The 57671-nt window shown below is 45.9% G+C and carries 46 protein-coding genes and 3 tRNA genes (1 of these 49 only partly in view); 16 read left to right on the forward strand and 33 right to left on the reverse strand.

Annotated features, from left to right (window positions below; genetic code table 11):
- Window positions 1–237: 237 nt before the first annotated feature.
- From JT717_RS19990 to JT717_RS20030, 9 genes are all read right to left on the reverse strand, one after another.
- The gene (locus JT717_RS19990) at window positions 238–1596 is read right to left on the reverse strand and encodes a rhamnogalacturonidase (RefSeq protein ID WP_205512812.1); all 1359 of its coding nucleotides are present in this window, start codon (window positions 1594–1596) and stop codon (window positions 238–240) included.
- 171 nt (window positions 1597–1767) lie between these two features.
- Entirely contained in the window at window positions 1768–4116 is a 2349-nt protein-coding gene (locus tag JT717_RS19995; RefSeq protein WP_205512813.1) for a glycoside hydrolase family 127 protein, read from the reverse strand.
- Window positions 4117–4286: 170 nt separating this feature from the next.
- Window positions 4287–4964 (reverse strand): carbonic anhydrase family protein, encoded by a 678-nt coding sequence (locus tag JT717_RS20000; protein ID WP_205512814.1) that lies wholly within the window; start codon window positions 4962–4964, stop codon window positions 4287–4289.
- The gene (locus JT717_RS20005; protein WP_205512815.1) at window positions 4961–6547 is read right to left on the reverse strand and encodes a SulP family inorganic anion transporter; all 1587 of its coding nucleotides are present in this window, start codon (window positions 6545–6547) and stop codon (window positions 4961–4963) included. The genes JT717_RS20000 and JT717_RS20005 overlap by 4 nt, the downstream gene beginning before the upstream one ends.
- A gap of 58 nt (window positions 6548–6605) precedes the next feature.
- Window positions 6606–6911, reverse strand: coding sequence for a hypothetical protein (locus JT717_RS20010; RefSeq protein WP_205512816.1), 306 nt, complete (start codon window positions 6909–6911; stop codon window positions 6606–6608).
- 662 nt (window positions 6912–7573) lie between these two features.
- Window positions 7574–8023: a carboxymuconolactone decarboxylase family protein gene (locus tag JT717_RS20015; protein WP_205512817.1), complete on the reverse strand. Its 450-nt coding sequence runs from the start codon at window positions 8021–8023 to the stop codon at window positions 7574–7576.
- Between the two features lie 64 nt (window positions 8024–8087).
- Window positions 8088–8738 carry a Crp/Fnr family transcriptional regulator gene (locus JT717_RS20020; RefSeq protein WP_205512818.1) on the reverse strand — a complete coding sequence of 217 codons (651 nt, stop codon included), beginning with the start codon at window positions 8736–8738 and terminating at the stop codon, window positions 8088–8090.
- 43 nt (window positions 8739–8781) lie between these two features.
- Window positions 8782–9081, reverse strand: a complete 300-nt coding sequence (locus JT717_RS20025; RefSeq protein WP_205512819.1) for a hypothetical protein — start codon at window positions 9079–9081, stop codon at window positions 8782–8784.
- A 182-nt stretch (window positions 9082–9263) separates the two neighbouring features.
- Window positions 9264–9512 (reverse strand): RNA recognition motif domain-containing protein, encoded by a 249-nt coding sequence (locus JT717_RS20030; RefSeq protein ID WP_205512820.1) that lies wholly within the window; start codon window positions 9510–9512, stop codon window positions 9264–9266.
- A gap of 305 nt (window positions 9513–9817) precedes the next feature.
- On the opposite strand from JT717_RS20030, the gene JT717_RS20035 reads away from it, so the two are divergent.
- On the forward strand, window positions 9818–10267 hold the full coding sequence (locus tag JT717_RS20035) for a cold-shock protein (protein WP_205512821.1): 450 nt from the start codon (window positions 9818–9820) through the stop codon (window positions 10265–10267).
- A 608-nt stretch (window positions 10268–10875) separates the two neighbouring features.
- Entirely contained in the window at window positions 10876–11607 is a 732-nt protein-coding gene (locus JT717_RS20040; RefSeq protein ID WP_240348292.1) for a M57 family metalloprotease, read from the forward strand.
- A gap of 112 nt (window positions 11608–11719) precedes the next feature.
- Here the strand turns inward: JT717_RS20040 and JT717_RS20045 are convergent, their stop codons facing one another.
- The 10 genes from JT717_RS20045 to JT717_RS20090 all read right to left on the reverse strand — a co-directional run bounded on the left by JT717_RS20045 (window position 11720) and on the right by JT717_RS20090 (window position 22719).
- Window positions 11720–12073, reverse strand: a complete 354-nt coding sequence (locus JT717_RS20045) for a hypothetical protein (RefSeq protein WP_205512823.1) — start codon at window positions 12071–12073, stop codon at window positions 11720–11722.
- Window positions 12074–12244: 171 nt separating this feature from the next.
- Window positions 12245–12329, reverse strand: a tRNA-Arg gene (locus JT717_RS20050).
- A gap of 272 nt (window positions 12330–12601) precedes the next feature.
- Window positions 12602–14305: a sensor histidine kinase gene (locus JT717_RS20055; RefSeq protein ID WP_205512824.1), complete on the reverse strand. Its 1704-nt coding sequence runs from the start codon at window positions 14303–14305 to the stop codon at window positions 12602–12604.
- The gene (locus JT717_RS20060; RefSeq protein ID WP_205512825.1) at window positions 14305–15432 is read right to left on the reverse strand and encodes a sensor protein KdpD; all 1128 of its coding nucleotides are present in this window, start codon (window positions 15430–15432) and stop codon (window positions 14305–14307) included. The genes JT717_RS20055 and JT717_RS20060 overlap by 1 nt, the downstream gene beginning before the upstream one ends.
- 78 nt (window positions 15433–15510) lie before the next feature.
- Window positions 15511–16599, reverse strand: a complete 1089-nt coding sequence (locus JT717_RS20065; RefSeq protein ID WP_205512826.1) for a porin — start codon at window positions 16597–16599, stop codon at window positions 15511–15513.
- A 30-nt stretch (window positions 16600–16629) separates the two neighbouring features.
- Window positions 16630–17190 carry a K(+)-transporting ATPase subunit C gene (locus JT717_RS20070; protein ID WP_205512827.1) on the reverse strand — a complete coding sequence of 187 codons (561 nt, stop codon included), beginning with the start codon at window positions 17188–17190 and terminating at the stop codon, window positions 16630–16632.
- A gap of 21 nt (window positions 17191–17211) precedes the next feature.
- Window positions 17212–19275, reverse strand: a complete 2064-nt coding sequence (kdpB, locus tag JT717_RS20075) for a potassium-transporting ATPase subunit KdpB (protein WP_205512828.1) — start codon at window positions 19273–19275, stop codon at window positions 17212–17214.
- Window positions 19276–19287: 12 nt separating this feature from the next.
- Window positions 19288–21003, reverse strand: a complete 1716-nt coding sequence (gene kdpA / locus JT717_RS20080; RefSeq protein WP_205512829.1) for a potassium-transporting ATPase subunit KdpA — start codon at window positions 21001–21003, stop codon at window positions 19288–19290.
- Window positions 21004–21016: 13 nt separating this feature from the next.
- On the reverse strand, window positions 21017–21097 hold the full coding sequence (gene kdpF, locus JT717_RS20085) for a K(+)-transporting ATPase subunit F (protein WP_205512918.1): 81 nt from the start codon (window positions 21095–21097) through the stop codon (window positions 21017–21019).
- Between the two features lie 293 nt (window positions 21098–21390).
- On the reverse strand, window positions 21391–22719 hold the full coding sequence (locus JT717_RS20090; RefSeq protein WP_205512830.1) for a sigma-54-dependent transcriptional regulator: 1329 nt from the start codon (window positions 22717–22719) through the stop codon (window positions 21391–21393).
- A 168-nt stretch (window positions 22720–22887) separates the two neighbouring features.
- Here JT717_RS20090 and JT717_RS20095 point away from each other — a divergent pair, with 168 nt between their 5' ends.
- Window positions 22888–23067, forward strand: coding sequence for a hypothetical protein (locus JT717_RS20095; RefSeq protein WP_205512831.1), 180 nt, complete (start codon window positions 22888–22890; stop codon window positions 23065–23067).
- A 377-nt stretch (window positions 23068–23444) separates the two neighbouring features.
- On the opposite strand, the gene JT717_RS20100 is transcribed toward JT717_RS20095, so the two are convergent.
- From JT717_RS20100 to JT717_RS20145, 10 genes are all read right to left on the reverse strand, one after another.
- A complete protein-coding gene (locus tag JT717_RS20100) occupies window positions 23445–25847 on the reverse strand; it encodes a TonB-dependent receptor (protein ID WP_205512832.1) in 2403 nt (800 codons plus the stop codon).
- 39 nt (window positions 25848–25886) lie between these two features.
- Window positions 25887–26933, reverse strand: a complete 1047-nt coding sequence (locus tag JT717_RS20105) for a sensor histidine kinase (protein ID WP_205512833.1) — start codon at window positions 26931–26933, stop codon at window positions 25887–25889.
- On the reverse strand, window positions 26930–27604 hold the full coding sequence (locus tag JT717_RS20110) for a response regulator transcription factor (protein WP_205512834.1): 675 nt from the start codon (window positions 27602–27604) through the stop codon (window positions 26930–26932). The genes JT717_RS20105 and JT717_RS20110 overlap by 4 nt, the downstream gene beginning before the upstream one ends.
- A 220-nt stretch (window positions 27605–27824) precedes the next feature.
- Window positions 27825–30143, reverse strand: coding sequence for a Gldg family protein (locus JT717_RS20115; RefSeq protein WP_205512835.1), 2319 nt, complete (start codon window positions 30141–30143; stop codon window positions 27825–27827).
- Between the two features lie 17 nt (window positions 30144–30160).
- Window positions 30161–31093, reverse strand: coding sequence for an ABC transporter ATP-binding protein (locus JT717_RS20120; RefSeq protein WP_205512836.1), 933 nt, complete (start codon window positions 31091–31093; stop codon window positions 30161–30163).
- Between the two features lie 7 nt (window positions 31094–31100).
- Window positions 31101–32627, reverse strand: a complete 1527-nt coding sequence (locus JT717_RS20125) for a PKD-like family lipoprotein (RefSeq protein WP_205512837.1) — start codon at window positions 32625–32627, stop codon at window positions 31101–31103.
- Between the two features lie 3 nt (window positions 32628–32630).
- Entirely contained in the window at window positions 32631–33335 is a 705-nt protein-coding gene (locus JT717_RS20130; protein WP_205512838.1) for a DUF4843 domain-containing protein, read from the reverse strand.
- A gap of 5 nt (window positions 33336–33340) precedes the next feature.
- Window positions 33341–34756 (reverse strand): RagB/SusD family nutrient uptake outer membrane protein, encoded by a 1416-nt coding sequence (locus JT717_RS20135; protein ID WP_205512839.1) that lies wholly within the window; start codon window positions 34754–34756, stop codon window positions 33341–33343.
- A gap of 1 nt (window position 34757) precedes the next feature.
- A complete protein-coding gene (locus JT717_RS20140; protein WP_205512840.1) occupies window positions 34758–38162 on the reverse strand; it encodes a SusC/RagA family TonB-linked outer membrane protein in 3405 nt (1134 codons plus the stop codon).
- A 52-nt stretch (window positions 38163–38214) separates the two neighbouring features.
- Window positions 38215–39438 (reverse strand): FecR family protein, encoded by a 1224-nt coding sequence (locus JT717_RS20145; RefSeq protein WP_205512841.1) that lies wholly within the window; start codon window positions 39436–39438, stop codon window positions 38215–38217.
- Between the two features lie 268 nt (window positions 39439–39706).
- Between JT717_RS20145 and JT717_RS20150 the strand changes: the two genes are divergently transcribed.
- From JT717_RS20150 to JT717_RS20165, 4 genes are all read left to right on the forward strand, one after another.
- On the forward strand, window positions 39707–41059 hold the full coding sequence (locus JT717_RS20150) for a MutS-related protein (RefSeq protein WP_205512842.1): 1353 nt from the start codon (window positions 39707–39709) through the stop codon (window positions 41057–41059).
- The gene (locus JT717_RS20155; RefSeq protein WP_205512843.1) at window positions 41049–42362 is read left to right on the forward strand and encodes a MutS-related protein; all 1314 of its coding nucleotides are present in this window, start codon (window positions 41049–41051) and stop codon (window positions 42360–42362) included. The genes JT717_RS20150 and JT717_RS20155 overlap by 11 nt, the downstream gene beginning before the upstream one ends.
- Before the next feature lie 70 nt (window positions 42363–42432).
- Entirely contained in the window at window positions 42433–43026 is a 594-nt protein-coding gene (locus JT717_RS20160) for an RNA polymerase sigma factor (protein WP_205512844.1), read from the forward strand.
- 128 nt (window positions 43027–43154) lie between these two features.
- Window positions 43155–44345, forward strand: coding sequence for a glycoside hydrolase family 172 protein (locus tag JT717_RS20165; RefSeq protein ID WP_205512845.1), 1191 nt, complete (start codon window positions 43155–43157; stop codon window positions 44343–44345).
- Window positions 44346–44419: 74 nt separating this feature from the next.
- Here the strand turns inward: JT717_RS20165 and JT717_RS20170 are convergent.
- Together JT717_RS20170 and JT717_RS20175 are read right to left on the reverse strand one after the other, a co-directional pair.
- Window positions 44420–44496 (reverse strand) — tRNA-Cys (locus JT717_RS20170).
- Between the two features lie 109 nt (window positions 44497–44605).
- Window positions 44606–44676: transfer RNA gene (locus JT717_RS20175), tRNA-Cys, on the reverse strand.
- An 80-nt stretch (window positions 44677–44756) separates the two neighbouring features.
- Between JT717_RS20175 and JT717_RS20180 the strand changes: the two genes are divergently transcribed.
- From JT717_RS20180 to JT717_RS20195, 4 genes are all read left to right on the forward strand, one after another.
- On the forward strand, window positions 44757–45632 hold the full coding sequence (locus JT717_RS20180; protein ID WP_205512846.1) for a nucleoside phosphorylase: 876 nt from the start codon (window positions 44757–44759) through the stop codon (window positions 45630–45632).
- 93 nt (window positions 45633–45725) lie between these two features.
- Window positions 45726–46520, forward strand: a complete 795-nt coding sequence (gene dapF, locus JT717_RS20185; protein ID WP_205512847.1) for a diaminopimelate epimerase — start codon at window positions 45726–45728, stop codon at window positions 46518–46520.
- A 196-nt stretch (window positions 46521–46716) separates the two neighbouring features.
- Complete coding sequence (locus JT717_RS20190) at window positions 46717–47712, forward strand: magnesium transporter CorA family protein (protein ID WP_240348295.1); 996 nt, start codon at window positions 46717–46719, stop codon at window positions 47710–47712.
- A 59-nt stretch (window positions 47713–47771) separates the two neighbouring features.
- Entirely contained in the window at window positions 47772–48227 is a 456-nt protein-coding gene (locus JT717_RS20195) for an NUDIX domain-containing protein (protein ID WP_205512848.1), read from the forward strand.
- Window positions 48228–48286: 59 nt separating this feature from the next.
- Here JT717_RS20195 and JT717_RS20200 read toward each other — a convergent pair whose 3' ends face one another.
- Window positions 48287–49183: a hypothetical protein gene (locus JT717_RS20200; RefSeq protein WP_205512849.1), complete on the reverse strand. Its 897-nt coding sequence runs from the start codon at window positions 49181–49183 to the stop codon at window positions 48287–48289.
- A 373-nt stretch (window positions 49184–49556) separates the two neighbouring features.
- Here JT717_RS20200 and JT717_RS28875 point away from each other — a divergent pair, with 373 nt between their 5' ends.
- Window positions 49557–51236, forward strand: a complete 1680-nt coding sequence (locus JT717_RS28875; RefSeq protein ID WP_205512850.1) for an ATP-binding cassette domain-containing protein — start codon at window positions 49557–49559, stop codon at window positions 51234–51236.
- 167 nt (window positions 51237–51403) lie between these two features.
- On the forward strand, window positions 51404–52495 hold the full coding sequence (locus JT717_RS20210; protein ID WP_205512851.1) for a glycosyltransferase family 9 protein: 1092 nt from the start codon (window positions 51404–51406) through the stop codon (window positions 52493–52495).
- Here JT717_RS20210 and JT717_RS20215 read toward each other — a convergent pair.
- Complete coding sequence (locus JT717_RS20215) at window positions 52462–54024, reverse strand: glycosyltransferase family 87 protein (RefSeq protein ID WP_205512852.1); 1563 nt, start codon at window positions 54022–54024, stop codon at window positions 52462–52464. The genes JT717_RS20210 and JT717_RS20215 overlap by 34 nt on opposite strands.
- 235 nt (window positions 54025–54259) lie before the next feature.
- Between JT717_RS20215 and JT717_RS20220 the strand changes: the two genes are divergently transcribed.
- The 3 genes from JT717_RS20220 to JT717_RS20230 all read left to right on the forward strand — a co-directional run.
- Complete coding sequence (locus tag JT717_RS20220) at window positions 54260–55132, forward strand: glycosyltransferase family 2 protein (RefSeq protein ID WP_205512853.1); 873 nt, start codon at window positions 54260–54262, stop codon at window positions 55130–55132.
- Between the two features lie 590 nt (window positions 55133–55722).
- Window positions 55723–57222 carry a B12-binding domain-containing radical SAM protein gene (locus JT717_RS20225; RefSeq protein WP_205512854.1) on the forward strand — a complete coding sequence of 500 codons (1500 nt, stop codon included), beginning with the start codon at window positions 55723–55725 and terminating at the stop codon, window positions 57220–57222.
- A gap of 10 nt (window positions 57223–57232) precedes the next feature.
- Window positions 57233–57671, forward strand: partial view of a methyltransferase gene (locus JT717_RS20230; RefSeq protein WP_205512855.1) — the 5' portion only. The gene runs 230 nt beyond the window's last position; 439 of the gene's 669 nt are visible here — the first part of the coding sequence; it begins with the start codon at window positions 57233–57235; its stop codon lies off the right edge, out of view.

Raw genomic sequence — 57671 nt, forward strand, 5'->3', positions numbered from 1 at the left:
ATAGGCAATAGACAACAGACAATAGGCAATAAGCAATAGACAATAGGCAATGGACAATAGGCAACAGGCAATAAGCAATGGACATAGGCAATAGGCAATGGACAGTAGGCAATGACAGAAGTGGAAAGTAGGAAGTAAGAAGATAATTAACGCTAAGGCTACTTAAATTGAATCTCAGCCTTCGTACCTTTTACTTCTTACTTCTTACCGCGTTTTTTTAAAAATCCTTCTTGTAACCTAATAGCGCTTTTCTCCGTTAACAGTCACATTTTTAAGCGTTAAGTTGTCGATTACCGATGTGTCGATATTCAAGCTTCGCTTAGCCGTTATATCAAGATTCCCGAAACTAAAGTTTGACAACTTGTAAGTAAAAGCATTTTCGTTCGCCCGATTTTCGGAAGCGCCTACGTTAAAAAAATGATCACATTCCAGTTTGATATTGCGCATAGTGATATGGCGGCTATTCGAATTCCTGGACGCTTTCTGTCCTTTGAGATCGAAGAACTGGGTCCATGGGCGGATGAACAGAAAATTACCCACATCACTGCCTTCGACGTCTTCTACCAATACATATTCATAGTCCTGCGGTGTATCAGGCCGCATTTTAAGCCAAAGCAGCCGCTCGGCGTTTTGTATTTTAATGCGGCGCAGGACGATATTCCGGTTGTGGATAGACTCACTGCCCAGGGTCAATACCCCATGGCAGAAACCGTAGGTACAGTCCTCGATGATAATATTTTGATTGCTTCCATTATTTTCGTCTTTGTCGGCAAGCGGGCCTTTACCCCCTTTCAGCGCAACGGCATCATCGTTTACAGACATATAGCAATTCTTGATCAGGAAGTTCTTGCAGGCATCTATGTCAACGGCATCTGTACTCGGTGCTTTTACAGGGGCTTTTGGTGAATAGATGTGCAGGTTAAGCAGCTTTACGTTCTCACACTTATAAAAGTGGGTCGTCCAGAAAGGTGAATTCATGCAGGTTATTCCGGAGATCTGCACGTTTTTACTCTTTGAGACATATACCAGGCGGGGCCTCATTTCATCCATATTGGTACATTTCGGATTGAACTCCCGCCTCAACCAAAAGGATTTCCAGTAACGAAGCCCATTGCCATCCAGGGTGCCTTTGCCGGAGATCGTAAATCCGTCGAGGCTGTCGGCATTGACCAGGGCGGCAAAATATTTGAGGGTTTGCCCTTCCATGCGGGTCATAACGATGGGGAAATGACTGATATCATCGCTGCCCTTCAGTCTGCCGCCCTCTTCGAGGTGAAGATGGGTTCCCTGTTTGAAAAAAAGCGAACCGCTCAGGAATGTTCCTTTGGGAACGATGATCACGCCGCCGCCGTTTTCATGGGCTTTGTTAATGACCGCCTGTATCTTTTCTGTTTGAATGACGGTACTGTCGTTTTTCACATTGTAGTCTGTGATCCGGTAGCGTTTACCCAGTTTATTGATGTCTGTAGGATTGTTTTGCCTGAACCAGTCCGGTATGGGCGTTCCATCAGGAAATTTTTCCTGGGCAATGGTTATCATACCTGGTAAAATAGCAACAGCGAGCAATAGGGCTAACCTGAACCTTTGTATTATCATAAAACCTTTTAAATGTTCTCGTTAGATGTAGTTCGAACCAGTATCAGCCCAAATTAAACAATTGTTTGCCGAAACGGCATCCTGTAACTTACTGCTCAATGAAGATTTTAATTCTTTTTTTAAGTGTATCCACGGGGATCACCGTGATGCTTCTAAAGGAAAAACGGAATATCATTTCATCAACCGCACATAAAAGATCCTGGGCATCTTTCCATCTGCCGCCGAAAACTTTACATCAATGAATCCCGGTCCGCCATTAAAAAAATGCTCAGGTATGGCATAATCGATGTCGAAGAAAGAGTCGCCTTTTGCGCCATCCAGATCTTCCTTTTTCAACAAAGTTCCGTTTATAAAGATCTCGAAGCTGCTTTTATCCGTTCCATAATAGGTGACGCGCAATTTCTTTCCCCCCTGATCATTCTTTAGCTGATAACTGAACCAGCCACTTCCCCTGCGCCAATGTTTATCTTTAAATACGCCCGTTTCCGTTCTGTCGCCCTTGAACTGGTGATCTACTTCAGATTGCTGTTCGCCCGGTGCTACCTGGTCAACCGTGTTATTTTCAAGCTCCAGTTTTTGCTTTTCTTCCTGGTTTAATTTTTGCTGTATCTGGTTTAACCCCTTTTCATCGGTCACCCGCCAGTAGATCATATAACGGGCATCATGAATCGAGTTAAAAGGATGAAGCGTTAGATGCTTAAACGAGGCCGGATAGACCAGATCAGCCATGGTGAAATGGAGCGGCTTATTTTTCACCGGCTTTAACTGCAATGCGGGATCCTTTTGAGAAGAAACGATCATCGGCGCCTTGTCAATAGGATATAGCGGCCCGTTGGCTACATGGCCCATTCTGCTTCCATCCGCCTTCAGGCCAACAAGATTGGCAGTATCCGTTTTTGCAGCCAACACGATCGGTCCATAAGTAAAAGAAGCCCAGGGTGAGCCATCGGGCAAGTACTCTATGCCAGCCTGCATCGGCAACCGGATAGCTACCTGATCACCAGTTCTCCATGTTCTTTTTATACTCACAAAGCCATTTTCATCTGTAACTGCTTTAATTGGCTGGCCATTTACGGTTATTTGTAATTGTGCTTCCTTTAACCAGGACGGATGCCGGAGATGTACGGCAAATGATCTTGGCTCACGCACCGTAAGCCTGATCGATGATGTTTGCTCGTATGGAAAATTTGTTTGTTGAATCAGGGAAAGGCCTTTCTCCTTCCAAACAAGTTTTGAGGCAATAAACAGGTTTACAAAAAGATCATTTTCATCATGCGCATAGATCAGTTGGCCATACCTGCCATGATTTTCCATGCCTGATCCCACACAGCACCAAAAACTTTGCTGTGGCTGCGAGTACACCCGGTAATGTTGTGGCCGCATTGGCGTGAAATAAACAAAACCTCCTTTTGGGTTTTGGGAGGATAGAATATGATTGAAGACAGCTCTCTCGTAATAATCAATATAAGCGCTTTTGGGATTCGACAAATATAATTTCTCCGTAAGACGTAGCATGTTATATGTGTTGCAGGTCTCAGGGCCCTGCACATCATCGATCATGGGAGAAAAGTTAGTAGCCGGATGAAAATGCTCGCGCACACTATTGCCGCCGATAGAAACAGTTCTGTGCTGAACAACGGTGGTCCAAAAGAATTCGGCAGCACGTAACCAGGAGCTATCCCCGCCAATTTCAGCAATGCGTTTGTAACCGATCACTTTAGGGATCTGTGTATTCGCATGAAGACCAGTCAGGGAATCCTTTTCCTGCAAAAGCGGAGTTAAGATGGCTTTATGAGAAAGTTTTCTGGCCATTTCCAAATACCTGGTATCGCCTGTGATGGCTGCTACATCAGCAAACACTTCATTCATACCTCCGTGTTCACTCCTTAACATCTGTTGCATTTGATCGTCGGAAAGATCTTTGGTGACAGCTATAAACCAGCCGGAAAGTTTAATAAGCATTCCTTTTGCTTTCTCATTACCGGCAATCATATAAGCATCGCGCAGCCCTGCAAACAGTTTATGCATGTTGTACAGCGGCACCCATTTATCATTCAATGAAAAACTGCCGGCTTTTATATTCCCTGCTGCAATTTCTTTCCAAAGTGATTTCCCACCTGGCACGGCCCCCACGTATCCGTTTCCATCTTTTCGCTGACAGGAATCAAGCCAATCGATCATATAATTCAGGCGACGCAAAACTTCTTTATCACCAGTAGCTGCATACATGTTTGAAAGGGCCGACAAATAATGGCCACCGATATGACCATCCAATCCGGTGTTCTCCCAATTTCCATAATTTTCATTTTTAGGTGGCAGGCCGGCCTCTTTTAAAAAAGGGGCCAGCAACCGATCCGGGTCCAGCTGAAGCATGTACAACAGATCAGTTTGCTGCGCCTCTTTAAATGGGCTGTTTAACAATTCAACGGATGAGAGCGGGAAAGCAGACAGTTTGACCTGAGCGAAACCTGTAATGGAAAGAAGCAACAGAACGGTGAACAGGCCTGCATTTTTTATCATATGGTATTTGGGCTTTTGCTGATTATTAGTCAAAAGAACGGGGGATTACCCTAAACGAAACGCGTTTTTTTTCAGAAATGTGAATATAGGCCTGCCTGTCCCGCTTGCGGAAAAATAAGTAAAAAGCCATAAAGAGCTGACGGTTAGCGTCTGACTCCTTATGGCTTGCCTTACCAAACCTCCTGGGTTGCATGGGATTCGGCACCTTCGTTGATGATGATGGTGTGGTCGTAGAATTGCACCTCCCCTGACGCCACATCATACATGGCTCCTGCAATGCCTATTTTACCCTGGTTAACCAGCTCCTGGATGATAGGGCTGCGTTTCAAAATCTCTTCGACGTTCCTTTCAACATTCATCCTTGCCACTTTTTCGACAAAGACCGCATTGGCGGATGTTCTGTTTTCCCGAACGCTTTGCTCGGCATCAATTACAGGTTCTATTTTCTGAAGCAGCCCGGAAAGATGCCCCAGCTTAACATGATCACATGCTCCCTTTACAGCCCCGCATTTCGTATGGCCGAGTACTACAATGAATTTCGAACCGGCTACTTTACAGGCAAACTCCATGCTTCCAAGAATATCATCGTTAACAATATTTCCGGCAATACGTATACTGAAGATATCCCCTAAACCCTGGTCAAAGATCAACTCCGCAGAGGTCCTGCTGTCGATACAACTGAGTATTACGGCGAAGGGCCATTGCCCGTCGCGGGTTTCATTAACCTGCTCGAGCAGGTTTCTGTTCACCTTTAAATTCTGCACAAAACGGCGATTGCCTTCCTGCAATATTTCCAAAGCCTGCCTGGGCGTGATGCGCTCTTGTAATTCCTTATTTAAGGTTCTCATACGTTTGCGTATTTATTTGATTGAAGAATATTGTTTGTGAAGCCTGATGTAGGTCCAGAAGTCACCGCATATGTGTTGTTAATACCATAAGATTCTTTAAAGCCCGTCAATTGACAATCAATTTGTTTTTCGGGAGCCTGTATGTCTTTGAATTCCCTGATCAATTCCAGCACATCAAAATCGATGTATTTTGCTTTGCTGGCATCGATGATCACTTTGGAATGTTTTGGCAGGTGTTGCAGCGTCATCTTGATACTTGCTTTATTCAGGAACGAAACTTCTTCTGAAAGCAGGATCCTGATGATCTCTCCGTCGTGATATGTTTCTTTATGAAAATAATAGGCGTTCTTCATATTTAAATAAAGAATGCTCGCCGCACTGGTAGCGAGGCCTAATCCCACTCCCTTAAGCAGATCGGTGGCGATCACGCCGACAACGGTCACAATAAAAGGAAGGAACTGATAGATGCCGCTGTGGTACATCTTTTTGAATATCTCAATGCGTGCGAGTTTATATCCTGTAATGATAAGGATAGCGGCTAATGCACCCAGCGGTATCATATTCAGCAGTTGGGGAACCAGCGCACAGGATGCCAGCAGCAGCACACCATGCATAATAGTAGATGCTTTGGTCTTAGCGCCTGCCTGTACGTTCGCTGAAGAACGCACGATCACACTTGTAAGAGGTAAGCCGCCGAGCAATCCAGAAACCATGTTACCGATACCTTGCGCCTTTAATTCGCGGTTTTGGCTGGTCACCCTGCGCAATGGGTCCATCTTATCTACCGCATCGATACAAAGTAATGTTTCAACAGAAGCCACTACAGCTATGGTGGCGGCTGTTATCCAAACATCTTTGTTCCATATAGATGAAAATTCGGGAAGCGCAAAGAAATTGAGGAAGTCAGTCAACGTATCGGCCACGGGCACATTTACAAGATAGCGTCCTTTAAGGGCCATTTCGGGGTAAAGAAGAATGAATGCCTGGTTCACAATAATGCCCAATATAACGGCTGCCAGGGCGCCCGGTATCAGCCTGATCTTTTTTGCCAGCTTTTTCTCCCATATAATGAGCACAAGGAAGGCCAGTAGTGTGATAATGGTTACCCCAGGATGAAAGTTTGACAACAGACCACTAAAACTATTTATCGTATTCGTGCCTTCCTGGTTGTAACCCAAGGCATGCGGAACCTGTTTCATCATTATAATAATACCGATCCCGGTAAGCATTCCTTTGATAACGCTTCCCGGAAAATAATTTGCTATACTCCCCGCTTTTAGCAGACCAAGAATAAACTGCATAGCGCCTGCAAGAAATACCGCGCAAAGAAAGACCTGGAACGATCCAAGCGTGGCAATGCCTGCCAGAACCACAGCTGTTAAACCCGCTGCGGGACCACTCACACTCAGTGATGAATTGCTTATAGACCCAATAATGATACCCCCAACTATTCCAGCTATCATGCCACTAAAAAAGGGAGCTCCTGAGGCAAGCGCGATACCCAAACACAATGGCACCGCCACAAGAAATACGACTATACTTGAAGAAATGTCGTTTCTTATTGAATTAAATACACCTTTCATGTTTTACCGTATTTATGGTCAACAAAATATAGGAAAACAGCAGGTTGATCGAGGAACCTTATGAAGATCCTTTTTCATCAGGAGGCGGGCAGGACGGCTCCTTTTCATATGAAGAAAATGAACAATAAGAATGGAAATTATAGCTGGTACTTTTGGCGGAATTATTGTATGCTATAGTGCCTCCCGGCACAATGGCAGATTGCTCCTCGAACTTTTCCTTTGCATCAAATTGCTGGCATTTGGTATCACTTTCCTCAAACGGCATGGCAAAGACGCTGTACCGGTACTCACTGTATTGAGCCCAGCATCCTGTCACCTTAATTCCTATTGACAGGAAAAACAGGACAGCGATCAACTTCTTCATGGTGGTCCGTTATAATAAGCGGCCCAACAAAAATCGTGCAAACCCGTTCGCACTTGGGTTGGTCCTTACAAAATGGCATTTCAGTGGTGGTTTTGCCATAAAAGAAGTTTGGTCCCCATCAAAGAGCCTGCTTCTAATCCGGGTTTCAGCAATCCGGGATCAAAAGCAGGATCTGGTATACTTACAAAGTGAAATGAATTGATTATCAAAATCTTCTTTGCAGCGGTTAGAATGACGGCTATATCAGCACTTTCTCTCATGGCGAGCTTAGCAGTCAATTGGACAAAGACTGCTGCCCCGCCCTGGCAAACAGCACACATACCCTAAAAACTGAAAATTTTTCACGGTGTAAAGCGAAAAGATTTCACTGTTTTGTCAAAATTACAATTGGGATTGGCATAGGAATACTGTTTGATCCGGCCCTGAAAAAGCTTATGAAAAATCAAGTTATTGAAAGCTGCCTTATGTTACTGGCAGTCTACCTTTTTGCCTGCATTTTTTCAGCCCTGATATTTATTGGCATGCTGCTGATGCCAATGGCATTTATAACCGTTTTAATACTTGCGCTGCGAGAGATCCTGATCTGGCCAATAAAGATCAGGACTGCCCGATCGGTTACCCGACGCGGACACATAGGAAAAGACATTATTTACAATTAGTTGTTAAGAGGCCACCGTTTTTGTTGAGATCCCTATGCGGTTCAGAAAGTTGATGTGGCAGATGCAGACAATGATATCCGCTATCTCCTTACTATTAAAATGCGTTTTGATCTTTTCGTAGGTGGCGTCAGCAACGCCATGAACGGAAATATGCGTTATTTCTTCGGCCATCTGAAGAACGCCTTTTTCCACATCGCTGAACAGGGGGCTTTCCTGCCAGGCTGTAAGGGCAAAGATCCTGCGGGGCGTTTCTCCCTGCTCTAAAGCTTCCAGGGTATGGTAGTCGATGCAAAAAACACATTTATTGATCTGTGAAACGCGGATCTTGATAAGCTCTATCAGGCTCCTGGGAATGGAAGAAGCATATAGCCGTTTGTCCATCGCGGCGATCTGATTCCAATACAAAGGTTCTTCTTTCCAAACATCTAAGCGGTGTTTAATAACATTAAGCATAATTGAACATTTTTGTTTACGACACAAAGCTCGTAAGCAGAAATGGAACGCTTCTTAAACTGGTTTAAGAAAGGTATTTCTTTCTGATCTCACTCAGGTATTCGGGGGTAAAACCGAGAAAAGAAGCCAACAGATACTGGGGAACACGCTGAACAAATTGAGGGAACTGCTCATAGAAGTTCCGGTATAATTCTTCTTTTGAGAACTCGTATAAAAGCCGGAATCTTATTTGAGAAGCGGCGTATGCTTTTTGAAAGACCAGATGAAAATAGGCGTTCAGTTCCGGCACCTGTTTCAGCAATTCGCGCTGGCTGTTGGCCGTAATGCACAGCACCTGGGTAGTTTCTACAGCACGAATGGAAAACTGGGCCATGGAACCGGTTTGGAAAGCCATAAAATCCGAGGTCCACCAGTTCTCCAGTGCGAAGTCGGTCGTTTGTTCCACCCCGTTCTGCTTTAAGTAATACAGGTGTACACAGCCTTTGACAATGAAGTATTTCTCATGACACCGTTGTCCTTCGCTTAGCAAAACCTCTTTCTTTCTATACGTCCGGTGCTCAAAGTAGGACTCGAGCAGGTGTATCTTTTCCGCTTCAATTGGACAGAACTTTCTGATATGGTTTGTAAGATTTTCTATCACCGCATCCTGTTTGCGGGCAAAATTATTACAGTTCCAACTAAATCCTGGTATTATTAATCCCGTTTGCCCTGCCATTGGTTTCAGAACATGTGGTGTAATGGTGGTAGCAGGCATCGCCCTACCACACCTTATCTTTGGTAGTATTCAGTGTATCCTGGAGGTACTGGTCGACCTCATTGTAAGCAGGTTGCAGATTTTGTATTCTCCTTTTGAAATCGTTATCCCAGTCGCGCAAGGCCTCTTCTATAGATGTACCGCTTCCAAAAATGCCTATTTCGGGATCAGGGCCCAGGATGCAGCAAAAACGGTCTGCTTCCCGAAAAACCATGGGCCTGAATTCTCTCACTGAGGCAGGAATATCCCCGGCATCGAAATCAATGGTAATAATATCTTCCTCTGGTACATGCATTTGTTGCATAAACAATGTTTATAATACTCGCTTCAATTTTTATGCCTTCCGAATGGAGAAAAAAAGAGTATTATAGCTGACACACCATAGAAGCGGCCCAAGCGATCACGGACATTACAACGCGGGTTGCAGATGAAATTGATTTTGCGGAGCGTATTTATTATATGCCTCTAAATCACACGATCAGGGCATTAAGAAACTAAGGCGGCGGAAGTTCTTTCTACTTTTATAAAGCAATTCATAAACCGGAAGTCATTGAGTTCTTCAATGGCTGATTGCCCTGCATTAAATTCCATTTCAACGATAGCTCTTCCTTCTGAAAAGCCGTTTTTGGTATTGATAACAAGCTGAGCCGATTTTACCAGGCCAAAAGGAAGTAAGAGTGCTACGATTTGAGAGGTAGTGGTAAATTTGTTCAAGTTGCTGATGAATAGGCGCATAGTAGATAATTTTAACTAATTATAAGAATTTGACCAGGTATGTGTATGGGAAAGAAATTCACGGCAGGATATTACACAATAAGCCATCGATTAAAGCTACGCTTAATAAAAATGAAAATCTAATTTATTATTCGTATCTTTAAACTCTTATTTTCCTCCCTGCACCTGTTTTGAATCTTCACGACACTTAGTAAGGCAAGATCATAAGCTGCTTCTGAGCAATTCATTAGTATACATAAGCGGTATAATAACCGTCGGTTACGTAAACAATATTCCTGCTATGCAGGACGCATTAAATATTTATTATGGCAAGATCCCAGGATACATTCGCAAAAAGAGAGCGCGAAAAACAGCGACAAAAAAAACAAGAGGACAAAAGACAGAAAATGAAAGAAAGGAAGGCCAATGAAAAAAGCAAAGGCCTCGAAGACATGATGGCCTATCTTGACGAAAACGGCAATCTTACTGACAGACCTCCAGATCCAAGGAAAAAGAAAACATTCCGCCAGGAAGACATGGTTATCGGTGTACCAAAAGCCGAAGACAGAGTGGCAGATCTGCCACGGCAAGGCACAGTTTCCTTTTTTAATACCCAGAAAGGTTTTGGTTTTATCGTTGACGCCGAAACACGCGAAAGAATATTTGTTCATGCCAATGATCTTTCCTCGCCCATCCAGGAGAATGACAAGGTAACATTCATGGTACAGCATGGGCCGAAAGGGCTGATGGCAACGGATGTTGTGCATGTTAAATAACAGCCTCGTTGCGCCGTCCTTGTAAAAAACACCGTCCGCCAACTGGCGGACAGTCTTTTATTCCCAAAGACGTATAAAAATCTTTCTCAACGTATACCAATGAACGACCTGCATGATCCGTCGTTCATTCCCCCAGCAGCGATCGTTACCAAACCAATTCCAAATTGATTCACTTCATAGTTCTCAGCTACGCTCCATCCTCCCGGAGAGAAGTTGCTTGCACTGTGGGCAGATGCCATGGGCTTCCCTGCATTCAAAGAAGTCAGCCGCGATTTAGCCAGATCTTAATCCGCTTTTACAACACTTATACGAAGGCCGTCGGCCAACTGGAAGTGGCCATCCTGTTGCGCCATTTCTTGATCCTGCTGAAGTGGTTCCGCCGGTTTTCCGGGGTTAAACCTTGTTTTACCTTTGGATGTGCGCATTGGCGTTTCAACATTCACGTTAACTAGTACCCGATAAGTGAAAAGCGGTTAAAAAAGATTTCTAAATGTGTGAAATTTGGTGAATGACTTGCTCGTCAAAATTGGTAATTTTATTCTATTACCAACCATTTAAAACCTTACAGTATGATTACAAATCACATGAGAGAATTGAAAACCAATTCTATGCTTTTCCTAACCGCAACTTTACTACTGATCGCTTCCTGCTCTAAAAAATCTGTACAAACTGAAGACCCAGCCAATCAGGCGAACACGGAAGAAATTATCAGTTATCTTGCCAGCCAGGGATTTGACCAACAGCAGATCGTATTCGAGAACGACCGGGTTATTGTAGAAAAAGACATTATTTTAAGTTTTCCCGAGTTGGAACAACGGATTGCCGAATGGAAGAGCGTTGCAACAGAACAGCGCCGGCACAATTACATCGTTAGCAATTCGTACAACAGCAACATTACCATTTACATCGATCCTGCCGTTCCATCTAATTGGAGAACTGCGATTCAGGGTGCTGTAAATAACTGGAATGCAGTTCCCTCATCGAGATTGGGCATGTCCATCGTATCCAGTCAGTCAGGTGCGCATTGCCGGGTATTTATGGGGTATGAGGCTGCCAATTGGATTGCCAGGGCTTATCTGCCTTCTTCCAGCGGCCGGCCGGGTGTAAGCGTGGAGATCAACTCCAATTACAACAGCCTGGCAGCAAGCCAGAAACTGTTTGCCATTACACACGAATTTGGTCACACCATTGGGTTCCACCACACCAATCAAACTTCGGGCATACACATTCCGGGTACGCCCACCTCAGATCCAAACTCAGTGATGAACTCATTTGTTCTTCCCTGGAATGGATTCACGTCCGCCGATGTGCTGGCTACACAGATCCTGTATCCGCAATAATGCAGTTAATTCACTAAAAAAGGAAAGCTGTCCTTGGATGGCTTTCCTTTTTTTATTTGCTGGCCTGTCGGCTTACATGCTAAAGTTATTTTGCAGCCCAATGAGCAGACCGCTAATATTCCTGAAAATCGTAGTAAGAAACATTACTGCTGCCGGTTGGCCAAACCTGTACATAGGTATTTGCATTATCTACGGCATTACAATAAACGGGGGTAGACGGGGTAAGGAACGCATATCCATGTGCGGAATATACCGTGTAATTGCCGGAAGAAATATACAGGTAATTGCCCGACCAGCTTAAGCCCGGAACAGGACCATTGCCAAAAGCATATATGAAATTCCAGGCAAAAGCCGGCGCATGCGTGCCCTTTGCGGTATGAGAAGGGCTGAATGAGGAAGTGGCTTTGAAGCTAAAGCCACAGCTAAGAATAACGGCAGCAGTCAAAAGGAAAGTCCTCTGTGTCATTAGATAAATTTTAAATGGTTAATGTGAATAAACTATTTAAAAGTTATCGAAACTTCCCTAAAGCACTTTGTCAATACGTATCATTTTGTTGCCTATTTGTTTCATTTGATCAAAAACAAAAATGGGCCGGATAGATATCCAGCCCGTTCTCATCAGTATCTACTTATATTGCGGAGAGAGAAGGATTCGAACCCCCGGACCTGTTACGGTCAACGGTCTAGAAGACCGCCGCATTCGGCCACTCTGCCATCTCTCCAGGTGGTGTGTGGCGGTTCCATCCCACCACACACGCAACTCTTAATGAGTAACCAACCATTATGAAATTACATTATATTTCTCTATCAAATCAATGACAGTCATCAGCGTTTAAGATGATCCTGGGCAAGGTTTTCATTGGCGGATCCTTATAAATTACACAGTTCAGGCAAATGAATAATTGCTGTTTAAACCTTACCGTCTTTTGCCTTATTTAAGGTTCTCATACGTGCGTCTTGATTTGATGAACAACATTATTTGAAGGCTAGAACTCTATTTTACCACCTTAAACCGACAAAAAAAGTAACTGCCCCTGCCCGGCTTTGATTCTACACCAATTTCGCCATCCATCGCCTCTGTAAAATCCTTGCTGATGGCCAAACCCAACCCAGTGCCTTTTTTTTCATGAATGCCTGGCACGCGGTAAAACCGGTCGAAGATCTTTTGCTGTAAGGAGAAGTCGATACCAATCCCAAAGTCCTGCACACCCAGCTCAATGTGCTGTTCGTCCCGCTTATGGGCTTTTATGATTACCTGATCGTTCCGGGCTGAATAGCGGATGGCATTGGTAAGAAAGTTATTGATGATCCAGCTTGCTTTTTCTGCATCGGCCAGCATGGCTGGCAAGTTGTCTGAGACCTCTTGCTTAATATGAATATTCTTTTCTTTGGCGGCATTCTGTACGGCGGCCAATGCTTTACTGATAATATCTGTTATTACCACCGGCTGCAGGTTCAATTGTATTTTACCGCTTTCTACCTGCGACAGATCAAGTAATTCGCTAAGGATGCGCAAGAGCCGCTGGTTATCTTCCTTCAGGCTCTGCACCAGTTCCTTTTGTTCTGTGGTCAATGTGCCGATGCGCTCATCTTCCAGCAGGCGCAGACTGAAATCGGAAGAAGCCAGTGGCGTTTTCAGTTCATGCGAGATGGTAGCTATAAAATTGGTCTTTGCCACATCGAGTTCTTTATAAGGCGTTATGTTCTTCAATACTATCACGTGGCCTGTCGTCTGTTCTTCCTGCTTAATTTCAATCTGTTCCTTAGTAAAATAATTCTCCCTATCGTTCACCACGATCTTGAAGGGCATGGCGTTTTCTTCCTTTGTAAGGAAAGAGAAAAGGTCGTTGCGCTGTTGAACATCCTCTTCTTTTCTACCTATGATATCTGCTTCCTTTACATTCAAGAGCTGCAAAGCCTGTTGATTCGCAAACAATACAATGCCGCTTTTATCAATGCCGATACTGGCATCCTTCAAAGAGTTAATAACGGTCTCGGCCCGCTGTTTTTCAAACATGATCCTGGCCAGGTTGCTATGCTCGTATTCATTCAATTGTTCGGCCATATCGTTAAAAGCTTTGGCGAGGTCGCCGAACTCATCCTTGCGGTCGAGGTGAATACGCTGGCTGTAATCTTTGTTGGCAATGGCCTGAATACCTTCGGTGAGCTTTGAAATGGGATTGGCGATCAAGCCGGGAAAATTTACCATGAAGGTAAAACCGATCAAGAGGCACATAGTAATGATCATGGTGATGATCACTTTGGCATTTTCTATCGCTTGCTGTGAGGTCGCATTCTTTTCGCTGATGGCATCCAGGTTGATCCGGATAACGCTGTTGACGTTTTTCTGCAGGGCAATTTTCAGCCCCATAGAATCGTCGTGCTGCAGGAATTGGTTGTAATCATGACGCAGGGCGCTGGTGACCGTCGTTTCGCCATACTCGGTAATATTGTTTTCCTGGGCAGCCAGGTTCTGCTCAAATATTGTCCGGGCACTATCCCGCTCTTTTTCCCAGGTGTTTAATGCATCAAGCATCTTGCGGCCATACGCTACGCTTTCATAATTATCTTTTAGCAGATCGCTCGACTCAGTACTGATCTTGTTGAAATAATAAAAACTTACCCCGCCTACCAGCAGCAGGAGCACAAACAGGAAACCAACACCCAGGGCCAGTTTTGTTTTAAGTTTGATTGCCATCACGATAATATAATTATATCAAGATCCTTTACCGATAAGGTTTTTAACAATTGGTTGAACAGGTTGGTCTTCAAAATTACCTGAAATAAGTTCAAATGCGGTTTGCCAATACAAATGGTGGTTATCTTCTTATCAATAGCGGTTCGAATGATCTCGTTTGAAATACTTTTGCTTTTGACCTGAATCACTTCGGCCCCCAATTCTGTGGCTAATTTTAAATTGTTTATGAGGTGCCGCTGGGCAGCGAGCGGAATTTTATCCAGCTCTTCTTTAGGCGTTTGTACGTACAGCACAAACCAGTCGGCATTGTAGTAAGATGCCAGGCGACCTGTTTTCCTTATAATGCGTTGCGCCGTTTCATGGGAAGAAGAAATGCAGGCCAGGAACCGCTCGTGTCGCCATGTTTTGTTCTTAATGACCGTATAATCTACTTTTCGTTCCACCTGGCCTGCTACTTCTTTAAGGGCCAGCTCGCGCAATTGAAGTATTTTTTCGGGTTGAAAGAAGTTTGTCAGTGCCTGCTGCACTTTGTGGTGGTCATAAATCTTTCCTTCCTGCAGGCGGGTGATCAGCTCCTGTGCCGTAAGGTCGATATTCACCACTTCATCGGCCATCTGCAAAAGCTTGTCCGGCACCCTTTCCTTTACTTCAAGGCCTGTTATTTGTTTCACATTATCATTGATACTTTCAAGATGCTGAATATTAATGGCTGTGATCACATCAATACCTGCATCCAGGATCTCGATCACATCCTGCCAGCGCTTTTCATTTTTGCTGCCGGGAATATTACTGTGCGCCAGCTCATCCACGATCACCACGTCAGGATGTAACAGCAAAACCGCCTGCACATCCAGTTCATCCAATTGCTTTCCTTTGTAAAAGACCTGCCGCCGTGGGATCAGTGGCAGGCCTTCTATCAATGCATGCGTTTCTTTACGATTATGGGTCTCCACATAACCGACCTTTATATTTACCCCTTTACGCAGCAGATCGTGTGCTTCCTGCAACATCCGGTAGGTTTTTCCCACACCGGCGCTCATACCAATGTAGATCTTCAGTTTGCCGCGTGACAGCTTATTGGCCATCTTAAGGAAAGGCTGAACCTGTTGGTCTTTATCGTTGGGCATGCTCGTATTTTTAGAGGCCATTGAGATGTGCCGGAATTCCGCTTGCTCACCACGAATAGCATGGCACAGCTTCCTTAATTAAAAGCTCACTGCCGCTGAAAAAGTTACAGCAGTATTGGCGCCCGTAAGGCTTTCATTACTTTTTAAAAAGATCTCGTCTTTGCTGTTGAACATTTTTCCTTCAATACGCAGGGCAATGTACTTTGCCGGCTGGTAATCAACGTTGGCTGAAAAACCAGCCGTTTTAAAACCATTCGGTGTGCCGGTTTTAACAATGACACCATTTTCATCGCTATAATACTCACCGCGAACGGCAAAAGCCCAGTGATCAACCGGTGTATACCGCAGAATAGCCAATGGTGAGTACCAGGTATTCATATTGCTTTCACCCTTAGTCTTTTGTTCCTGTCCAACATCGAAACCAAGGGTCAATCCAATTTGATCGGTCAACTGAAAGATCCCATACAGGTTATGAAAATACCTCCAAAGCCTGGCACTGTCTGGTTTATCGGTTCCTAAAAAGCTGCTATAGTTCAGGGTCAGTTTGTCGGTTGGTTTGAATTGCACCTGCGTTCCCCAGTTCATCAATGAATTACCCGCCACCCGTTGAATTCGTTGCCAGCCATTCAGTGCAAGTACGCTGAACGACCATTTGCCATTATCTGTTCCATAGGTAAGTTTTGCACCGCTTTCGTAATAGGGAGAAGTTTCAGCTACCAGGCTCCTAGTCAGCGCCCAGCAATCTTTACTAATGGCGCTTTCAAAACCAATATGCGACGGCATGATACCCATATCGAGCCATAGATTTTTGGTACGGCTTAGTTTATAGCCTACATTTGCTTCAAATACATTTTTTAATACCCCCGGTTCAGCAGCATAGTTTGCATTCATGTATGTTCCCACCGCCAGGGCAATATTGGCTCTTATACGTTCAGCAGTATAATTTCCCCTAACAAACGCAAGGTTCACATTGAATTCATTGCTGCGGTTATGACTGTAAATAAAGCCCGGCCGGTTGTGATCTTTCGGTTTTGCAAAATCATAACTATAATATACTTCTGCATAGCCACTAAAACTTACCTGTCCTTTGTTTTCGCTTTTTGTAGTATCCTGTGCAAATCCCGCAGCTGCATACAATAAAGCAGCTACCATTAAAATTCTTTTCATCTTTGTTGTTTCAGTTATTTATTTTACAAGCTATCTAAGCTCTTCCAAAGCTACATTCAATTTCAAAACGTTCACCTTAGAAGGGCCTAAGATTCCCAGTAATGGTTTTTCCACATGCGCATCTACAAGCGACTTCAGCTTCGCTTCAGACAACCCTCGAACGGCGGCCACCCGTTTCACCTGCACGTAAGCGGAGGCCGGTGAAATATCCGGGTCAAGACCGCTTCCGGAAGCTGTTACCAATTCTGCAGGTACCTCTCCCCTTTTTATTCCAGGGTTATGTACCAAAAAACTGTCGATCCTGTCCTCCACGGTTTCCAGGTAGCGGGGATTGGTTGGCCCTTTGTTGGAACCGGCAGATCCGGCAGCATTATAATCTACCGCAGAAGGACGGCTCCAAAAGTATTTATCCGCGGTGAATTTCTGTCCAACATTGGCATAACCTACTACCTTTCCTTTCACCGTAATTATTTCACCTTTACCGCGGCCTGGCGCCAGTTTACCAACGAGCGCAACGGTCAGCGGGAACAAGCCTGCGCAAATGATGATCAAAATAAGAGTGAGCTTTATAGAGACCAGAAATATTTTCATAATTACGTTATTATTTAATTTTTAAATAAACAGTCCCAGTAACATATCGATGAGTTTGATGCCGATGAAAGGTACTATCAGGCCACCTGCACCATAGATCAACAGGTTGCGGCGCAACAAGGCGCTGGCGCCAACCGGCTTATAGGCGACTCCTTTCAGTGCCAGCGGTATCAGCATTGGAATAATAACAGCATTAAAAATGATCGCTGAAAGAATGGCCGACTGCGGGCTTTTCAAACCCATGATATTCAAATGTTGCAGGGCCGGGATAGAAGCAATGAACAATGCCGGAACAATAGCGAAATATTTAGCCACGTCATTGGCGATGGAAAACGTAGTTAAGGTACCCCTGGTGATCAGCAATTGTTTACCGATCTCCACTACTTCAATCAGTTTGGTAGGGTCATTATCAAGGTCTACCATGTTGCCGGCTTCCCTGGCAGCCTGAGTACCACTGTTCATGGCTACGCCTACATCAGCCTGTGCCAGTGCCGGAGCATCATTGGTTCCGTCTCCCATCATGGCAACCAGTTTGCCGGCAGCCTGTTCTTTACGGATGTAGTTCATTTTATCATCCGGTTTTGCCCCGGCAATAAAATCATCTACACCGGCTTTACTGGCAATGTATTTTGCGGTCAGTTCATTATCTCCGGTAACCATCACCGTTTTCACGCCCATTTTACGCAGGCGCTCAAACCTTTCCTGGATGCCCGGCTTAATAATATCCTGCAATTCTATAACCCCTTTGATTTCGTTATTGACTGCCACCACCAGCGGGGTACCACCGGCACCCGAGATCAGTTTTACCCGTTCTTCGATTGCTGCAGGTACTATATAACCGGCTGCAGTCGTCATATGTCGAATAGCGTCAAAAGCGCCTTTTCGGATCCTGGTGCCATTGGCCAGGTTCAGCCCGCTGCTTCTTGTTTCGGCAGTGAATTTCACAAAGGTGGCATCGCTTTCTGAACGCAGGTTCGGGATGGCGGCGCCTTTTCTTTGCGCCAGTTCAATAATCGATCTTCCTTCAGGTGTTTCATCAGCAAGCGAAGCATACACTACCAGGTCGATAAACGCCTTTTCGCTTACGCCGTCGGCACTGTAAAAGTTCGTAGCTTTCCGGTTACCAATGGTAATGGTACCCGTTTTATCGAGCAGCAACACATCCACATCACCGGCTGTCTCAACGGCCTTACCGCTTTTGGAGATCACATTCGCCCGCAAAGCCCGATCCATTCCCGCAATACCAATGGCCGATAACAGACCACCGATAGTGGTAGGTATCAAACAAACGAACAGTGAAATAAAGGCCGCTATGGTGATCGGCGTATTGGCGTAATCGGCAAAGGGTTTCAGGGTCACACACACGATAATGAAGATGAGGGTGAACGCCGCCAGCAGGATCGTCAATGCGATTTCATTAGGCGTTTTCTGCCGGCTGGCGCCTTCAACGAGTGCGATCATTTTATCGAGGAATGTTTCACCAGGATGAGTAGTTACCGCAACGACGATACGGTCGCTGAGTACCTTCGTACCGCCGGTTACAGACGATTTATCGCCACCGGCCTCCCGGATCACAGGAGCCGATTCACCGGTAATGGCCGATTCATCAATAGTCGCAATACCCTCAATGACCTCGCCATCCATAGGGATCACATCGCCAGATTCACATACAAACCGGTCACCTAAGCGCAACTGCGAGGAAGGCACTATTTTTATTTCATTTACAAAGATGTCACCAGGAGCCATCACTTTTTTGGCGGGTGTTTCTTCTCTTGTTTTGCGCAGGCTTTCAGCCTGGGCTTTACCTCTTGCTTCCGCCAGCGCTTCAGCGAAGTTGGCAAACAGTACGGTTATAAAAAGAATTACAAATATTACTATATTATACCAAAGCGCACCTTGCGTTATATCATGTGTCGCCAGCTGCCAGATGACCACGGCCAGCATTACAAATGTGCCGATCTCTACGGTGAACATGACCGGGTTCTTTACCATTAGCCGGGGACTCAATTTTACAAAGGATTGTTTGATGGCGGTATTCACCAAAGCAGGTTCAAACAATTTTATTTCGCGTTTTCTTTTTAACATATTCAGTTCAGCTTATTTTATCGAGAAATATTCTGCCAGCGGACCCAGCGCCAAGGCTGGGAAGAACGACAGTGCATTTACCACCACAATGATCGCAAGGGTCATTGCGCCAAACGTAATAGAATCGGTTCGCAGGGTACCGGGCGATTCAGGTATGAATTTCTTATTGGCCAGTAAACCCGCAATGGCGACCGGTCCGATGATGGGTATATAACGAGCAAGTATCAATACAAAACCCGTGGTAACGTTCCAGAAAATATTATTGTCGCTCAACCCTTCAAAACCGCTTCCGTTGTTGGCATTGGCTGAAGTAAATTCATACAACATCTCGGAAAAACCATGATAGGATGGATTATTCAACCAGGCCGAAGGGTTTACCGACCAGGCCAGGTCAGGGTGGTGCGCCGCCATATATGCTGCCATTGCGGTTCCAGCTTTAACCAGGAAAGCCGTTAACAACCATACCAGCGTGGCAATTTTCACCTCCCTTGCTTCTACTTTATGGCCCATGAATTCGGGGGTACGGCCTACCATCAATCCGGAAATGAACACGGCGATGATGATGAAGATATAATAGTTCAACAAGCCCACACCTACACCGCCATACAGGGCATTGATCATCATGTCGAGCAATAGGATGCCACCCGATAGCGGCGTCAGACTATCGTGCATACCATTCACTGAGCCATTCGAGGAAGAAGTGGTGACCACGCTCCATAAAGCCGTTGCGGCTGAACCAAACCGGATCTCCTTTCCTTCCATACTGCCTATATGCTGGGCGATGCCCATTTTATCGATGGCCGGATTGCCCTTTGTTTCAAAATATACATTGAGGCCAATGAACAGCACACACAAAAATGTCATTACGCCAAATATTACATAGGCCAGTTTTTTGCGGTTGATATAAAATCCAAGCGCAAATACCAGCGCCATTGGAGTGAGGATAATGGCAATGGTTTCAATAATGTTGGTAAAGTAGTTGGGGTTCTCCAACGGATGCGCTGAGTTTGCGCCAAACCATCCACCCCCATTTGTTCCTAATTGTTTAATAGCGATCATACCGGCTGCAGGTCCGCGTGATACCTGCACGGTATCGCCCTGCAGTGTAGTAATGGTATCCTTTCCATCGAAGCCGGATGGTGTACCATTAAATGCCAGTATAATACCCATTACCAGCGATAATGGCAACAATATGCGTGTAATTGATCTTACAAGAATGGCCCAGAAATTACCCAGGTTATCGGTGTTTTTATCTTTCAGTCCATTGAAGACCGCCACCAGCGCAGCAATGCCGGTAGCAGCGCTTACAAATTGCAGAAATGTTACAACAAACAACTGGGTGAAATACGTTAACCCGGTTTCGCCGGAATAATGCTGCAGGTTACAGTTGACCAGGAAACTGATAGCGGTGTTAAACGCCAGATCGGGTGTTTGGCCCGGATTGCCATCAGGGTTCAGCGGCAATTTGTTCTGGAAAATGAGGGCAAAGAATGCATACACAAACCACAGCATGTTAATGCTGAGCATGGCTTTCAGGAACTGTTTCCAGTTCATGCCTTCCGCAGGATCTACACCGCTGAAGCGAAAGATCAGTCGTTCCAAGGGATTCATAAAATCGGTGATGGTGCGTTCACCTTTAAATACTTTGGCAATATATTTTCCCAGCGGAAAAGCCAGTAATACCGACAGAAAGAATGTAATGATTACACCAAATAGTTCTGTATTCATGTGTAAGAGCTTGTCAAAATTTTTCGGGTTTGATTAATACATACAACAGGTAACCAAAAACCGCAATTGATAGAATGAATAATGCGTTGATCATGATCTTATATTTTTTCAAAAAAATCAATGGATTTAAAAAACAGGTAAAAGCAAATGAGTCCGGATAAAAAAAGGATCAGCGTTAGCATTGTTTTACATTTTGTACATAGGAAAAGCCAACCAGATGCCAGTCCTGCAAAAAAATGAAGCGAATGCAACAAAGACCTAATAAACAGGGAGATATAAAAGATGCCGAACGGGCGTTCGATTTATAGAATAATTAAAACCCTTTCATTTTGAAAGGGTGCTTTTTCAAAATGAAAGGGTTTGCGGCCGGCAGGCAGTAAATTCGATTTAAAGAATCTTGTACTCTTCGATCTTTCTGTAAAGTGTGGTAAGGCCGATTGCCAGCAGCGCGGCTGTTCTTGTTTTATTGCCATTGGTATAGCGCAGTACTTTTACTATATGGTCCTTTTCAACGCTGGCGAGGGTTAAACTTGCAGAACCGGCAGACTGTTTCTGGATCTCAAAAGGCAAATGTTCCGGCTGGATCGTATCACCGTCAGTCATGATGGTGGCTCTTTCGAGCACATTGCGTAATTCGCGAATATTACCTTTCCAGTTATGCTGTTTTAGCAGTTGCAAAGCTGCATTGCTGATATGTAAAACCGGTTTATTTTCCCTGGCTGCATAATAAGCCAGGAAATGACGGGCCAGTTCAGGAATGTCTTCAGCATGATCCCGCAAGGGGGGTAATGAAATGGTAAACACATTTAACCGGTAATACAGATCTTCCCGGAAAGAAGCCTCCTCGATCATTTTTACCAGGTTCCTGTGAGTAGCAGCAATTATGCGCACATTAACTTTAGTGGTTTTCACATCACCGAGTTTTATGAACTCGCCATTTTCGATCACCCGCAGGAGTTTAGCCTGCAGGTCGATATTCATTTCACCAATCTCATCGAGGAACAGGGTGCCGCCATCGGCCAGTTCAATCAAACCTTTTTTATCTTTTGTGGCGCCCGTGTAGGCGCCGGCTTTATGCCCGAACAATTCACCTTCCAGCAGGTCCCTGGCAAAGGCACTGCAGTTGATGGCGACAATAGCTTTATCATTCCGGTTGCTGTGCGCATGAATAGCATTGGCAAACACTTCCTTGCCGGTACCGGTTTCTCCGAGGAGCAGCACATTGGCGTTTGTTGGGGCAATTTTCTGCGCCAATTGAACAGCATCTTTTATCAATGGGCCTGCGCCGATAATATCGTTAAATGTATATGCGCCCTTTACTTTGATTTTTACAGCCGCCTTCTTTCCTGCTATTGCTTTTTCGTATGCCTGGTGCAACAGGGGGACTATACGGTCATTATCGTTGCCCTTGGTGATATAATCAAAAGCGCCGTTCTTGATAGCCTGCACACCGTCGGGGATATTGCCAAAAGCCGTTAACAAAATGATCTCGACCAGCGGATGCTTTTCCTTTAATTCCTTCACAAACCGAACACCGTCCCCATCGGGCAATTTTACATCGCACAATACGATCTCGGGTTCCTGCCGGGCCAAGAGATCCCAGGCGACTTTCAGTGTGCCGGCCTGTTCAACGGCAAACCCTTCCAGTGAAATTATCCGGCTCAGTAGTTTCCGCAGCTGTTCTTCATCATCTATAATTAAAATATTGCCTGCCATAGTTAGTATAATGCACAAAGGTAGGATGCTGAAAGAAAACCCACCGTTTTTAGTTAGGGCGCTTTCTGCGGGTCATTGTTTCAAACCCGGTGAAAGCATAGGCCGGTGGCGGAACATGAATATAAAGACCCCGGGCATTGTTTTTTTATGAATATAAAAAAACGGTTTATGACAAAGAGCACATCAAGAAAGCAAAAAAGCACAAACAACAGCCACAAGGGAGAAACTGAACCCAGAAGACAAAAGGGCGCACCCAGTACAAGCAATAAAAGCAAGGCAAAACATGAGAAGGACGATTCGTCTGGCGCAGAAAAGAACACCACAAAAAAGCAAGGCAACAGCATCTGACGAACTCAAAGCGCCAAGCCGAGACCTTTAGCACCTGTAGTGTTTATTCATATTGAGGAACGGCCGCAGCCGCCTTTGGAGAGGCATGAGCTGCCCTGTCGCCATGTAAGCCTGTAGGCACCATCCGGTTGGTGCGTAACAGAGATTAAGCAATTCCTTAACAAACTCATTTTGATTCATAGAATTTACATTAGTGGAAGAGTGTGGTAACGTTTAATTGGTATAAAACTAAAAAAAAACCGCGATTAAGCGATTTTTGATCCCGAAGTGCCGAGCAGATCCGCGCAGCCGTATTATAAAATGCAATCAAGTGTCATATTATTTAGCCGCGTAATGGTCGTCATCTTTGGTCATGCCTTTAATACTTACATTTAAAACTAAAATTTGTAATTGTAGCCCAGTCTGAACACCTGCGTTTCATAGTAGTCTGTACTGATATACCGGAATCCATTGCCGTAGATCTCCTTTTTAAGCTGCAGTGTATTAGCTACGTCTGTTGCATTGAGGAACAATTCGCCCTGGCCGCGCTGGATGATCTTTTTTACACCAACGTCAATGGAAAAGCGGGAAAAGGTCTTGCCTTGCGGAACAAGATCCGGCGCCTGGTATATGGCGGTCATTTGCGCCTCTGTATGTTTTGGCAAACGAAATACTGCATTGAGCTTTATATTGCCAGAAAAGATCTTTGCTTTGGTTGCGTAATAAATATTGTCGGCTGGATATTTGTTAAATACCGTAAAAGAATCAATGATGTTTTTATATCCATTCATATTAAGTCCAAGCATTGCCCATGACGCCAGGTTTTGCGAGATCAGCAGCTCCATACCGGAGCTATAACTTTTACCTGCATTTTGAAAAATATTATAAATGAGCGTGCTGCCCGGTACAACAGAACCTATCCTGGTAATTGTTGCCTTCATGCGTTTATGGTAAGCGGAAGAAAAGAAGAAACCGCCTGTCCATTCCGTTTTATAACCCAGTTCGAACGTATTGGTAAATTGGGGTCTGAGACCCGGATTGCCCACTTTGATGATCTCCGCATCATCATACTTTGGAAATATCCGGATATCCACTTCATTGGGCCGGTCGATGCGCCGGTTGTAAAAGAGGGAGAGTTTATTGTTGTCATCGATCTTATAACCCAGCCGTATATTTCCAAATGGCTGCAGGTAATGATAGCGGTCGCTTTTATAAACAGCATGGTGGGGATTTACGTTATATTCCACATGTACATACTCGAGCCGCATGCCGGCCTCTATTTCAAAACGACTGCTTTCGAGGATGTAATTGCCATAGAATGCAGGGATAGTTTCAGCGTAGTCGGCCCAGCCGCCGGCAGTGGTATCGAGGACAGAGTTGAAACCTGGTTTAAAATGCATGTTCACCGGAATGAAGCGCCTGCGGAATTTGATACCTGTTTCAAACCGTCCGTACCGGAGCGGTTGTACATAATCAAGATTTACGTCGGCAACATGCTCGTCGCTAATGAGAGCGAAGGAATCCCGTCCCGTGTAAGCAGGCATTATATTGGTAAAAAAGTACTTTTCATCTTCCCGGTGGAATGTATAGTTAAAGTTCGCATTCAGCGATCTTCCGGGCCTTTCGAACTTGTGCTGCCAGCTTATAGACGCTGTAGCAGTTGTTTTTAGCTCATCTTCGAGGAACTGCCAAAGGCGGCGGCGTTCTTTCAGATCTGCGTTAAAAAATGGCTCATCGCCGCGGTCCAGGATCTTTTCACTGCTGAACAAGCCTGAAAGCGTAAAGGTATTCTTTGCATCGAAGAGCCAGTCGATACCCGATTTAACCGTAACGATATTGGTGCTGCGGTTCCTTTTTGTTTGCTGTTTTACCGTATCGCCATTATCATAGTACCGGTCAACGAATTCATTCCTGTTCAGCGTTTTTGTATTTAAATTATCAGCTTGCAAAAAAATATTCGTTGTACGCTTACGGTAGTTGAGCGATACAGATGGATTGATCTTTGGTGTTGCGGTATACTGTGGTCTGATCGTTGGATAATTCTCCTTCTTTATCCATAATGCGCCTGCCCCTGCTGCAATTCCTACTTTTCCATTAAGACCTTCCCGGTTTTCTTTTTTGTAAATAATGTTAATGATGCCTGCATTGCCGTTGGCATCATATTTCGCAGAGGGGTTGTTGATGATCTCGATCTTTTCAATGGCTGAAGCAGGAATATTTTCCAGACCGCTTTGGCTGCCAAATCCGGTGAGGGCAGTCTGTTTGCCATCTATGAGTATCATCACCTTATCACTTCCCCGCAATTGTACTTTTCCATCTTCGGTGCTAATGCCCGGCAGGTTTTTGATAGCTTCGAGTACTGAGCCGCCAGACTGGCTCACATTAGCGGCCAGGGAAAATGTCTTTTTATCCATTTTGGCGGTAATTGGCTCCCTCTGCGCGGTAACGGTTACGGCAGCCATGGATTTGTCATAAGCAGTTAAATACAGGGCGCCCAGGTCAATGAAATTATTGAGTTTTCCAACCAGTAGCGGCTGCGTTTTTACTGCATAACCTATATAGCTGCATGTAAGAAGGTAATTTCCGGAGGGTATATTTTCAAATAGAAATCTTCCTTTGTCATTTGAGATCGTGCCCATGAATAAAGAGCTGTCATTGGCATGATGCAGGGTGATATTAACATAAGCCAAAACCGCTTTGGTGCCGGAATCTCGCAAAACGCCCCCTACGCTCGCCCGGATCGACTGTGCATGCGATATAACCGTGGAAAGTAATAAAAGTAACAAGAGCGAGTACTTCATATTACAGAGGTACCATCTGATTCTGAATAAAATTTGAAATCAGAACCGCCAGCTAAACACATGGCAATTATCTGTAAAGCGATAGTCGATCTTCCAATGATAGCGATTGCATATTTGTTGAACCAATGCGAGGCCCAGCCCGGTGCCCGGCGAATGTGCATTAGCCGTGGCAAAACGCTTGAATAATTGATCTTTATCCAGTGGCATATTGCCTTTATTTGATATAACGAGCAGGTTTTCCTGTAAATTAATTTCTATAACGGTGCCGGGAGCACTATGGCGAATGGCGTTATTGACGAGGTTTTGCACTAAAAGTTCAACCAGGATCCTGTTGCATTCAATTAAAACATGGTCTTTGACCTGCACATTGACACTTATATCCCTGCCCTGGGAAAGACCGGCAAATACAGCGGCTGTTTGCCTCACCAGGCCCGAGCAATCAACGGATTCAGTATCACTATACTGACTGTTTTCTATTTTAGTGAGCAGCAGCAGATTTTTGTTGATCCGGTTAACGCGGGTCAGGGCCTTCATGGCATCTTCGATATATTCGTATTGTTCGCTGGTGAGCGGTTTGGTTTGAAGCAGTATTTCCATTTTGGATTGCGCAATAGCCAGGGGCGTCTGCAGCTCGTGCGAGGCGTTATCGGCAAATTCTTTTTGCTGACTGAAAGTGGATATGTTGGCCGATAACAATTTATCGAGGCTTTCATTGAGCTCATTGAATTCGGCGATATCTGTTGAATCAAAACGTATGTTTTGTTGCCGGTGCAGATCGAATTGCCTGATGCGGCCAAGGCTGTTATAAAATGGTTGCCATAGTTGCCGCGAGATCCTGCGGTTGATGAATATAAAGCCAACCAGTAAAAGCACGAAAAAAACGACCGTTAACAGGGTTACCGCGCCGATGATCAGCAGGCTGTCTTCCCGGTTCGCTTCAGGAGTAAGAATGATGTTGTGCTCATGTTTCAGTTCATATTCCCACAGCAGGCTTATGGCAGTATAATAAACAGGTATGCTGATAGCAAGCACCAGTGCTGAATAAAGCAGTAATCTTTTTAAGGAATGATTCATTAGTTTTTTCATACATCCCATTTATAACCGCTTCCGTATATGGTCTTTAAATAATTGGTACAGCCTGCGTCGGAAAGTTTCTTTTTAAGATTTTTGATATGCGCATATACAAAATCATAGTTGTCGAACATATCGGCCAGATCACCGGAAATATGTTCAGCAAGTGCATTCTTTGAGATCACGCGGTTCTTATTGCTGATAAAATACAAGAGCAGGTCAAATTCCTTTTTAGTGAGCGCAACATCTGTGCTGTTTACCGTGACCCTTTTTGCCAGCAGATCAATTTTCAGTTCATGTTGCTCTATGACATTCGAATGGCCAAAATATTTTCGCCTGATCACGGAATGTATACGGGCGGCCAGCTCAGGCAGGTGAAAAGGTTTGGCGAGATAATCATCAGCGCCTTCCTGTAAACCGGTGATCTTATCTTCCAGTGAATCTCTTGCGGAAATGATGATAACGGCGTCCTGTTTGTTCTCCGCTTTTAAATAGTGTAGTATTTTCATGCCATCGCCGCCGGGTAGCATCAGGTCGAGCAGGATGCAATCGTAGCAGTGAAGCTCTGTTTTCTCCAGGGCCTGTTGAAAGCTGGAAGCATGTTCACATAAGTACTGCTCGCTCGTCAGGTACGCTGCAATACTTCCTGCCAGTTCCGGTTCATCTTCTATGATCAGGATTTTCATCAGGCAACATAGGTTTAAATTCTGAATTTATTCTGAATAGGGGTTGTTTGCTTATGGTTGCCGGCCGGCGCCAAAGCTGTGCCGCTATATGTCACAAAATTAGTATTTGTCACTGTAGTTTTAACAATCAAGCAGCTCCAGCCTTTACGACCATCTTTGTAACAGGCAATAAAAAAGGACCGCTTTCGCGATCCCTGGATGTAGGTAAGTTTCATGGCTATTATTGTCTTCTTCGCCTGATCCATATGACCAGGTAACTGAGCAACATTATACCGGGAAGAACACCCGTAAATGCTACCCTGGAAACTTTGAAACCCGTTTTGCCGATATGAATATCGTTATCAGTGAAAGGAGGACGGGTCACATCCACAGGCGCCTGGTAGTCAGACAACCAGTTGAAGGTTCCCGCGATGAGCAAAAAATTGGCCGGGAATATGTCCTTGCGGGAATGGCCAAGTTCTCCATTGCTGATACAATCGGCATCACCCAGTACAATTATTTTTTGTTCTTTTCCATGCACCTTCCGGGTTAGCGCAATGGCAGTGGCGGTTCCAGCTGCTGCCGCTTCGCCAGCTGCAGGGTTCATCACGGCACTGTCGTCTACAAAATCAACGGTCTCCAATTCATTCCATACCCCGGCCGAATCGGCTACCAGCAAAGGCGTAGCGGTATATCCTTTTGCAGCTGCGTCGTTGTAGAGCAGACCGGCTGCTGATGGCATTACCACTACCTGCCTGTTTTCCCGGATCTGGCCAAATGCAGCGGCGATCTTACCGGCCTCTTTTGCAGGATGGGCAAACAGCAGGTCAGCCTGAAAGTCCTTATTTGGTTTTACCAGCCTGCCTTCCATCACTTGCACCCCAAAAAGTGCGGTAACAGGATTCATGGTTTCCTGCCGCTTCGGTTCAGCGGCTATCAGCAGGTTTCCTCCCCGCTCAATATATTGTCGCAGATGCTGCTGATGTAATTCTGGCAGCGCCGTTTTCATATCCGCAATAACGAGGATGCTCACATGCGCCGGTACTTCCCTGTCAAGCGTAAGCTGCTCGAAGTCGAAGCCCTGGTTGATTAATGAATACCTAAAAGTATTTTCCCTGGCAAACTTGTTATAGTCGCGGTCGCCTTCTTTAATGCAATCGCGTTCCCCATGCCCGCCCACGAATCCTACTTTAGGTAATGTGGTAACCAGCCGTTTAATGGCTGCACTTATTTCCGCTTCGGAAGGAAAAAGCATGGGGTCATTAAAAATACGCAAGACCGACTGCTGCCCGCTGTCGCGTTGCAGCACTTTTACATGCCTGAAATCCTCGCCGGCCAGCGTTTCTTTGATGTTTTGTAAATCACTTACCGGCACAAACATCGTTGAATCCAGGCCAAAGGTCTGGGCGATCTTTCCCACCCGTTCTTTGTCGCTCAGTGTTGGATAACGCATATTCAACGACTTCTCATTGTTGCCCTTCGCATAATAATGCACATATTTCATTTTGATCTCGGGCTTGAACCGCAGATATTCCCTGTACATGCGCAGGTCCTGCAGTTCAAACGGCGGTAAACCAAAGATCAGTAAGCGATCTTCATCTAATGCATTGCCATAGGTGGTAATGGTTAAACCGCCTTTCGCCTTACTCACAATATCCTGGCTGGCCCTGGTGAGCGTACGCAATTTTGTTCGGGTGGCATCATAAAAGAACATCAATGCAGGGCGTGAGCTCATGTAACCGATAAGCACAGCGCTGCCAACCACGAACAGGTACCGCACCAGCGACGCCGCCGAACGCGTTTTCTGCCGAACTGAACGGAACCGCACTATGCTTAACCCGAGGAAGAGGCCGATAACGGCGAGGAAATAAATAACATCTTCACTGCTGATGATGCCGCCAATGAACTCATTCGTTCGGCCGCTGATCGACAGCCAGAACATTATATCCCGCACAAATGGAACATTTTGCCACAGCTGGCTGGTATAACTCAGCACGGCAAAAACGGCAAAAGTGCCCATGGCGGCTACCACCTGGTATGATGTTAAGCCCGACATAAAAAGCCCTACAGCACCATACGCACAGATCAGCAGAAAAATGCCCAATAAACCGGTTAAAGTGGCGGGGAAATCGAAATTGTCTACCACAAAGGCCCCGTACAGCGTAAAAAGGAACACGATGCCGGTCATCAACAGCGCATATACGGCAACGGACATAAATTTTCCGAAAATGATCTGGGCATCGCTGATGGGCGAAGAATACAAAAGCTTGATAGAACCGCTGCTTAGCTCACGGCTCATCATACCCATTGTAAGCAGCGGTATATAGAAGTACAGGTAGCCCAGCAGCTTTGCATAAAATCCATTCCATTGATCGGTATATAAATTCAGGGTAACACTGTTCAGCTTGTATCCCAGTTCCTTCGTTGTGACGAACCCTTCGAGGGTGCCGGTAAAAACAAGACTGGCCTGGATGGTAAACACGATGAGGATCAACCAGGCAATGGGTGAATAAAAAAGCAGTTGTAATTCGGTACGGGCGATTCTTATCGTTTGTTTCATTATTTCAATTTCTACGTTCAGGAACGGGTTTGTTTTTTAGACAATGTGGCAAAAATGCTGTCCATGGAATTTTTCTCTGCACTGATCTCCTTAAGGCGCCAGCCACGTTGTACACTGTGGCCGATGATCGTTTCCAGCATCTCGTCGGCGCCGTCTACCTTCACCCGGTAGCGGAAGCCGCCGAGTGATTCCACGTCGAGTACATTGGCAAGGCCTTTCAGTTCTTCTGCTGCCCGTGGCTCCAGCATCGTGAGCATAATGGTGCCGGGCGCCGCATAATGATCAAATTCATCCATGCTGCCAGAGAACACCACGCGTCCTTCCGCCAGCATGAGTATGTAGCTGCAGGCTGCCTGTACTTCCGAAAGCATGTGGGTACTGAGGATGACCGTTCTTTGCCGGGCGATCTCTTTGATAAGGTTACGGATCTCCAGGATCTGGTTTGGGTCGAGCCCATTGGTTGGTTCATCCAATACCACCAGTTCAGGGTTATGAATGATCGCCTGTGCAATGCCTACCCGTTGCTGGTAGCCGCCCGATAAATTTCGTATCAGCCGTTTTCTGAAATGCGCAATACCACAGAGGTCAAGCACCTTCTTCACTGCCTGCGCCTGTTCTTTGCGCGGTATCAATCGCAGGCCGGCACAATGTGTCAGGTATTCTTCAATATTGAGATCTATATGCAGCGGCGGCCGCTGCGGAAGAAATCCTATCAAACTTTTGGCGGCAATAGGTTCCTTGCGAATATCGATACCATTAATAAACACTTCGCCTTTGGAAGGCTTCAATACACCACATATAATATTCATCATGGTCGACTTGCCCGAACCGTTGGACCCTAACAAGCCATAGATCCCTTTAACGGGTATTTCAAAATCGATATCGCGGATAGCCCATTGTGCAGTATACCGATGCGACAGCTGAACCGCTTTTATTATTGGATGATTCATACGTTGTTTACATTTGATAATAGCCAAATCCTGTTTTGTACATACCGCTCACCGGCAGGCCCTGGTTCAGCACGATTTTCTTTATAAGGCGTTTTGAGGGATCGGCCAGCTGATCTGATAAAATGCCAAGAATATAAACATCACCGTTCTCCAACGCTACCATTAGCTGGTCATGCGTATTTATGCCCATGATATTGTTTTGTGCTGCAGTTATGATCTTAATGGGTGAATCAAAGGTGAAATATTCCGAGCTCATGCCTGGACCCTGCTCGTGCAGGTAAAGCGTTTTATTGCCGCTGCCGCCGGAATAGAACATATAATTTTCGATACGCGGCAACTGACAAAATACACTTTGCGCATTGGCGGTACCTGCACCCAGGGGAGTCTCCCCCATAAACAAAGCGCTCACTGTAAAGCGCTGGTCCATGATCATGACCTTTTGCTGATAATACTTCGTTCCATCGAAAAATACCAGGTAGTAAGAAGAGGTGAACCGGCCCTGCTGCAACCTGCCCACATACACCAGTTCTTTATCCATGGCATTGATCAGTGTTGTGCCGGGTGGTACCGGCGGTCCGGGCATATAGTTCACCGGCAGTACCGCGCCCCCATTGTCGGAAGCAAGGAAAAGCTTACCCTGTGTTTTATCGTAGAGCAGGGTTTGACCGCTCAGGAAAGTGCCATCCCAGCCTTTATCGAATTGCACACCGCCCCCAATGAACATGGGTTTATTGGGATATACACCGGATTGAGTAAGGCTGTTGTCCACGTGCTTGCGCATATAAATATTGCCGTTATCATCCAGCATTAGGGTGTAGTCCCACATATAAAACTCACCGCGCGGACGAAAATCGGGCGGAAGCGTATTTCCCAGAAAAAAGTTATTGCTATTGGAAATGGCATTCAGGGTGATGCCATCCAGCTCTATATTACCGCCGCCATCGTTCCTTACAATCAGGATATTTCCCGGGTTGGTGATCCCGGCGCCTGCCCAGATCTCTTTTAGCTCCATTGCGTTTGGACCAAGCTCTTTTTCAGAGACCGTGGTATAAAAATCGGCATTCACCTCAAAACTTACCGGGTCAATAAAAGAAATGATGCTGCGGTTATCCTTTTTTGTTAGCACCACCCATCCGGTAAGATAGGCAGGTATGGCATCTACGGTAACGCCGTCGAGGAAAGTAGACGCGTCATTTTTATTCACCACTTTGAGCTTCAGGTAAGGTCTTGCCCCGGTGAGCTTGCGCACGGGGTAGTCCAGGACCGGCGAACTGCTTATCTGCTCGTCGTTGCAATACCAGGTGAATGCAAAGGTTTCGGTAAGTGTGCTGGCGCGCAGCGTATCGCCCCTGTAAATCAACCGCGGATCGATGTGCAGCGTATCGGCCACCCGGGGCGTGATATAGTTTGCATCCCCATCAATGAGGATTGTTACTTTGTTCAGCGTTGCATAGTCATAATTGCCTTTGTCTTTATAACAGGAAGACAATAAAAGAAGGCCCGATAGGAGACTATAGATGGTTATCTGTTTCATGTGTCAGAGTAAGTTCGGTGATACATTGATCTGGCCATGCTCATCTACATATACTTCGCCATTTTCGCGGCCACGTGCCAGAAAATCGCGAAAAATGATGGCGTAGGCGCGCTTTTCGGTTTCGGTTGCACCAGTGAGGTCGGCAATACCTGTAGCTTCAATGAAGAGCCGGTACTTGGTATCGGAATAGGCATCCAGGAAAAGTCTTTCCATATCCTCGTTCCACCATTTGGGGCGGGCGATCATGTCTGAAAAAGTAATGTCGATGTACCTGTTGCCGGGAGGCCCCAGCCGGAAAAACGTGCTTTCATTAAGAAAGAGCCTGAGTTTGAATTTCCCGGTTTTGAGGCGGTCTGAATTGTGCAACACCAGCGCAATGGTATCGAAAGCGCGCCGTGAACGCAATACGTTAGGACCAGGCAACTCGTAATCGCCGGGCAAAGCGGTCGTATTCGATGCATCTACCGCCAGTTCCACTGGCCTGTCCTCATCACTCAGCCTGCCTATCAGCTTTATCAGCAGGGGTATGGTATCTTTGTTTGCTCCTGGATGGAAGGCAAAAGAATATTCGATGGGCTTTACGCTGCTACTATCACTAAGATTATTGGCGAGGTATACGTAACTCGTTTCGCCGAATGCATCCACCGCATCCTTCTTACAGCTCATCAGCCAGCAGCCTAACAGGGTTATGAGATAAAAATGTTTCATGTCATTTATCTTTCGGTTACGGGCAATACAAATTTGTCGGTCAGTGTCTGGTTGCCATTGGTTTCGTCGAGTATGGTCTTGTTCAATCGCTTGTACATAAAGAACAATTTGCCTTCTCCCATGAACTCCCGGCGGGCATCGTTGATAATGGCATCCACAAAGGCGGCTTTGTTCTGGAATGGCGACAACGGAATAGTGCATCCGCGTTTGGTGCGCAGGGTATTCAGCAGGTCCAGGGCGCCATTGGGATCGGTATCGTACCGGGTTTCGGCGGCAATATGATACAGCTCACTCAACCTTATTACGGGGATCAGCGAAGTGACGTCTTTTTCACGTTTGTCGCCCTGGCCGGTCTTATACTTCAGCAATTGTTTTCCGTCGGCGGTGAGGTAACATTTCTTCCTGTAATCGGAATTCAGGTCTGCACCGAAGATCTGGTTGGTGTTAGGCAATAAAAAGGTTACATTGTTGAAGCCTTCTTCTTCATAATCTATCCGGTATAAGGCAAACAACAGATCGTCTGACAATAGCCGGTTATATTCTCCTACATCGATGTTGGTGCCTGGTGTAAAATTGATGACAGGTTCATTGCCGGGCATTTTATCATTGATCACTTCCATGGCGTTATCGAGCGCCAGCCGGTTATTGCCGGCATACAGGGCAACGCGCGCCAGCAAGGCGGTGGTGGCGTAAAAGCCCATACGAAAACCTCGTTTGCTTGATCCAAAGTATAACTGGCCGGGGCCTTTAAAGGCAAAGCGAAAGTCTTTGTGAAAATAGGTTTTGGCCTCTATGTGGGTATCGAAAGGCTTTTGCAGTTTTTTACTCAGCTCGAGATCGGCGATGATCAATTGCAGTATTTCGCTGGTGAGCCTTTCTGGCATGGGGGTGTTGCTAAGCGTTGTGTAATAGGGAATGGCCGCCACATCTTTTACAATGGGCGCCGGTGCAAACAGGCGAAGCAGGTCAAAATGCAAGAGGGCGCGTATCGATAACAGCTCTCCTTCCAGCCGGGCCCGCTCTTCGGGTTTGAAGAATCCGTCGCCCTTTTTATTCATCTCATCCAGCAATCCGTTGCAATTGGCAATGGTGCTGTAGGCCCGGGCCCAGATGCCGTTGATCTTCCGCTCCATATCAAGGGATACATAATCATAATTCTTCAGGCCATCGTACAGCGTATTCTTTGTTTCGTACACGCGGGCCAATACATCTACCAGGTTAAACGCCAGTTCGCCGCCATACAAAGGGTCGGAAGACAGGTTGGTATAAATGCCGTTGAGCGCTACCGAAAAACCTTCCGGTGTTGACAGCAATACATCTGAAGACACTTCTGATTTGGGCTCCAGCTCAAGCCACTTCTTCACGCAGCCCGTGTTCATGAACAGTATGGCCGCTAAGATCAAAGAGAATACGTTTTTCATTTTAAATGCCGATGTTTAAAGTAAGGTTGAGGGTTCTGGCGTAAGGATAATCGGTTCCTCGTTCGGTGTCAACAGACGAGATACGTCCCAGTTCATTACTGGTTACCTGCACCCTGCAGTTATTTACTTTCCACCTGCTGAGTAAGCGCTGGGGAAGGTCGTAGCCAATGGTAACGGAATTGAAGTCGATGTAATTATTGCGCTGTACAAAGCGGGAGGTCACCTGTGTGGTCTCATTCCATAAACGCACGTCTTTTAAATAGGTAACATCGCCCGCCTTCTGCCAGCGATCTGAAAATACCCTGTTGTCTACATTCCAGTATACGTTTGCATTTTCTACTTTGCTCACAAGCGTGTTGTTGTACATGTCGCCGCCCACTTCATACAGGAATCCGGTAAACACAAAGAAGTTCTTATAACTGAAGTTACATCCGAATGATCCCCGCCAATCGGGCTCGGTATCGCCTACTACCACATGCTGGGTCTGATTCCAGGTGTAAGTAACATCGCCGTTGCGGTTTAGAAAAACTTCCCTGCCATCTGCAGGATTGATGCCCAGCGACTGCATGGCATATATAGCCGTTAGCGATGCGCCTTCGAAATATTTATTCAGCGGTTTATTTACCACATCGTGATCCGCATAATATTTTTCTACGCGCTTATTGTACTCTTTGAGCGCGTCGCCGATCTTAAGAAATTTATTACTGTTGCGCGCGGCAGTAGCATACAGGTTCAGGTTCACCGAGCGGGAACTGAGCACCTGGTACCGCATATTGAACTCATACCCCTTGTTCAGGATCTCCCCCAGGTTACTTTTATACGATTTGAAACCGGTGGAGAAAGGCAAAGTGATATCCCCTATGAGGTCGACTGTATTTTTATTGTAGTAATTGAAGGTAACGCTAAGCCTGTTAAAAACGGTAATGTCGACGCCACAATCGAACATGGTTGTTTTTTCCCACTTCAGGTCCGGATTGGCGAGTGTCACCAGGTTAGCGCCTATACCGAACGCATACCAGTCTTCAAAATTATAACCGTAGGTACTTTTAGATACGCTTTGTGAAAACCCGGCTTTGCCAACCTGTCCGTAGTTGGAACGCAGTTTCAGGTTGTTCAACCAGGGATAGTTTTGTTTTATCCCTGCATAATTATGCACGTTGATCCCGGCGCCCAGCGACCAAAAAGGTGCAAACCGCACATTGGAGCCAAATTGCGAAGCGCCATCGTAACGGCCGGAAACATCCAGCAGGTAAATATTATTATAGCTGTAATTCGCAGACGCCAGGAAGCCGAGCAGCCGCGATCTCTCATTGTCGCCGGTGGGTTTATTCAGGATCTCAGCGGCGAAATTAACATCATCGGTATTACCTGTAAGAAAGCCCTGAACGGAATAGCCGGACCGTATCATTTCTTTCTGGTTGGCATTTGCCCCCAGGGTCATATTGAGAAAGTGCTTTCCATAGCCCCTGCCATACAACAGCAGGGCGTTCAGATCCCAGGTGCGCATCTCATCATCCAGAATACTTTTCGTTCCCCTTTTCGTGAAATCCATATTGTTGAATTGCGAGGAAGCCGGGTCTTTAAAGTTTTGCTGCTGGCTTTTTTGCAGCATTACGGAAAGGCGGGTATCCAGCCGTAAGCCATCTGCGATGGTCCAGCGCAGATTGAAGTTGTTTGAAAAATCGTTGTGCGTCGTACGGTTGTAGCTTTTCAGATGCGCATCGTAGAGCGGATTCCCCTCCCCACCGGGATGTCCCCAGTCGGTCAACAGTTTCTTGTAAGCCCCGTCCTCATCCCATAGATCATCATAGGGGTTCATCATTGCATAGGTAGCAAAGGAACCAAAGGGAGATTCCTGAGATTGAATATTATTCCACTGGATATAATTCCTGAACATCAGGTTATTTTTCCTGTAGGAAATAGAAAAGCCAAGGGAATTATTATTGCGTTCCGAACCTTTCATTACACCCTGCGTGCGCGCAAAATTCAGGTCGGCGCCGAAGATAAATTCTTTGGAACCGCCTTCTACCAGTATATTATGACGTTGATTTAAACCGGTGCGCAGCGGTTGTGACAGCCAGTCTGTTTCCACCCCGCGATTGATCTCTGCCAGCTTACCGTAGTATGTTTGTTCGCGTTGCAATGACTGATCAGGCGGCTCATTGGGGCGGGGTTCAAACACACCCGCGATCCGTTCCAGCTCCAGTTTTTCCCTTGCGTTCAACAAGTGGTAACTCGAAAGGTCAGGTGCTGTAACGCTTCCGTTCAATGAATAGTTTACCCGCAATTTTCCGCTCACCGGTTTTACCGTTTCTACCACAACTACTCCATTAGCAGCGCGCGACCCGTAGATGGCGGTAGAAGCCGCATCCTTGAGAATGGTGATAGACTCCACACGTGTGGGGTCAAGGTCAAAAATCCTTTGTGCCGGCACCTCGTAACCATCTAGGATAAAGGTCGGCAGGTTGGGATCATTGCGAAGCTGTGTCGGGGTCAGGGCCGCTTCATCATCCGGCAGGGTGACATCGCCAATGCCTGAACGGCCGCGAATATAGATGGGGTTAATGTTATTGGGATCGGAACCGAGGCTATTGTTATCGATCACTTTGAAAGAAGGATCGAACAGCTGCAGACTGCGCAGCACATTGGCAGGCGCTACTTTCAACAGCTCGTCGCGTTTGATAGTGAGGGCCGAGCCGGTAAAGTTGCTTTTGTTGATATTGGAATAGCCGTTGACGATCACCTGGTCCATCTGGCTGTTGCTGTTCTCCAACGCGATGTCGATGATGAGCAGTTTGCCCGGCGTGGCTTTTACGTTATCAACCTGGTCTCTTTTAAGAGCAACTGCGGTATAACCTTCCGGTACTTCGTTAATGACCACTTCGATGGTTTCATAACCGATGCTGGAAATTTGCAGGATGGTTTTTGCGGGTATGTTGCGCAGGTTAAAATTACCCTGTGCATCGGTGATCGTACCTGATTGCAGCCCCTTTAACCTGACCGATGCGCCCGGCAGCAATTCGCCCTTGCGCGAACGGATGGTGCCCGTAATGATCGCCAGCGGAAAAGGAGCAGGAGTGCCTGTCACCGATAGTTCAGCTTTGGTTGATGGGTCCTTGCTTCGGGAAAGAAAGACGTTTTTCCCGCGAATGCGATAAGCGATATGCTGGTCCCTGAAGATCAGGTACAGGAACTGATCCAGCGGTACATTGCTGACAGCTACACTTACAGGTTTGGCAGAAGTAAGTATACTCTTATCGCCGGAGATCACATAACCGGTTTGTTGTTCGATCGCTTCGAACACTTTGTTCATGGCTATGTCTTTTCCCGAGATAGTGATGCTTTGGGCTATAGAAGGCCCTTGTGCCAGGAGCAACCCGGCAATCAATAAAACAGTCAATCTCATTGTCAACAGTGTTTTGGTTGGGTCATGGCTTTTGGTAAGCCTATAGTAACTATTATTCGACGCCCGTAATGATCACCTTTCTTCCTTCCATTCTGAAGCGAACGCCCCAGTCTTTCAACCCCTCCATAAAATCAAATAAGGAAAGGTCCCTGTTCACTTTTCCGAAAAACGTTTTCACCGGAATCCCATGCTCGTACACCACTTCTACGTCATACCAGCGTTCCACCTCGCGCATCAATGCTGACAGCGACAGATCGTCCAGGCTGAAAAAGCCATCCTTCCACCCCATTACTTTGCTGATATTGGTATGATGAACCGCGATGCCGGCAGTGTGTGCATTTATTTGCGCCTGTTCTCCGGGTTTCAGGATCACCGGTTTACCGGATTCCTCCTGCATCAGCTGAATGCTCACCCTTCCTTCCAGCAGGGTGGTGCGAAGCGATGTTTCATTGTTATACGCATTCACATTAAAGTGCGTGCCCAGCACGTTGATCATAGCGCGTTGATCGGCTATTACCTCAAAAGGCATCTTTTCCCCCGAGGCAAGCCGTACAGCCGCTACTTCAAAATACACTTCACCGGTTATTTCCACGCTTCGGCGGTTCTCTGTAAATGCTGTAGGAAAGCGTATTGAACTTGCCGCATTCAACCAGACCTTCGAACTATCAGGCAACAACAGTTTATAGATCTTACCCCTGGGCGTAGATAAGGTGTTGTACAAAACTGTATTACCAGTTTTGTTATTGTTGTATGATAACAGGCCTCCCTGTTTCATAACTTCTGCATTCCCCTGTATGGCCACTGCACCATTTTGCACACTGTCAAGGATGATCTCTTTTCCATCAGCCAGCTTCAAGACAGCGCCTTCCGATGCCGGATGCCCGTTATAGGCTGGCTGTACGGTCGCAGCTTCAGTAAGTTGCTTTTCTTTTTTATTTACATTCCACCACACCAGTGCGCCACCAGCTATTATAACGGAAGCCGCTACGGCCGTAAGTTTTCGCGGGTTTAACCACCAGATCATCCGGGCCTTTGACCTTGACTGATCTTCAAAGGTGATCGCTTCTTTTATCTTACTTAAAACGATGCCTTGGCTTGTTTCATACTCTTCCAATGTTGCAGCGAACGCTTCTTCGTCAGTGAACTGCCGGAAAAAATGGCGATGATCTTCGGATTGCTGCACCCATTCATCCAATTCCTGTTTCTCCTGATCATTCAGTTCATCGTTCAGATATTTTGAAATAAGCTGAGCTATCCTGTTTGGCAAGTTGTTCATAACTTTTCCGTTGCACCTTTGATCCTATATAACCCGTGAGCATCCCGCTTTGTCCCGAACATTTAGAAAAAAAATCAGCTGTTGCACCGGTCTTTTTTTTGCGTTGCGCAACCTGACAGTTACCGCATTCTTTTTCAGACTATTAAAACAACGGTCATCGTTATCAGTATATCGTGGTTTACCCCAGCTGTTTACTCGACCAGACGTATTTTACCTTGCCATGTTTTATTTTGGGTAGTATATTCGCCGTTGTACTCAAAACATGCACATGTCGTTCACTACAGATAAACAAAGCCTGGAAGACCTGAACATTTTCGGCAAACAAGGCGGAGATTCCATTTACAACATCTTCAATCGCTGCACAACAAGAGGCGGGGCGGCCATTTTGGAAGAACTGTTCCGGTATCCGCTTGCTGACTATGAAGCTATAAACAAACGCAGCGGCATTATACAATCGTTTGCGTTAGCGGGAACTTCCTTCCCTTTTAAAAGTTCGGACTTCGATGCGGCTGAAGCATATTTAGCCAACACTGATGAGCGCTCGAAACTAACCGTGCAGGAAAATACGGTGACCCGGAAACTGACGAACATGATCGCTATGGACATCGAGACCCAGCAGATCTATAAAGGTGTTGAGTCACTGGTGGAGTTGATGAAGAATGCACAGGAATTGATGCAAGCGCTGAATGGGCATCCCTTCTATAAAGAAGAAAAAGAGGAAATACGCACCATTCTGAATGATCCGGCTTTCGCTGTAATGTATGAGAGTAAGGGAAAGCTTTCGCACGCACAGGTAGCAGCGTTTGATGTGATCCTGCGGTTCCGCCACCGGAACCTGGTTGAAAAGCTGTTGCAACATATTTATTACCTCGACGTTTACCTGGCGATCGCAAAAGTGGCAAACGACAAAAAGTTTGTTTTTCCGAAAGCCCTGCCCGCAGGCCAGTCAAATTTGCTAAAGCTGGAGGGAGTATACCATCCCCAGGTAAAAAACGCTGTACCGAACAATATCCATGTTACCACCGATAACAATGTTATTTTTCTTACCGGCGCCAATATGGCCGGTAAATCAACTTTTATGAAGTCGATTAGCATTGCCATGTTCCTGGCGCATATGGGTTTTCCCGTGGCGGCGCAGCAAATGGAATTCGCCGTGCTCGATGGCGTTTATACCACGATCAACCTTCCCGATAACCTGGGTATGGGCGCCAGTCACTTTTACGCAGAAGTATTGCGTGTAAAGAAAATGGCTGGGGAACTGCAGGCAAAAAAAGATCTCTTTATTGTATTTGATGAACTGTTTCGGGGAACGAATGTGAAAGATGCTTACGAAGCCACGATTGCCATTACCTCGGCCTTCGCAAAGAAAAGAAGGAGCATATTTTTGATCTCCACACATATTATCGAGGCCGGGGATGTGCTGAAAGAAAAATGCAACAATATTAATTTCCTTTACCTGCCTACGCGCATGAGCGGCCATCAACCGGTATATACTTATAAATTAGAACAGGGAATTACCGGCGACCGGCACGGCATGGTGATCATCAACAACGAAAAAATACTGCAGATCCTGCAAAACGGAAAAAAGCAATTACGAAAAACTACTGCATATGGGATTTAAAACGGATAAGCAAACGCTTGACGATCTGAATATAACCGGGAAGTATAAAGCACATTCTTTATTCAGCCTGTTCAATGATACGCATACGGGAGGCGGTGAAAAGCTGCTGGAACTTATGTTTCAACAGCCTTTGTCTGATGCTCTTGCTATAAACCAGCGCAGCGATGTGTTTAAATTTTTTCATAACAAAAAATTGTCGTTCCCTTTCAACCCATCAACCATCCAGGCAGCAGAAACATACCTGGGCGAAGGAACCGCGCATTCGTACGTGGTAGTTGCGGGCGGGCATTTACGAAAGAAGTTCCTGCAAATGGCCATGAAAGACGAACACTATGCCCAGTTGCAGAGCGGGCTGCTGGCAACCATCGATATGTTGAAGGGCTTGCAGCAATTCCTTGCATTATTGGAAGGACATCCTTCCACCGAACTGTTCGAAACCGTTGCCGGCGCTTTTTCAGGCGATACAATGAAATGGCTGAGGGAGCTGCGGATCGATCAACCGCTTAGGCTGTTACAACTGGCGCGATATGATCATCTTATCCGCCATGTACTCCGGGGCGAGATGGAAAACATACTCCGGTTTATTTATCATCTCGACGTCTGTATTGCGGTAAGCAATGTGGCCCGCGACAGGAACTTCTCATATGCACAGGCTCTTCCAAAAGGTGAGCATATATTTAAGACAACTGCATTACACCATCCGGCCCTGAAAAATGGCGTGGCCAACCCGCTTCACCTGCACGAAGAACAGAATGTGCTGTTCCTTACCGGCGCGAATATGGCCGGCAAATCTACATTGATGAAGTCGATCGGTATTGCCGTATATCTGGCTCATATGGGATTTCCTGTTGCAGCTAAGGAGATGGTGTTTTCTGTGAGGGACGGGCTTTATACATCGATCAATGTATCGGATAATCTGAACCTGGGCTACAGCCATTTTTATGCGGAAGTGCTGCGTGTAAAGAAGGTAGCGGAGGAAGTGGCGGAAGGCAGGGACCTGGTGGTCATCTTCGACGAGCTTTTTAAAGGCACCAATGTGAAAGATGCATACGATGCAACGCTGGCTGTTACCAAAGAATTTTCCACCTACCGCAATAGCTTTTTTGTTATTTCCACTCATATCATTGAAGTGGGCGAAGCGCTGAAAACAGCATGTGACAATCTGCAATTTTCTTACCTGCCCACCATTATGGAAGGCAGCGTGCCCAGGTATCCTTATACGCTTCAGGCCGGCATAACCAGCGACCGCCATGGCATGATCATCATTGAAAATGAAAGGATACTTGAAATGATAGATGAGTAAACAGAAAGTTGAGCCTTAATAGAGGTAATATGGGTGACGAAATAATAAATCTAATACCAACGATGGTCTTATGTCGGCTATAGAACTTGACTATGACACGATATTAAAATTCAGAAAAGGGGATGAATCGGCTTTTACCGTCGTTTACAATCATTTCTACAACAGCATATTTTCATTTTGTAAGTATCTGCTACCTGGCATCGAGGATGCGCGGGATATGACGGCGCAACTTTTTATCCTGTTATGGGAAAAAAGAGACCGGTTCGATTCCTACAAAAATCTCCGGGGCTTTCTGTTCTTAAATGCACGGAATAAATGCTTCAATTACCTGCGCAACCAAAAGGCGCGGTCGGCCATCGATAAACAGATCGGCGATTTTACCATTGCAGAAGAAAGGTCTGTTCTCTTTGCCGAGATCGAGTCGGAGCTGATCACCCATATCCGCGAAGAAGTGGAAAAGCTGCCAGATTACTACAGGAATATTTTGAAGCTGGCTTATTTCCAGGGATATGATAACCAGGAGATCGCCGACAAACTTCAGATCAGCGAAAAAACCGTACGCAATGCGAAGTCTATTGCCTTGAAGACAGTCAAAATGGCTTTTCTGAACAGGAACGCAAAAATGAGCTTTTACCTGTATTTGAGTTGCTGTTATTTCAATTAAGCACCTTAGCGTTTTGCGACCGCTGCCCGCCCGCCAACAGGCAAATCCATAACCGTTATAAAATGAGCCCAACTTTCCCTCCTGCTGATGAGATTAAGCATTAGCTTTAAAGTAAACATTCAGCCATTATGAAAAGATCAGCAGTCAGGAAAGCGCGGAACCTCTTAACCGCCGGCGCGCTCTTCTTATTAACCAATCCGCTATTCGCACAACGCACACCGGAGCCATCAGGCGCGGCGCCAACCGAAATCTGGCAATTTCGCGACTACAGCTCACAACGCATCTCCAGTTACGACACCAGCGGTGCCAACGATGACGGCAACTGGAAGAACAAGATCAAACCGGGGGAAACACGCACCATTGGGAATGTAACAGGCCCGGGCATTATCAAACACATGTGGTTTACGATCGCCAGCAACGAAACAAATCACCTGAAAAAGATCGTCCTCAGAATCTATTGGGAAGGAAACAGCACACCAAGCGTCGAAGCGCCTATTGGAGATTTCTTCGGGCTCGGGCTCGCCAAATATTTTCTCTACGAATCGAAATACCTCTCCGTGGGATCGCAGCGTGCGCTGAACTGTTATTTCCCGATGCCATTCCGTAGATCGGCAAAGATCACGATCACCAATGAGGGCGAACATGCAATCGACGCATTTTACTATAATATCGACTGGGAAAAACATGCATCGCTGCCTCAGAACATGACCTACTTCCACGCACAATACCGCCAGGCAATACCAACGGATGGCTGGTCGGCAGATTGGAAACAGAACGGCGATGAAAAGATCAACAACAAACAAAACAAGAACGGAGAAGGAAATTATGTGATCCTTGAAGCCCGGGGCAAAGGTTTTTTTCTCGGCGTTACCCATAGCATTGTGCAAAACCAGGGCGACTGGTGGGGCGAAGGAGATGAAATGATCTTTATCGATGGCGACAAAAATCCGGCTATTCATGGAACAGGAGCAGAAGACTATTACCTCGGCGCATGGTGCTATGGAGGTTGTGGGATCAATCCGTTTGGAAATAATCAACCGACATTCAGCTACTCCGGTTATGGCAATCCCAGAAATGGCGGAGATAATCGCGGCGCCGAATGGACAGTATACCGCTTTCACAGCGAGTCGCCGATTGTGTTTAACAAGTCAATCAAAATGACCATTGAACACGGTCATGCCAATCACCGATCTGATAATTATTATACAGTTGCCTATTGGTATCAGACAGAACCGCATGGCCCCTTCCCTGCTCTACCGGCGGTTAAAGATCGCATTCCGCGCATGGTGAACACGGAAGGACCAACGAATGGTAAATGATTGCAGCGGATCGCACCGAATATAGAACCATCATAAAAACAAAAAAGGACCGCCTTAAGCGATCCTTTTTTTCGAGGTTCCGAGCAGATTCGAACTGCTGTAAAAGGTTTTGCAGACCTCTGCCTATCCGCCAGCTGGCGGACACGGAACCATGTTTTATTTTCCGCTGCAAAGGTTTTTCGACCTCTGCCGCTTTAGTGAACACAAAACCATCATAAAAACAAAAAAAGGACCGCGATTAAGCGATCCTTTTTTTTCGGAGGTTCCGAGCAGATTCGAACTGCTGTAAAAGGTTTTGCAGACCTCTGCCTAGCCACTCGGCCACGGAACCATATTTCACTCGTTTAGAACGAGGTGTGCAAAAGTAGGATATTTGTCGGATATTTGAAACAACCTTTTTAATCCTTTTTTATGCAACGTATCCAGGAATCGGAACTTATTATCAATAAACGGGGGGCTGTATACCACCTCGACCTGCGGCCCGAAGAAATTGCACCTACTATTATTACGGTTGGCGACCCCGAACGGGTGACGGCCGTCAGTAAATACTTCGACCGTATTGAACATAAACGCAACCAGCGCGAGTTCATCTCCCATACCGGCTTCCTGGGCAAAACAAGGCTGACCGTCATTTCTACCGGCATCGGTCCGGATAATATTGATATTGTACTAAACGAGCTCGACGCCCTGGTGAATATCGACCTCGAGAACCGTACCATCAGGCCCCAGCTCAGTCCCCTCAACATCATCCGGGTGGGTACCGCCGGCGCCCTCCAGGCCGATATCCCTACCGACAGTTTCGTGGTTTCCACCCATGGCCTGGGCATCGATAACCTGTTGAACTTCTACCGGTACGACGAAAATGAGGAAGAAAAGGCCTTATTGCAATCCTTCATTACCCAAACCCAGCTCAACCACCGCATTTCCCAACCCTATATCTGCGGCAGCAGCGCCCATCTTATTAAACATTTCGTCAATAACTTCCACCACGGCATTACGGTCACCTGTCCGGGCTTTTATGGCCCCCAGGGCCGCATTTTACGGCTCGGGCTGAGCCATCCCCAGCTCATTGACCGCCTTACCCAGTTCAGTTTCGGTCCACATCGTATAACCAACTTCGAAATGGAGACCTCCGCTATTTACGGCCTGGGCAAACTGCTGGGGCATCATTGCCTTTCCATCAGCGCGATTGTGGCCAACCGTGTTACCAAACAATTCTCGAAAGACAGCCAGGCAACCATTGAAAAACTGATCAAAAGAACGCTGGATGTCATAAGTGCATGGTAATTGAAACAAAGTAAATAACAATCTGTTATAATAGGACAGGCCATTATGGTTCTAAACCAGTTTGTAGTAATATTGCAAGAGGAACAATCAATTATGGAATTAGTATTTCACAAATACCAGGGAACAGGAAACGACTTTGTTATTCTGGACAACCGCGATGAACGTTACAATGGATTAACTGTAGAACAGGTGCGCTTTATGTGCAACCGCCGTTTCGGGATCGGCGCCGATGGACTCATGTTACTGAACAATGCCAACGGATACGATTTCGAAATGAAATATTATAATGCCGATGGCCGGGAAAGCACTATGTGCGGCAATGGCGGCCGCTGCCTGGTGAAATTTGCCTATAATATCGGCATCCGTAAGGATAAATATAATTTCATAGCCGTAGATGGCCCCCATGAAGCCGAGATCGACGATGACGGCACGGTGAGCCTTAAAATGAAAGATGTGAAAGGCGTGAAAGACTATCACAGCGATTTTATTGTGGATACCGGTTCGCCCCACTATATCAAACTCACGCCCAATGTATGGGATTATGATGTTTACAAAAAAGGAAAAGATATCCGCTACAGCAATGCCTTCGCCAAAGAAGGCATCAATGTGAACTTCGTAGAACAGAAAAATAACGATGAAATAATAGTGCGCACCTACGAACGCGGTGTGGAAGATGAGACCCTCTCCTGCGGTACCGGCGTTACCGCCAGCGCCCTGGTATGTTATCATAACGAACGGGGTTTCAACGATGTAACCGTTCAAACCCGCGGTGGTAAACTAACCGTTGAGTTTGACCGGATCGACGACGATACCTACGAGAACATCTGGTTATGCGGCCCCGCTGAAAAAGTATTTGAAGGCGCTGTAACACTGGGCAATAAGCAATAGACAAGAGGCAAAAGGCAATAGACAACCGGCAATAAGCAACAGACAAGAGGCAACAGGCAATAGACAACCGGCAATAAGCAACAGACAAGAGGCAAAAGGCAATAGACAACCGGCAATAAGCAACAGGCAAAAGGGAGATCCGCGATTGATAAGGAAGCCTGAATATCCGGCAATCCTTGCCAATTGCCGATTGCCAATGGCAAAATTGGTTTCCCTTGCCAATTGGCATTTGTCTATTACCTTTGCGCCGCCTATGATCCAGTACTTCAAAAATATCAATAAACAAACCATAGCGATCGATAAGCCCGATAACGGGGCCTGGGTGAACATTCTTCCGCCGCTGAAACAGGAGGAGTTCTCGGAATTGGCCAATAGCCTGGATATTCCGCTCGACTTCCTCACCGACTCGCTGGATATTGATGAAAGAACCCGTTTTGAAGAGGCTGACAATGTAAAACTGGTGGTCATAAAGACCCCTACCGAAAACAACTCATTTAACGAAAGCGACGCCTACTATATCACCATTCCCATCTGTATCATCATTACCCACAACCAGATCGTAACGGTGAACTCCTTCGAGAATGGCGCTATCAAAAAATTCCTGAACACCTTTCAGAACCGGCATCCCGATAACCGCAAAATGATGGTGCTGAAGATCATTGAAAAGATCATTCAGACCTATCTCGAATTCCTGAAAGAGATCAATCAACGCCGGAATATATTGGAGCAGAAACTGTATGCCGCCAGCCGTAATGAACAACTCCTGCAGCTGATGCGCATCCAGAAAAGCCTGGTGTATTTCGTAACGGCGCTTCGCTCGAACGAAATGCTGCTGATGAAAATCGAACGCACCAATTTCCTTGGACTGAACGAAGATGAGAAAGAGTTCCTGAATGACCTTATTGTAGATAATGCCCAGGCGCTGGAAATGTCGAACATCTATACCAATATCCTCAGCAGTACCCTCGATGCTTTTGCAAGTATCATTGCCAATAACCAGAACGAAGTATTGAAACGGTTATCGGTAATAACCATCGTATTGACCCTGCCCGTACTGGTGGCCAGTATATATGGAATGAATGTGCCCATCCCCTACGCACATTCCCCTTTTGCCTTTTACATACCTGTATTTTTATCACTGGTGATATCGCTGGTGATCGGCTGGTTCTTTTTGAAAAAGAAGATCTTTTAGCAAAACGCTTTACGCTTATTGCGTAACGAGCATAAACAAAAACCGATAACCAATTCCTTATGTTCAGTATCAGAGTATATGGCATCCTGATCGGCGAAAACAAACAGGTGCTCGTTAGTGATGAATTGATCCGCGGTGGTAAATACACCAAATTCCCCGGTGGCGGACTGGAATTCGGTGAGGGCACCCGCGATTGTTTGAAAAGAGAGTTCAAAGAAGAAATGGATCTCGACATCCGGGTGGGCGATCATATTTACACCACCGATTATTTCCAGATCAGCGCATTCAACCCCAGCCACCAGATCATCTCTATCTACTATTACGCACATCCGCTGGAACCTATAAAAGCCCCCCTTCGTCAGAAACCATTTGATTTTGACGAACAGCAAATGGCAGTATATAAAGAAAAAGGAGAAACAGAAACATTCCGCTTCATCGACTGGGACGATTTCTCAGAAGCCTCTGTTTCCCTGCCGATCGACAAGATCGTTGCCAAAATGCTGAAATCCCTGTAATGCCTGGTTGGGTCACCTGGTGGGTTGGGTCACTTCCTGTTTAAATCAACTGCAAGCGCTCAGGCAGGAAAAATGCCTGCGAAATAAGTTGCCGTCTTCTTTAGCTTACCTGGTTGTGAAGAGTGCATTTTCTTCACAAATCGAATTGGTAAAGTTGCCAGCACCCCTTTTTTATCATAGATATAAATAAAGCCCCCGTTCTTTATCCCAAATACATAACCGGTTCCCTCACCGACCGCTTCCTGGTCCTGCCGCGAAGGGCCCTGCACATAATTGATCAACCGGCGGGAACTGGTTTGTGCAAATTGCACGCGGTTATGCTGATGTGCACTGTTGCGGTCACTGTGTAATGCTTCTTCTACATATCCTTCCGGATGACTATGATAATATACCAGGGCTTTTTCTTTGATCGTCAATGTGGCGCCCTGCAACCACCGGGGATCTGACAATTCCCCGCTGATACAGGTGACGGTGCCATCGGGAAATACCACTCCGCCATGTTCTTTTTGCTGCGCACCGGGGCCCGAACAACGCACCACAATGTTTTCATACATCCGGCGCATAATTCGTTTGTCCAATACAGGTATAATATTTTCCAATACAAGCGGATCATTGATCCTGCCCTGTTTTATCAATTTTGCTACTTTTCTCGCCAGTGGTCTTGTAATATTGGCCACAGCCGCAGTATTATACCCGGCGCTCAGCTGTTTGGTTGAATCGTCTTTTGGTATCTCGTCAAATATTTCGTCATAGCTCTTTTTGGTTCTGATAATATAGTTGCCTGCTTTTTCTGCATGCACATCCTGCCACAGCAATTTGCCGCGTTCATTATAATAATAAGCTGTGTCAGTTAAACCGACGGTTGCGAGAACGAGATCGGGGTGCAGGATTGAAAAGAATACGAGAATATAAAAGATGGGCTTGACGGAGATACATGAAAAAAGATACTTTTTCATATAGATAAGGTTTACAATGAAAAATAAGATACAATTACCAATCCGGGAATAAGTGACTTCAACAAAGGGCTGGATAGAAATAAAATAAATCCTGGTAGTGCGGCAAATCCTGGCTAAGCAATCAAACAGTGCAGTATAACAACAAACGGGCTGCAATAATAAGCTGTATAAATTGTTCAACCAAATTTACAGGTTGGAGAAAACACTTATGTGACTTAATCTTTTCTTAAACTTTATATAAGGAACTGATAACTATTTATTAATTGAACAAGATAGAAAGAGCAGCAGGGTCTTCCAGCAACCGCTGCGCGCATTTTTGCGTAGAAGTTATAACAGCAAAACAGTTTCACCTTTTAAAACATGATGCAGATCAGTGATAGCTATCCTTACTAAAACGCTGAACATTTTAACCGCTCACGAAAAAAAACAGTGGGGCTGGTTAACCGGCCTTTCGCTGGTGATCAGCCTCGCCGATATCGCATCCCTTGCCCTCTTATTATACATCATTCATTTTTATACACAACCGGTAGATGCCGTTAGCACCTTCGCTCCACTTGTAGGCGAACCGCTCGCCAAAAGCCTCTTCACCCATTCATCATTACTGCTGATCATAGTATTCTTTCTTTTGTTCAGCATGAAGAACCTGGCGGCCTATCTTATCAATAGCTGGCAAAGCCGGTTCGTGCACCAGGTGGCATCCCGCATTTCACGTAATAATATGCGGCAATATCTGGAAGGCCATTACATGGATTATATTCATACCGACTCCGCGCAATTCACCCGCACCATCAGCCTGCAACCACTGGAATTCAGTCAGCATGTGCTGGCGCCTCTGCAACAGTTATTTACAGAATTGATGTTGATCCTGTTATCCATCACGGCCATCCTGCTTTTCAATGCCAAACTGTTCCTGTTATTGTTGATCATCCTGCTGCCGCCGGTGATCCTTGCCAGCTCGTTCACTAAAAGAAAACTGCATACTGCCCGCAATTATATTAAAAGCAGCCGCACGGGCATGTGGCAACGCCTGCATGAATCCATCACCGGCTATGTAGAAAGTAATATTTATAAGCGGAATGCATTTTTTACCGAACGGTATGCTGCCGCCCAGGAAACACTTAACCACCATCAATCTACCCTGGTATCGTTACAGGCTTTGCCTGCCCGGCTGGCAGAAGTATTTGCGGTATTTGGCCTGCTGGTATTAATTGTGATCAGTAGCCTGGCGGGTGACGCAAACAATGCTACCCAGCTCGTAACCCTGGGTGCTTTCATGGCTGCTGCCTATAAGATCATTCCGGGTATTGCACGCATGTTGAATGCGACCGGACAGATCCGCACCTATGCCTTTACTATCAATGACCTGGTACAAGAAAATAAAACGACAAAAGTGCCAGGCAGTCAAACACCGCCGCCCATACATACAATAACACTCGAGCAGCTGAATTTTACCTATGGGCAGCAGGCCATTCTTACTGATCTTTCCTGCCAGCTGCAGCAAGGTGAACTGGTTGGCATCGATGGCGCTTCCGGGAAAGGAAAGACCACCCTGTTGAATATTCTATTGGGATTTATTACGCCCGAAAGCGGACGGTTATACATTAATCAACAGCCAGTGAGCCATGAACAATGTAAAGCATACTGGCCGCAGATCGCCTATGTTAAACAGCAGCCGTTTTTTATGTACGATACCTTGCTGGCCAATATTACCCTGAACGGCGGGCAGTATCATCATCAAAGGCTGCATCAGGCGCTTGAGATGGCCGGCCTTTCGGAATGGCTGCCGTTTTTACCAGCCGGCCTTCATACCCAGCTTACAGAGAATGCAAAGAATATCAGCGGCGGACAGCGCCAACGCATTGCCCTGGCCCGCGCATTGTATAAAGAAGCAAGTGTGCTCATCCTGGATGAACCTTTTAGTGAACTGGATGAAAAAGCAGAAGAGAAGCTTTTACACCATCTGCATCAATTAGCCGCCGCAGGTAAGATCATTATCCTGATCACCCATAACAAAAAAAGCCTGCAGGCCTGTAATAAGATCATAAAGCTCTGAGCGGCTGGTGGCCCCCCCACTGGCAACCCACCCTCTGTTTCCAGCGTATTATTCTTCACAAATATTTCCTGCCAGTGCAATTACCAGCCAACCGAAAACTAGATAAATACCTTGGTTACTGCCTGATCGCTTTTTTGCTTCCGCTAACCCGGTTGCTGGGAATTCTCATGCGCAGGGATCACCATCTGCAGGAACCGCCCCGGTACCTGCTCTTTGTAAAATTGCTGGGCCTGGGCAGCCTGGTCATAGCCACAGGATCCATTCAGGCACTGCGCCAAAAAATGCCCAACACCCGTTTTATTTTGCTCACCGATGCCAATATCGCTGCCGGCATTGAACCATTCGGGGTATTCGATGAGATCTGGCCGGTTCATACCAGCAGCCTCTTTATCACGATCACCAATTCAATAAGATATATCATACGGTCCTGGCGGCTTAAAAAATTATGGGTGGCGGACCTGGAAGTCTATTCAAAACTAACCACCGTATACGCTTTACTCACCATGGCCAGGAACCGGTTTGGATTTCATTTACCGCCCGTATTCTTCCGGAAATTTCTCAACACCCATAATATTCCCTTCGAACAGGGCACCTGCCTGGAAGATAATTATCTACATATGGCACAGGTGATCGCCAACACGAATCTGCTTCCACGATTGGAACAAAACAGGTTTCGGTCAAATGAATGGGAAAAGCCTTATATCCTGGTGAACAATACCTGCAGTAAACTGGCGCTTGTGCGCAAGCTGCCCGATGAAACCGTTGCAGCCATTTGCCACTGGATCCTGAACCATACCCTTTATCGCATTGCTTTCCTCGGTGCCGCTAATGATAGAAACGATATTAACCGGTTCATAGATCAATACCTGCCAGCTTATACACAGCATGGACTAGTAACCAATATGGCTGGTGTCCTTGATTTCAAGGCCTATTACCGGTTTATAAGCGAAAAAGCCGCCTGCATCGTGACCATAGATAGCGGCCCTTTACATCTTGCCCGCAAACTGGGTTTGCCTACGATCTCTGTCTGGGGGCCCACCAACCCCGCGCATTATTTAAAAATGCAAGCCGGTGAAGAAAACCGTCATTTGTATTGCTATAATAAAACAGCCTGTTCTCCCTGCGTGCATCGTTTTGAACAGTTGCCCTGCAAGGGCAATAATGTTTGTATGAAAGAAATACCTGCTGAACGGATCATTGAAAGGATCAGCCGCTTATTGGAGTATCATTCTGCAACTTTCAGTCTGCGCAATGTGTAAAAACCAAAGCCCCGGTTCTTATCGGAGAGATAAATAATTTCTTTTCCATTCACCAGCATGGCCTGGCGTTTACGGTCCGGGCTGTCAGTAAGCTGTTTATCCTTAAAATACAGCTGGTTGTTTTCGATCTGCACCTCCCGGGTGGTAAAACTGTTTACAGCATAACCGGTGACGCTTTCATGGTCGCCCTTTTCATCCCAGTAATAATACACCAGTTTATTATTTTTAATGGTATAGTCATATACCAGCGGCAGGTCTGCCGGCAGTAAATAATTGCTGTTATCGGATCGGTCTTTGAATTTACCGGCGTCTGCCACGAACAACAATATAGCTATTGCAATAAATGGCTTGGCCGCCACCTGTATCCTCGCTTCCCAGATCAATATGCCGAACAGGAACAACAAGAGGTATAAACGTGGGTATTGTAACAACAATGGCCAGCCGCCCAATGCCTGTACCGGGATAAGACCCATTAAAAACACCAGCACCATAGCTGTATACAGGTAAACCGCTTTGTTATAGGTCAGTGCCAGCAAGGGTATCAGCAGCAGGACCAAAGAATAGGTGCTGCCATTGGGCGACAATAAAAGGCTTGCGGTTATCCAGGCCGCAAAAGCGGTAAAACCCGAAACTTTCTTTTGTAATGTAATACCAATACAGCCGGCGAGTACCAGGGCTTTGAAGAATACCATGCAACTAATGAACAAGGGAGTACTGTTAATTATTACCTGCGGGTTCTGCACAGCATCATAGACAAACCCGTTTTTCAGCAACATATATGCGGACTGGAACATCCAGGTATAACTATCATTGAGTTCACCACTGTTGGCGCGGGGAAAAATGGTGAACACATAATAACGCCAGGGCGCCCAACCGTTTACGATCAGCGAAAGCGATCCAAACAATAAACACGCGGCTGTACAATACAGGAGCTGTTCGTATTGTTTCTTTATCAATAGAAAGAAAAGGATCAGCAAGGGGAATAACTTAAAACAGATAGCTGCCGCCCATAACAAGGCAGCTCCTACCGTTCTTCCTTTTTTGTAGGCCAGGTAGCCTTCCAGCAGTAAGGCCGTCAATAACAGGTATGCCTGTCCAAAATAGATATTGTTGCGTAAGGGAATAAAGAATAGCAGGGGTAAAAGCCAGCTTACCCATGGAGGAACAGCCAGGTATTTAATGGCCCGCGCCACTGCGATCACAAATAAGGCGGCCGACAGGATATTAAACACCACTTTGGCCCATGCCACCGGCAGGAGCAGGAAAGGCGCCAGCACAATAGAACTAAATGGCGGAAACGGCGTATAGGATACAAAAACGCCGCTATAGCCTTCCCGGGCGATCAGTTCGTTCAGCGACCAGGTATCATATACGGTCTGATAATTCCTCTGTAACAATTCCCTGCTTCCGAAATAATAACCTGCAAAATCAGAGAAAGGTGCAGCAGCGGCTTTAAAAATAAAATAGCCCAGCAAGGCCGTAAGGAAGAAGATGGGGTAATATGAATTATTCAGTTTAATGTTAATCAATACGGCGAAGGTATCTGGAAGGTTGTTTAGGGGATTAAGAAATGGTTGCAGGTTACAGGAAATACTGTTACCGGTTACCAGTTACCGGTTGCCGGGCAAAAGGCAGGACAGCATGAAATTCAGGGCCTGGAAACCGGTGACCTGAAACCGGTAACCTGCAACACATACCTAGTAACTGGTATCATTCACCATACAGAAAAGCAACGATACGCCAACATTACTCGTATTTACTCGCATGGTAAGCGTCATTCTCACTACATATAACCGGGCGCATTTGGTTATAGAAAGCATCTACAGCGTACTGAATCAAACCTTTACCGACCTGGAACTCATCATTGCCGATGATGGGTCTAATGACAATACCGAAGAGCAGGTAAGGGCCATTCCGGATCCCCGTATCCGCTATTATAAATTAACCCACACCGGCCGCACCGCCATCCTGAAAAATTTTGCCATCCGCCAGGCAAACGGATCGCTCATCGCCTTTAATGATTCGGATGATAGCTGGACGGAAAGCAAACTGGAAAAACAGGTGGCCTTATTAACTGAACAGCCTGAACTAGGCTTTTCCATTACCGATGCCATCACTTATAAAGCCGGCGAGGTGCTGACGCCGCGCACCTATACCAGGCGCCGTGGCATAGAATGCACGAATATTTTTGACCGCCTGAAAGAAAACCGCTTTGTGGTGTATAACCCAACCCTGGTGCTGCATCGCTCCTGTTTTGAGAAAACAGGTTGGTTCAATGAAGATATGCCTTTCGGCTCCGATTATCATTTCAATATGCGCCTGGCCTGGCATTATGATGCAGGTATTATTTATGAACCGCTGTTATGGCGCCTTCTGCATGAAAGCAATGAAAGCAGCCAGATCCCCGTTGAAAATTATAACGGGTTTCTTGAGACCTTTGAATACCTGTACCGCCACAAGATGGTTTCCAGGAAACACCTGCACAAAGCGAAAAGCCATGCCTATTTACATATCGGCCATGTGTTTAAGCAACAACGGAACCTGCCCGCCGCCCGGTTTCATTACCGCTTGTCTTTGAAATACAATTTATTGCAACCACAATGCTACTGGCAGTTATTGAAAACCCTGGGAGCCTAAGATGCGTTTGATCAGCTTATCACTGCGATTTTTTGCATGAACGTATTAGTTTCTGCGAGATATGGTCAACTTTTATGGATCGTTGCCAAAACTTGTTGCTCGTTATTGCTTTATACAGCATATTATTAAGCTTTACGCATCCTTGCCAAATTTTGGGAAGTTTTACAAGATTTTAGTCTTTCATATCAAATTCAATAAAATTTTACCAGCATAACAAAAATGTTGTCAAGTTTTATTGATTGTTGCCAAAAGTCATAAAATGTTGTCAGTAGTTGGAGAACATTGTCAACTTCCAGGAATTTTCGTCAAACTGCATTGAATTTTATCAGTCTTTGCAAGATGTTGTCAAATTTTATCAGATCTTGTCAAATGCTTCAGCGTATTATCAGATTTTAAGAATTGTTGTCAACTTTATCAATTCTTATCAACTTCTTCAGGATATTAATAACTCTTAAAGAGCTATTCAGCCTTTTCGCTTTCCGCAGTCAGCACTATATTCCCCGCGAGGCAACTCCACCACTCAATTATTCGTATGATCCTCAATGACCTGACGGCCTGAACCAGAAGCCGCCCGGTTTAACCGGTTTTACATGAATAAAGTATTATTGTTCAACCCGCGCAGCGCCAGAACCAAACCCAGGATCCCCAATTCTATTCTTTCCATAGCAGCCGCTTTGGAAGGAATCTATGGTTATGCGATCATTGATGGAAATCTGGAAACAGATCCCTGGCAAAAGATAAATAGCTACCTCGCCAGCGGAGAATTCGCCTATTTCGGCTGTACATGTATGCCCGGACCGCAACTACGGCAAGCCATTCCTTTCTCAAAACAGATCCGTGAACTATATCCGGATGTCAGGATCATTTGGGGCGGTTATTTTCCATCCAATCAGCCGAAAGTGGTGCTGTATTCCGGCTTTGTAGATTTTATAGTGAACGGCCCCGGCGAAAAATGTTTCCCGGCTTTATTACAGGCCCTCGACAAAGGCCAATCATATACCAGCATTCCCAACCTTATCTATCGCGGGGCGCAGGGAATTATAAAAACCGGGAAAGACGAATTGTACGACCAGGATGCCCTGCCGCGCCTGCCTTACGAAACACTCAACCAGTTTTACCCGCTGCGGCGCTACCTGGGAAAGACCTACCTCGGCACGCGTACCATCGCTTATCACAGCAGTGTGGGTTGTCCGTTCAAGTGTTCCTTTTGTGCAGTCGTGCCCATTTACAATGCCCGCTGGCGCGGAAAAAGTGCAGCAGGCATTTACCAGGACATTAAATTCCTGAAGGATAATTACGGCGGCAATGCCATTGAATTCCACGACAATAATTTTTTTGTTTCTGAAAAAAGAACCGTTGCCTTTTCCAAACTCATAAAGGATGAGAACATGGTATGGTGGGGCGAAGGCAGGATCGATACGATCGATAAATACAGCGATGAGTCATTGGAACTGATGCGTGCTTCCGGTTGCAAAATGATCTTCTTTGGCGCCGAAACGGGAAACGATGAGATCTTGCAACGTATGGATAAAGGCGGCACACAAAGCAGTGCACAGATCAGGGCTTTCGCCGCCCGCATGGCCAAATTCGATATCATACCGGAATATTCATTTGTCCTGGGCACACCTGCCGATACGCCCGAACAGGTGATGAAACAGATTGACCAGGACATCGCCTTCATTAAAGAGATCAAAAGCATTAATCCCAAAACGGAGATCATCATCTATTTATACAGCCCGGTACCTACTGAAGGTTCTGAACTCTATAAAAAAGTGCTGGCAAGCGGATTTCATTTCCCCGAGCAACTGGAAGACTGGATCAGTCCGCACTGGGAAAATTTCGATCTGCGCAAGAACCCTTTGACGCCCTGGTTAACACCCGAAATGGTTGACAAAATAAAGGATTTTGAAACGGTGCTGAATGGTTATTATCCTACGGTATCGGACATCCGGTTAAGCGCTTTTAAACGGGGCGTCATGCGGACTGTCTCGGCTATTCGCTATAAAACCGGCGTATACTGGAAGCCTTATGAATTAAAGCTGTTACAGCTCTTGTGGAAATACCGGCAACCTGAAATTGAAGGATTTTAAGGAAAACACATTGAAACAAACCATCAAAAAAATAACGACCCGCTTATACAAACCGCTGCTGGTAAAATACCTGTCGGCCACCCGCACTTATTCGTACAAAGGGATAAAGCTGGTAATACCCCCGGCTGTTTTTCATCCGGGCTTTTTCTTCAGCACCCGTTTACTATTGCGATACATTGCATCACTGCCTTTAAAAAATAAATTGTTCCTGGAACTCGGCGCAGGCAGCGGACTCATCGCCATGTATGCAGCGCGGCAGGGCGCAACAGCTACCGCAACCGATATCAATCCGGTAGCTGTACATGCCCTGGAAATGAACCGGCGAAGCAATCGTACTCCCCTGACCGTTATCCAGTCGGACCTGTTCAGAAATATTCCCCAACAGGCATTCGACATTATTGCAATTAATCCACCTTATTATAAAAAGCAACCCCAGACCCCGGCGGAGT

Source organism: Longitalea arenae (assembly GCF_016924755.1).
Classification (GTDB): domain Bacteria; phylum Bacteroidota; class Bacteroidia; order Chitinophagales; family Chitinophagaceae; genus Niastella; species Niastella arenae.

What these genes read in the sequence shown, in the direction of transcription:
- JT717_RS19990 (WP_205512812.1), bottom strand. Translation starts at nt 1,596, where the DNA reads ATGATAATACAAAGGTTCAGGTTAGCCCTATTGCTCGCTGTTGCTATT.
- JT717_RS19995 (WP_205512813.1), bottom strand. Translation starts at nt 4,116, where the DNA reads ATGATAAAAAATGCAGGCCTGTTCACCGTTCTGTTGCTTCTTTCCATT.
- JT717_RS20000 (WP_205512814.1), bottom strand. Translation starts at nt 4,964, where the DNA reads ATGAGAACCTTAAATAAGGAATTACAAGAGCGCATCACGCCCAGGCAG.
- JT717_RS20005 (WP_205512815.1), bottom strand. Translation starts at nt 6,547, where the DNA reads ATGAAAGGTGTATTTAATTCAATAAGAAACGACATTTCTTCAAGTATA.
- JT717_RS20010 (WP_205512816.1), bottom strand. Translation starts at nt 6,911, where the DNA reads ATGAAGAAGTTGATCGCTGTCCTGTTTTTCCTGTCAATAGGAATTAAG.
- JT717_RS20015 (WP_205512817.1), bottom strand. Translation starts at nt 8,023, where the DNA reads ATGCTTAATGTTATTAAACACCGCTTAGATGTTTGGAAAGAAGAACCT.
- JT717_RS20020 (WP_205512818.1), bottom strand. Translation starts at nt 8,738, where the DNA reads ATGGCAGGGCAAACGGGATTAATAATACCAGGATTTAGTTGGAACTGT.
- JT717_RS20025 (WP_205512819.1), bottom strand. Translation starts at nt 9,081, where the DNA reads ATGCAACAAATGCATGTACCAGAGGAAGATATTATTACCATTGATTTC.
- JT717_RS20030 (WP_205512820.1), bottom strand. Translation starts at nt 9,512, where the DNA reads ATGCGCCTATTCATCAGCAACTTGAACAAATTTACCACTACCTCTCAA.
- JT717_RS20035 (WP_205512821.1), top strand. Translation starts at nt 9,818, where the DNA reads ATGGCAAGATCCCAGGATACATTCGCAAAAAGAGAGCGCGAAAAACAG.
- JT717_RS20040 (WP_240348292.1), top strand. Translation starts at nt 10,876, where the DNA reads ATGCTTTTCCTAACCGCAACTTTACTACTGATCGCTTCCTGCTCTAAA.
- JT717_RS20045 (WP_205512823.1), bottom strand. Translation starts at nt 12,073, where the DNA reads ATGACACAGAGGACTTTCCTTTTGACTGCTGCCGTTATTCTTAGCTGT.
- JT717_RS20055 (WP_205512824.1), bottom strand. Translation starts at nt 14,305, where the DNA reads ATGGCAATCAAACTTAAAACAAAACTGGCCCTGGGTGTTGGTTTCCTG.
- JT717_RS20060 (WP_205512825.1), bottom strand. Translation starts at nt 15,432, where the DNA reads ATGCCCAACGATAAAGACCAACAGGTTCAGCCTTTCCTTAAGATGGCC.
- JT717_RS20065 (WP_205512826.1), bottom strand. Translation starts at nt 16,599, where the DNA reads ATGAAAAGAATTTTAATGGTAGCTGCTTTATTGTATGCAGCTGCGGGA.
- JT717_RS20070 (WP_205512827.1), bottom strand. Translation starts at nt 17,190, where the DNA reads ATGAAAATATTTCTGGTCTCTATAAAGCTCACTCTTATTTTGATCATC.
- kdpB (WP_205512828.1), bottom strand. Translation starts at nt 19,275, where the DNA reads ATGTTAAAAAGAAAACGCGAAATAAAATTGTTTGAACCTGCTTTGGTG.
- kdpA (WP_205512829.1), bottom strand. Translation starts at nt 21,003, where the DNA reads ATGAATACAGAACTATTTGGTGTAATCATTACATTCTTTCTGTCGGTA.
- kdpF (WP_205512918.1), bottom strand. Translation starts at nt 21,097, where the DNA reads ATGATCAACGCATTATTCATTCTATCAATTGCGGTTTTTGGTTACCTG.
- JT717_RS20090 (WP_205512830.1), bottom strand. Translation starts at nt 22,719, where the DNA reads ATGGCAGGCAATATTTTAATTATAGATGATGAAGAACAGCTGCGGAAA.
- JT717_RS20095 (WP_205512831.1), top strand. Translation starts at nt 22,888, where the DNA reads ATGACAAAGAGCACATCAAGAAAGCAAAAAAGCACAAACAACAGCCAC.
- JT717_RS20100 (WP_205512832.1), bottom strand. Translation starts at nt 25,847, where the DNA reads ATGAAGTACTCGCTCTTGTTACTTTTATTACTTTCCACGGTTATATCG.
- JT717_RS20105 (WP_205512833.1), bottom strand. Translation starts at nt 26,933, where the DNA reads ATGAAAAAACTAATGAATCATTCCTTAAAAAGATTACTGCTTTATTCA.
- JT717_RS20110 (WP_205512834.1), bottom strand. Translation starts at nt 27,604, where the DNA reads ATGAAAATCCTGATCATAGAAGATGAACCGGAACTGGCAGGAAGTATT.
- JT717_RS20115 (WP_205512835.1), bottom strand. Translation starts at nt 30,143, where the DNA reads ATGAAACAAACGATAAGAATCGCCCGTACCGAATTACAACTGCTTTTT.
- JT717_RS20120 (WP_205512836.1), bottom strand. Translation starts at nt 31,093, where the DNA reads ATGAATCATCCAATAATAAAAGCGGTTCAGCTGTCGCATCGGTATACT.
- JT717_RS20125 (WP_205512837.1), bottom strand. Translation starts at nt 32,627, where the DNA reads ATGAAACAGATAACCATCTATAGTCTCCTATCGGGCCTTCTTTTATTG.
- JT717_RS20130 (WP_205512838.1), bottom strand. Translation starts at nt 33,335, where the DNA reads ATGAAACATTTTTATCTCATAACCCTGTTAGGCTGCTGGCTGATGAGC.
- JT717_RS20135 (WP_205512839.1), bottom strand. Translation starts at nt 34,756, where the DNA reads ATGAAAAACGTATTCTCTTTGATCTTAGCGGCCATACTGTTCATGAAC.
- JT717_RS20140 (WP_205512840.1), bottom strand. Translation starts at nt 38,162, where the DNA reads ATGAGATTGACTGTTTTATTGATTGCCGGGTTGCTCCTGGCACAAGGG.
- JT717_RS20145 (WP_205512841.1), bottom strand. Translation starts at nt 39,438, where the DNA reads ATGAACAACTTGCCAAACAGGATAGCTCAGCTTATTTCAAAATATCTG.
- JT717_RS20150 (WP_205512842.1), top strand. Translation starts at nt 39,707, where the DNA reads ATGTCGTTCACTACAGATAAACAAAGCCTGGAAGACCTGAACATTTTC.
- JT717_RS20155 (WP_205512843.1), top strand. Translation starts at nt 41,049, where the DNA reads ATGGGATTTAAAACGGATAAGCAAACGCTTGACGATCTGAATATAACC.
- JT717_RS20160 (WP_205512844.1), top strand. Translation starts at nt 42,433, where the DNA reads ATGTCGGCTATAGAACTTGACTATGACACGATATTAAAATTCAGAAAA.
- JT717_RS20165 (WP_205512845.1), top strand. Translation starts at nt 43,155, where the DNA reads ATGAAAAGATCAGCAGTCAGGAAAGCGCGGAACCTCTTAACCGCCGGC.
- JT717_RS20180 (WP_205512846.1), top strand. Translation starts at nt 44,757, where the DNA reads ATGCAACGTATCCAGGAATCGGAACTTATTATCAATAAACGGGGGGCT.
- dapF (WP_205512847.1), top strand. Translation starts at nt 45,726, where the DNA reads ATGGAATTAGTATTTCACAAATACCAGGGAACAGGAAACGACTTTGTT.
- JT717_RS20190 (WP_240348295.1), top strand. Translation starts at nt 46,717, where the DNA reads ATGGCAAAATTGGTTTCCCTTGCCAATTGGCATTTGTCTATTACCTTT.
- JT717_RS20195 (WP_205512848.1), top strand. Translation starts at nt 47,772, where the DNA reads ATGTTCAGTATCAGAGTATATGGCATCCTGATCGGCGAAAACAAACAG.
- JT717_RS20200 (WP_205512849.1), bottom strand. Translation starts at nt 49,183, where the DNA reads ATGAAAAAGTATCTTTTTTCATGTATCTCCGTCAAGCCCATCTTTTAT.
- JT717_RS20210 (WP_205512851.1), top strand. Translation starts at nt 51,404, where the DNA reads ATGCGCAGGGATCACCATCTGCAGGAACCGCCCCGGTACCTGCTCTTT.
- JT717_RS20220 (WP_205512853.1), top strand. Translation starts at nt 54,260, where the DNA reads ATGGTAAGCGTCATTCTCACTACATATAACCGGGCGCATTTGGTTATA.
- JT717_RS20225 (WP_205512854.1), top strand. Translation starts at nt 55,723, where the DNA reads ATGAATAAAGTATTATTGTTCAACCCGCGCAGCGCCAGAACCAAACCC.